Annotated in this window: 67 protein-coding genes and 1 pseudogene (1 of these 68 running past the window's edge); 8 read left to right on the top strand and 60 right to left on the bottom strand. The window is 43.8% G+C overall.

All coding sequences use genetic code 11. The features are described from left to right. Window positions 1-178: 178 nt before the first annotated feature. Window positions 179-913 (bottom strand): DUF421 domain-containing protein, encoded by a 735-nt coding sequence (locus UF75_RS05450; protein WP_045573595.1) that lies wholly within the window; start codon window positions 911-913, stop codon window positions 179-181. Between the two features lie 134 nt (window positions 914-1,047). Then, a complete protein-coding gene (locus UF75_RS30970; RefSeq protein ID WP_348983029.1) occupies window positions 1,048-1,164 on the bottom strand; it encodes an SHOCT domain-containing protein in 117 nt (38 codons plus the stop codon). Between the two features lie 347 nt (window positions 1,165-1,511). Between UF75_RS30970 and UF75_RS05455 the strand changes: the two genes are divergently transcribed. Both UF75_RS05455 and UF75_RS26130 read left to right on the top strand, forming a co-directional pair. Then, the gene (locus UF75_RS05455) at window positions 1,512-2,219 is read left to right on the top strand and encodes a multidrug ABC transporter ATPase (RefSeq protein ID WP_045573596.1); all 708 of its coding nucleotides are present in this window, start codon (window positions 1,512-1,514) and stop codon (window positions 2,217-2,219) included. A 410-nt stretch (window positions 2,220-2,629) separates the two neighbouring features. Beyond that, window positions 2,630-3,244, top strand: a complete 615-nt coding sequence (locus tag UF75_RS26130) for a hypothetical protein (protein ID WP_052693020.1) — start codon at window positions 2,630-2,632, stop codon at window positions 3,242-3,244. 190 nt (window positions 3,245-3,434) lie between these two features. On the opposite strand, the gene UF75_RS05465 is transcribed toward UF75_RS26130, so the two are convergent. Further along, window positions 3,435-4,127 carry a DUF421 domain-containing protein gene (locus tag UF75_RS05465; protein ID WP_242860126.1) on the bottom strand — a complete coding sequence of 231 codons (693 nt, stop codon included), beginning with the start codon at window positions 4,125-4,127 and terminating at the stop codon, window positions 3,435-3,437. Window positions 4,128-5,614: 1,487 nt separating this feature from the next. Between UF75_RS05465 and UF75_RS05470 the strand changes: the two genes are divergently transcribed. Then, window positions 5,615-6,787, top strand: a complete 1,173-nt coding sequence (locus UF75_RS05470; RefSeq protein WP_045573597.1) for a hypothetical protein — start codon at window positions 5,615-5,617, stop codon at window positions 6,785-6,787. A gap of 15 nt (window positions 6,788-6,802) precedes the next feature. On the opposite strand, the gene UF75_RS05475 is transcribed toward UF75_RS05470, so the two are convergent. Further along, window positions 6,803-7,894 carry a hypothetical protein gene (locus UF75_RS05475; RefSeq protein ID WP_045573598.1) on the bottom strand — a complete coding sequence of 364 codons (1,092 nt, stop codon included), beginning with the start codon at window positions 7,892-7,894 and terminating at the stop codon, window positions 6,803-6,805. A gap of 164 nt (window positions 7,895-8,058) precedes the next feature. Between UF75_RS05475 and UF75_RS05480 the strand changes: the two genes are divergently transcribed. After that, complete coding sequence (locus tag UF75_RS05480; protein WP_052693021.1) at window positions 8,059-9,090, top strand: DUF6385 domain-containing protein; 1,032 nt, start codon at window positions 8,059-8,061, stop codon at window positions 9,088-9,090. Between the two features lie 75 nt (window positions 9,091-9,165). Here UF75_RS05480 and UF75_RS05485 read toward each other — a convergent pair whose 3' ends face one another. Further along, on the bottom strand, window positions 9,166-9,993 hold the full coding sequence (locus UF75_RS05485; protein WP_045573599.1) for a carboxypeptidase-like regulatory domain-containing protein: 828 nt from the start codon (window positions 9,991-9,993) through the stop codon (window positions 9,166-9,168). Between the two features lie 616 nt (window positions 9,994-10,609). Between UF75_RS05485 and UF75_RS05490 the strand changes: the two genes are divergently transcribed. Both UF75_RS05490 and UF75_RS05495 read left to right on the top strand, forming a co-directional pair. Then, the gene (locus UF75_RS05490) at window positions 10,610-11,290 is read left to right on the top strand and encodes a helix-turn-helix domain-containing protein (protein ID WP_045573600.1); all 681 of its coding nucleotides are present in this window, start codon (window positions 10,610-10,612) and stop codon (window positions 11,288-11,290) included. Window positions 11,291-11,322: 32 nt separating this feature from the next. Then, window positions 11,323-12,189: an IS3 family transposase gene (locus tag UF75_RS05495; RefSeq protein ID WP_197079328.1), complete on the top strand. Its 867-nt coding sequence runs from the start codon at window positions 11,323-11,325 to the stop codon at window positions 12,187-12,189. Between the two features lie 65 nt (window positions 12,190-12,254). Here the strand turns inward: UF75_RS05495 and UF75_RS05500 are convergent, their stop codons facing one another. The 46 genes and pseudogenes from UF75_RS05500 to UF75_RS05705 all read right to left on the bottom strand — a co-directional run bounded on the left by UF75_RS05500 (window position 12,255) and on the right by UF75_RS05705 (window position 46,222). Continuing rightward, window positions 12,255-13,829 carry a recombinase family protein gene (locus UF75_RS05500; RefSeq protein ID WP_045573601.1) on the bottom strand — a complete coding sequence of 525 codons (1,575 nt, stop codon included), beginning with the start codon at window positions 13,827-13,829 and terminating at the stop codon, window positions 12,255-12,257. Window positions 13,830-14,295: 466 nt separating this feature from the next. Next, window positions 14,296-14,682: a hypothetical protein gene (locus UF75_RS05505; RefSeq protein ID WP_045573602.1), complete on the bottom strand. Its 387-nt coding sequence runs from the start codon at window positions 14,680-14,682 to the stop codon at window positions 14,296-14,298. 19 nt (window positions 14,683-14,701) lie between these two features. Then, on the bottom strand, window positions 14,702-15,451 hold the full coding sequence (locus tag UF75_RS05510) for a peptidoglycan recognition family protein (RefSeq protein WP_045573603.1): 750 nt from the start codon (window positions 15,449-15,451) through the stop codon (window positions 14,702-14,704). A 14-nt stretch (window positions 15,452-15,465) separates the two neighbouring features. Next, window positions 15,466-15,711, bottom strand: a complete 246-nt coding sequence (locus tag UF75_RS05515) for a hypothetical protein (protein ID WP_045573604.1) — start codon at window positions 15,709-15,711, stop codon at window positions 15,466-15,468. A 113-nt stretch (window positions 15,712-15,824) separates the two neighbouring features. Further along, on the bottom strand, window positions 15,825-16,040 hold the full coding sequence (locus UF75_RS05520) for a hypothetical protein (RefSeq protein ID WP_052693022.1): 216 nt from the start codon (window positions 16,038-16,040) through the stop codon (window positions 15,825-15,827). A gap of 13 nt (window positions 16,041-16,053) precedes the next feature. Further along, entirely contained in the window at window positions 16,054-16,341 is a 288-nt protein-coding gene (locus UF75_RS05525; protein WP_045573605.1) for a hypothetical protein, read from the bottom strand. Then, entirely contained in the window at window positions 16,338-17,039 is a 702-nt protein-coding gene (locus tag UF75_RS29870; protein ID WP_052693023.1) for a glycine-rich domain-containing protein, read from the bottom strand. Before UF75_RS29870 ends, UF75_RS05525 begins: the two co-directional genes overlap by 4 nt. Further along, window positions 17,040-18,056 carry a hypothetical protein gene (locus tag UF75_RS28950; protein ID WP_045573606.1) on the bottom strand — a complete coding sequence of 339 codons (1,017 nt, stop codon included), beginning with the start codon at window positions 18,054-18,056 and terminating at the stop codon, window positions 17,040-17,042. Window positions 18,057-18,070: 14 nt separating this feature from the next. Further along, window positions 18,071-18,685 carry a putative phage tail protein gene (locus tag UF75_RS05540; RefSeq protein ID WP_045573607.1) on the bottom strand — a complete coding sequence of 205 codons (615 nt, stop codon included), beginning with the start codon at window positions 18,683-18,685 and terminating at the stop codon, window positions 18,071-18,073. Window positions 18,686-18,690: 5 nt separating this feature from the next. Continuing rightward, window positions 18,691-18,948: a hypothetical protein gene (locus tag UF75_RS05545; protein WP_197079329.1), complete on the bottom strand. Its 258-nt coding sequence runs from the start codon at window positions 18,946-18,948 to the stop codon at window positions 18,691-18,693. 12 nt (window positions 18,949-18,960) lie between these two features. After that, window positions 18,961-19,974 carry a DUF2793 domain-containing protein gene (locus UF75_RS05550; protein WP_045573608.1) on the bottom strand — a complete coding sequence of 338 codons (1,014 nt, stop codon included), beginning with the start codon at window positions 19,972-19,974 and terminating at the stop codon, window positions 18,961-18,963. A 15-nt stretch (window positions 19,975-19,989) separates the two neighbouring features. After that, entirely contained in the window at window positions 19,990-20,409 is a 420-nt protein-coding gene (locus UF75_RS05555; RefSeq protein ID WP_045573609.1) for a hypothetical protein, read from the bottom strand. Window positions 20,410-20,413: 4 nt separating this feature from the next. Continuing rightward, the gene (locus UF75_RS05560; protein WP_045573610.1) at window positions 20,414-21,472 is read right to left on the bottom strand and encodes a baseplate J/gp47 family protein; all 1,059 of its coding nucleotides are present in this window, start codon (window positions 21,470-21,472) and stop codon (window positions 20,414-20,416) included. Then, window positions 21,465-21,902 carry a DUF2634 domain-containing protein gene (locus tag UF75_RS05565; protein WP_045573611.1) on the bottom strand — a complete coding sequence of 146 codons (438 nt, stop codon included), beginning with the start codon at window positions 21,900-21,902 and terminating at the stop codon, window positions 21,465-21,467. Before UF75_RS05565 ends, UF75_RS05560 begins: the two co-directional genes overlap by 8 nt. Beyond that, window positions 21,899-22,132: a DUF2577 family protein gene (locus tag UF75_RS05570; RefSeq protein WP_156146244.1), complete on the bottom strand. Its 234-nt coding sequence runs from the start codon at window positions 22,130-22,132 to the stop codon at window positions 21,899-21,901. Before UF75_RS05570 ends, UF75_RS05565 begins: the two co-directional genes overlap by 4 nt. A 37-nt stretch (window positions 22,133-22,169) precedes the next feature. Beyond that, window positions 22,170-23,156, bottom strand: coding sequence for a hypothetical protein (locus tag UF75_RS05575; RefSeq protein ID WP_045573613.1), 987 nt, complete (start codon window positions 23,154-23,156; stop codon window positions 22,170-22,172). Then, on the bottom strand, window positions 23,153-23,554 hold the full coding sequence (locus tag UF75_RS05580; protein ID WP_045573614.1) for a phage baseplate protein: 402 nt from the start codon (window positions 23,552-23,554) through the stop codon (window positions 23,153-23,155). The genes UF75_RS05575 and UF75_RS05580 overlap by 4 nt, the downstream gene beginning before the upstream one ends. A gap of 15 nt (window positions 23,555-23,569) precedes the next feature. Beyond that, window positions 23,570-24,598: a hypothetical protein gene (locus UF75_RS26135; protein WP_156146246.1), complete on the bottom strand. Its 1,029-nt coding sequence runs from the start codon at window positions 24,596-24,598 to the stop codon at window positions 23,570-23,572. A gap of 18 nt (window positions 24,599-24,616) precedes the next feature. After that, a complete protein-coding gene (locus tag UF75_RS05585) occupies window positions 24,617-25,486 on the bottom strand; it encodes a hypothetical protein (RefSeq protein WP_052693025.1) in 870 nt (289 codons plus the stop codon). 205 nt (window positions 25,487-25,691) lie between these two features. Beyond that, the gene (locus UF75_RS05590) at window positions 25,692-26,096 is read right to left on the bottom strand and encodes a hypothetical protein (RefSeq protein WP_197079330.1); all 405 of its coding nucleotides are present in this window, start codon (window positions 26,094-26,096) and stop codon (window positions 25,692-25,694) included. Beyond that, window positions 26,089-26,532 (bottom strand): phage tail tube protein, encoded by a 444-nt coding sequence (locus UF75_RS05595; protein ID WP_045573616.1) that lies wholly within the window; start codon window positions 26,530-26,532, stop codon window positions 26,089-26,091. The genes UF75_RS05590 and UF75_RS05595 overlap by 8 nt, the downstream gene beginning before the upstream one ends. Before the next feature lie 16 nt (window positions 26,533-26,548). After that, window positions 26,549-27,613: a phage tail sheath C-terminal domain-containing protein gene (locus UF75_RS05600; RefSeq protein ID WP_045573617.1), complete on the bottom strand. Its 1,065-nt coding sequence runs from the start codon at window positions 27,611-27,613 to the stop codon at window positions 26,549-26,551. 6 nt (window positions 27,614-27,619) lie between these two features. Further along, complete coding sequence (locus UF75_RS05605) at window positions 27,620-28,099, bottom strand: DUF6838 family protein (RefSeq protein WP_052693026.1); 480 nt, start codon at window positions 28,097-28,099, stop codon at window positions 27,620-27,622. Beyond that, complete coding sequence (locus UF75_RS05610; protein ID WP_045573618.1) at window positions 28,096-28,509, bottom strand: HK97 gp10 family phage protein; 414 nt, start codon at window positions 28,507-28,509, stop codon at window positions 28,096-28,098. The genes UF75_RS05605 and UF75_RS05610 overlap by 4 nt, the downstream gene beginning before the upstream one ends. Then, window positions 28,502-28,840, bottom strand: coding sequence for a phage head closure protein (locus UF75_RS05615; RefSeq protein ID WP_045573619.1), 339 nt, complete (start codon window positions 28,838-28,840; stop codon window positions 28,502-28,504). Before UF75_RS05615 ends, UF75_RS05610 begins: the two co-directional genes overlap by 8 nt. Continuing rightward, entirely contained in the window at window positions 28,837-29,418 is a 582-nt protein-coding gene (locus tag UF75_RS05620) for a head-tail connector protein (protein WP_045573620.1), read from the bottom strand. Before UF75_RS05620 ends, UF75_RS05615 begins: the two co-directional genes overlap by 4 nt. A gap of 62 nt (window positions 29,419-29,480) precedes the next feature. Beyond that, window positions 29,481-29,930: a hypothetical protein gene (locus UF75_RS05625; protein ID WP_045573621.1), complete on the bottom strand. Its 450-nt coding sequence runs from the start codon at window positions 29,928-29,930 to the stop codon at window positions 29,481-29,483. A 17-nt stretch (window positions 29,931-29,947) separates the two neighbouring features. Continuing rightward, window positions 29,948-30,619 carry a hypothetical protein gene (locus UF75_RS28025; RefSeq protein ID WP_156146247.1) on the bottom strand — a complete coding sequence of 224 codons (672 nt, stop codon included), beginning with the start codon at window positions 30,617-30,619 and terminating at the stop codon, window positions 29,948-29,950. A 166-nt stretch (window positions 30,620-30,785) separates the two neighbouring features. Next, complete coding sequence (locus UF75_RS05635; RefSeq protein WP_045573622.1) at window positions 30,786-32,063, bottom strand: phage major capsid protein; 1,278 nt, start codon at window positions 32,061-32,063, stop codon at window positions 30,786-30,788. Next, complete coding sequence (locus tag UF75_RS26140; RefSeq protein ID WP_052693028.1) at window positions 32,053-33,033, bottom strand: head maturation protease, ClpP-related; 981 nt, start codon at window positions 33,031-33,033, stop codon at window positions 32,053-32,055. Before UF75_RS26140 ends, UF75_RS05635 begins: the two co-directional genes overlap by 11 nt. Before the next feature lie 6 nt (window positions 33,034-33,039). Next, complete coding sequence (locus UF75_RS05645) at window positions 33,040-34,191, bottom strand: phage portal protein (RefSeq protein ID WP_082075025.1); 1,152 nt, start codon at window positions 34,189-34,191, stop codon at window positions 33,040-33,042. A gap of 125 nt (window positions 34,192-34,316) precedes the next feature. After that, entirely contained in the window at window positions 34,317-35,876 is a 1,560-nt protein-coding gene (locus UF75_RS05650; protein ID WP_082075031.1) for a terminase TerL endonuclease subunit, read from the bottom strand. A 114-nt stretch (window positions 35,877-35,990) separates the two neighbouring features. Beyond that, a complete protein-coding gene (locus UF75_RS28030; protein ID WP_156146249.1) occupies window positions 35,991-36,149 on the bottom strand; it encodes a hypothetical protein in 159 nt (52 codons plus the stop codon). Beyond that, complete coding sequence (locus tag UF75_RS05655; RefSeq protein WP_045573625.1) at window positions 36,142-36,333, bottom strand: hypothetical protein; 192 nt, start codon at window positions 36,331-36,333, stop codon at window positions 36,142-36,144. The genes UF75_RS28030 and UF75_RS05655 overlap by 8 nt, the downstream gene beginning before the upstream one ends. A gap of 201 nt (window positions 36,334-36,534) precedes the next feature. Further along, window positions 36,535-37,014: a DNA repair protein RadC gene (radC, locus tag UF75_RS05660; protein ID WP_045573626.1), complete on the bottom strand. Its 480-nt coding sequence runs from the start codon at window positions 37,012-37,014 to the stop codon at window positions 36,535-36,537. A gap of 241 nt (window positions 37,015-37,255) precedes the next feature. Then, window positions 37,256-37,516, bottom strand: a complete 261-nt coding sequence (locus UF75_RS28035) for a gamma-glutamylcyclotransferase (RefSeq protein ID WP_156146251.1) — start codon at window positions 37,514-37,516, stop codon at window positions 37,256-37,258. Beyond that, on the bottom strand, window positions 37,513-38,355 hold the full coding sequence (locus UF75_RS05665) for a hypothetical protein (RefSeq protein WP_052693029.1): 843 nt from the start codon (window positions 38,353-38,355) through the stop codon (window positions 37,513-37,515). Before UF75_RS05665 ends, UF75_RS28035 begins: the two co-directional genes overlap by 4 nt. A gap of 67 nt (window positions 38,356-38,422) precedes the next feature. Next, window positions 38,423-39,683, bottom strand: a pseudogene (locus UF75_RS05670) (site-specific DNA-methyltransferase). Window positions 39,684-39,863: 180 nt separating this feature from the next. Then, on the bottom strand, window positions 39,864-40,406 hold the full coding sequence (locus tag UF75_RS05675) for a P27 family phage terminase small subunit (protein WP_045573627.1): 543 nt from the start codon (window positions 40,404-40,406) through the stop codon (window positions 39,864-39,866). 172 nt (window positions 40,407-40,578) lie between these two features. Then, the gene (locus UF75_RS05680; protein ID WP_045573628.1) at window positions 40,579-40,935 is read right to left on the bottom strand and encodes an HNH endonuclease; all 357 of its coding nucleotides are present in this window, start codon (window positions 40,933-40,935) and stop codon (window positions 40,579-40,581) included. A gap of 467 nt (window positions 40,936-41,402) precedes the next feature. After that, window positions 41,403-41,885, bottom strand: a complete 483-nt coding sequence (locus UF75_RS26145; protein ID WP_052693030.1) for a helix-turn-helix domain-containing protein — start codon at window positions 41,883-41,885, stop codon at window positions 41,403-41,405. A 111-nt stretch (window positions 41,886-41,996) separates the two neighbouring features. Then, window positions 41,997-42,566 (bottom strand): hypothetical protein, encoded by a 570-nt coding sequence (locus UF75_RS26150; RefSeq protein ID WP_052693031.1) that lies wholly within the window; start codon window positions 42,564-42,566, stop codon window positions 41,997-41,999. Window positions 42,567-42,844: 278 nt separating this feature from the next. Continuing rightward, on the bottom strand, window positions 42,845-44,938 hold the full coding sequence (locus tag UF75_RS05695) for a virulence-associated E family protein (RefSeq protein WP_242860127.1): 2,094 nt from the start codon (window positions 44,936-44,938) through the stop codon (window positions 42,845-42,847). 291 nt (window positions 44,939-45,229) lie between these two features. Continuing rightward, on the bottom strand, window positions 45,230-45,568 hold the full coding sequence (locus UF75_RS05700; protein ID WP_045573630.1) for a hypothetical protein: 339 nt from the start codon (window positions 45,566-45,568) through the stop codon (window positions 45,230-45,232). Next, window positions 45,553-45,837: a hypothetical protein gene (locus UF75_RS29610; protein ID WP_207642469.1), complete on the bottom strand. Its 285-nt coding sequence runs from the start codon at window positions 45,835-45,837 to the stop codon at window positions 45,553-45,555. Before UF75_RS29610 ends, UF75_RS05700 begins: the two co-directional genes overlap by 16 nt. A 169-nt stretch (window positions 45,838-46,006) precedes the next feature. Further along, a complete protein-coding gene (locus UF75_RS05705; RefSeq protein ID WP_052693032.1) occupies window positions 46,007-46,222 on the bottom strand; it encodes a helix-turn-helix transcriptional regulator in 216 nt (71 codons plus the stop codon). 179 nt (window positions 46,223-46,401) lie between these two features. Between UF75_RS05705 and UF75_RS26155 the strand changes: the two genes are divergently transcribed. Beyond that, entirely contained in the window at window positions 46,402-47,013 is a 612-nt protein-coding gene (locus UF75_RS26155) for a helix-turn-helix transcriptional regulator (RefSeq protein WP_052693033.1), read from the top strand. A gap of 286 nt (window positions 47,014-47,299) precedes the next feature. Here UF75_RS26155 and UF75_RS05715 read toward each other — a convergent pair whose 3' ends face one another. The 9 genes from UF75_RS05715 to UF75_RS05750 all read right to left on the bottom strand — a co-directional run bounded on the left by UF75_RS05715 (window position 47,300) and on the right by UF75_RS05750 (window position 56,014). After that, complete coding sequence (locus UF75_RS05715) at window positions 47,300-47,623, bottom strand: DUF5658 family protein (protein ID WP_052693034.1); 324 nt, start codon at window positions 47,621-47,623, stop codon at window positions 47,300-47,302. Between the two features lie 4 nt (window positions 47,624-47,627). Next, window positions 47,628-47,765, bottom strand: a complete 138-nt coding sequence (locus tag UF75_RS28960) for a hypothetical protein (RefSeq protein WP_197079332.1) — start codon at window positions 47,763-47,765, stop codon at window positions 47,628-47,630. A 33-nt stretch (window positions 47,766-47,798) separates the two neighbouring features. Continuing rightward, complete coding sequence (locus tag UF75_RS05720) at window positions 47,799-48,017, bottom strand: hypothetical protein (protein WP_045573632.1); 219 nt, start codon at window positions 48,015-48,017, stop codon at window positions 47,799-47,801. Window positions 48,018-48,059: 42 nt separating this feature from the next. Next, a complete protein-coding gene (locus UF75_RS05725; RefSeq protein ID WP_143159011.1) occupies window positions 48,060-48,644 on the bottom strand; it encodes a hypothetical protein in 585 nt (194 codons plus the stop codon). Between the two features lie 542 nt (window positions 48,645-49,186). After that, a complete protein-coding gene (locus UF75_RS05730; RefSeq protein WP_045573633.1) occupies window positions 49,187-50,542 on the bottom strand; it encodes an MFS transporter in 1,356 nt (451 codons plus the stop codon). A 118-nt stretch (window positions 50,543-50,660) separates the two neighbouring features. Continuing rightward, entirely contained in the window at window positions 50,661-51,566 is a 906-nt protein-coding gene (locus UF75_RS26850) for a glycyl-radical enzyme activating protein (protein ID WP_045573634.1), read from the bottom strand. Between the two features lie 71 nt (window positions 51,567-51,637). Then, a complete protein-coding gene (locus UF75_RS05740; RefSeq protein WP_052693037.1) occupies window positions 51,638-54,034 on the bottom strand; it encodes a glycyl radical protein in 2,397 nt (798 codons plus the stop codon). 67 nt (window positions 54,035-54,101) lie between these two features. Next, window positions 54,102-55,127: a 4-hydroxy-2-oxovalerate aldolase gene (gene dmpG / locus UF75_RS05745; protein ID WP_242860128.1), complete on the bottom strand. Its 1,026-nt coding sequence runs from the start codon at window positions 55,125-55,127 to the stop codon at window positions 54,102-54,104. Between the two features lie 2 nt (window positions 55,128-55,129). Further along, the gene (locus tag UF75_RS05750) at window positions 55,130-56,014 is read right to left on the bottom strand and encodes an acetaldehyde dehydrogenase (acetylating) (RefSeq protein ID WP_045573636.1); all 885 of its coding nucleotides are present in this window, start codon (window positions 56,012-56,014) and stop codon (window positions 55,130-55,132) included. Window positions 56,015-56,227: 213 nt separating this feature from the next. Here UF75_RS05750 and UF75_RS05755 point away from each other — a divergent pair, with 213 nt between their 5' ends. Next, window positions 56,228-57,203, top strand: the 5' portion of a protein-coding gene (locus UF75_RS05755) for a sugar diacid recognition domain-containing protein (protein ID WP_045573637.1). 197 nt of this gene lie beyond the right edge of the window; the window shows 976 of its 1,173 coding nt (coding positions 1-976); it begins with the start codon at window positions 56,228-56,230; its stop codon lies off the right edge, out of view.

Here is a 57,203-nt window from a genome sequence, read left to right on the forward strand (position 1 = left end):
CTGCTTCCCAATTTTCGTGATTGACATCCTGTACAAGCGTTTCAATGGATTGTGGAATATTGTCATCTCCCCCTAGGGGTTGTTTTAATAGATCACCACTTAGCATGACCATGACAAAGAAAACGAGTGTGACTATTGGAATAGATATCACCAAAAACCGTCTCATAAAATCATCTCCTTAGTAGGGTCCCTTATAATCGCCAATATCTGTCATATTCTTAAGATGATCCTCGTACTTGTACTTGTCCACATACAAACTCCCTGAAGGATTTAAGGTTGCCAAGAAAACGTCTGATATGTCACGAATTCCCTGCTTTTTGAGCTCATTAAGTAGCCAAGTTTTGTCTTTCTTAAGCTGTTTTAGGTTCTCTTCTACAATAATACCATCGTAAATTAATTCGGAACTTATTCCTGAGGGGGAAACTGCAATGTTCATGTCCTTGGGAGTTAAAGGCAGGTGTTCCGGTTTTAATAAGACAGAAATCTGACCGTTGGGCTCTATAATTGCAAAATCGACTTGGGTCACATCAAATACGCCTTTGTTCCTGAGCAGTTCTAAAATCTCTGATATCCTATATTTCATTTTCTTTAACACATTCTCCATAATTTTGCCGTTCATGATGACGATCGTCGGTTCACCCTCTAAAAATTTAGCAGCATAGCGCCATTTTGAGGATATGATTTCCATCAAGTATCCTAAGACACACCAAGTTAAAAGGCCAACAAAATGTGGCCACGCTCGACTGGATAAATCGGTTGTTAAGGTAGCGGCAATGGAACCAATTGTAATCCCGAGTACATAATCGAAAAAGTTAAGCTGACTTATCTGTTCTTTGCCAATGATTCTTGCAAAGATCAGAAGAGAGAAAAAGCCTATAAAAGCTCTAACAATTACCACTAAACCCTCATCCATATTACACCTTCCATAATTCGCATAGTATAAGGGTATTATCTGACATTAATAAATCTTTATACTATAACAATGACTCAGCCGCAGATACGGTCGAGTTCTCTAACATTCTGGCTACTGCAAGCTTGGGACACTAATCAAGTCAAAAAGGACTTTTTATTCTCCTTATCTATGGCCGTAAATTCCTCTTCAGTGATTAGATTTTTTCTCTTAAGCATCAGCAATATATGCAAACTTAACAGATAATTAATCAATTAATTACTCCTCCTGAAATAAAAGGGCTCACCTCTTAGGCAAGCCCATTAACTCTAATAGATATTACATATAATAGAAGGAAAGCTACAATCTCCAGATATACATCTTTATACATGCATTAGTGGGTCAATTTCAAACCCTGTTCAGGAATTACACCTTTAATACGTTAGTAAGATCACATATGGCTTATTAATAGTAAAAAACCTTGTATCACTAAGAAGCTTAAACTAGTTCAACAGCCATTTCTAATAAAGCAATAAATATTAAAGTGGTGGTTGTATTTAGGTTTTAAAGAAACACAGGATTCAACTATATAGAATATTATGGTAGATGAGGAGGTGAGGGAATGAGTCATGGGGATAAATTTAAGGGTCAATACCCTCCGCATTTTTGGTATCCGCCACAACAGTACCCTATAAATTATCCTTTTGTCGAGAAGGGGAAGGAATCCATCAACACTTCTAAGTCTTCACTAAAACCTAAGGATAAGTCTGCGGGGCCTACGGAACGAGATATTGTAGTTGCTGATATTTGGCCTTTATTGCCTGCCGCTGTTGGGGCTGGAGCAGTGATCTTATTGCTGCTAATGGCAAACCATAAGCAATGGAAGGATGAGAGCGATAAAGGGAGTTTTGAAGGATATCCTGAGCCTCAGGGTACTCCGGTCGGATCGGCTGTAGTCGTCATTTATTCAATAATCGCAACTGTAGGTGTGGCATACTATGTGTTCAAGGTGTTGACAGCTAACGATGGGCATATGATTACAGCATTTATTCCAGTGGTCTCGGCCATTACTCTTTTAATGATTTATTTTGCTGTTGCTTATGACCTTGAATATCACATGGTTCCGGGAAGTTTTACGGGAAATCATTTTGGAAATGACATCGTCACCGAATTATTTACGTTTGTCTATTTTAGTGTTACGACCTTTGCTACTGCAAGCATGGGGGACTTCTCGCCAATCAGTAGTGCTTCAAGAATTCTAGTAACTCTTGAAGTCTTGTTCTTTATATATATCTTTACAATGGGGATTGTCTTTTTTGCCGATTCCTAAGATATAAGGTATTAAAGAAGACCAAAGATGGATAACGGTGGATAGCTTGATAGTCTGGGCTCACGGCAAATATAGTCCGCAGGAACAGGAAGAGAGGCGCGAGCTCAAGGTGTTCAATTGCGATTTTCTGCAATAACCATCAGTACCCCCACTTATATGAACATTTTTATCGGTTATTACTAAGGCAGATATCATGGTTTGATTCGCTAAACTCCCATCTACTGGAAGCATCGACCTTTAGCCAACTACCCAGTATTTCTGTCTTTGAGCGCTATTTGCTACTTTAATTTGGCTGTTTTAATTCACCTGATTTCACAACCTGAAAGCCTTCATTGTGCTGAATTTTTAATAATTCTGCTTCCTGGAATATGATGGTATTATATATTCGTAAAAAAGGTGGTCGTTCAAACGTGGACTTTGATGAAACTTATCCCACAGACCCAAACATTTGTCCTCCTTTTCCAGACGCCGAATATAATGTCCCTCCCGTCAAACAGGCCCTTCCATCGAACCCGACGCTCAAACTTGGTTATTGGGAATTATTATCTCCCACGCTTTTGGGAACAACTGGGGCGCTTTACTTGAGCTTTTTCTCAGACAATAATCATTTAACCAAACGCTGTGGGGGGACTCTTTTCAAACGCGCTATCGTTTCGTATGCGATTGGCGCTTCATTCGCAGCTTACTTCGCAGTAACTGATGTCTGTTCGAATTCCAAAACTCCACACGATAATCTGTTTAAACCCATTGGAGGAGCCCTTGTCTCAATTATCTTACTTTTTGCCGCAGAATATCTTCTGCTCTATCGATCTTTTCCTTCCAGTTTCAAAGGGGATTTAGGGGATAACTTTTGGACACAACTCGTCACGTTTTTATATTTAAGCATTACTATTATTCCCGGTGCTAGCGTAGGAGACATCATGCCCGATAATTTGACTGCACGTGCTTTGATCGGCACAGAAATGGCATTTTACCTGTTTACTATGGCTACAGCAATCCAGCTTATCCTGGCTCAATATAATTAAGCAAGTCGCAGTTGACAACAAAAGCACATTACCCAAAGCTCCCTTTGGGTAATGTGCTTCAACCTTGGAAGTATTGATCCTTTTCCTTGCCAAAGGAATTTTCTACTTTTGTTCCTTTTGAGTCCTTAAATTAACACGATGACAAAAAGCCAAAGCAGCGCCGTTTAGCGCCGAGCTAAACGAACCATTGTTAATTGCTCGGTTCAGATTCGAGTAGGGAGTAGACCCGCACGTTCTCGTTTTCGTCAACGGTCGCCAATATCACATCGCGTATTTCTGCATAAGTAGGTGCTATCATTTTTTTGAGCCATACATAGTCTTTTCCGATTTCTTCAAGGAGCGACATATCGATTTCTCCTTCAACGATGATCGGCCTTGTGAGGTTAAACGGTCGGGTCTCAAACTTCATATCTGAGGGAGTAAGAGGTTGGTATTGGGGGTTCATGAAAACGGATATATTTCCACCCGGTTCCCATATGGCGAGGGATACTTTTTGTATATCCTCCACTTTTTCTTTTCGAAGCTCAGAAAATAAATAATCAATAGAAATTCTTGCAATCGATAGGTTTTGAAATTGGATTTGTCCGTTCTTGATGAGCTTGATCGGCGGCGGATCGAGATATCGCCTGAATAACGACCATTTCAGGCTTAGCCATGTCGCTGCAACATATAACACGATGAGAACAAGGGTGGTTGTCAAAGAGCCTTTTAATCCCAATTTCTCATCTGAAAGCGGATGGGCTATTATATTGCCGAGGGTCAGAGCAATAATGAAATCGAGGAACCTTAATTGAGAAATGGAGCGCTGTCCCATCAGTTTGGTTGCGAGGAGTAAAAAAATAAAGCTAACAATACTTCTTAACATCCATTCGACAGTTGTCAAAGTTTCTTGACTTTTAAAGAATATGGCTTTGTTATTGCTTGGGTTTTGAGAACTATTGAAACAAAAAGTAAGCTATTATAATAGATGTGCGAAATGTTTTTTTATTGGATATATGAAAATTAGTGTATATGTAGCTCTTACCTTCTCCACGGGCAGTCACGAGTAAACATTACTTTTGAAGCATCTCTATCATGCAAAATACTCTTAGTTATTTCAGTAACTTTAGATATAGGCCATACATGTCGAAATCTATAAAATAGGGATAAAGTAATTAGAACTATAAAATTTTAACGATGGTAATAATTATTTCAAATAACCAGCTAAATAGAATTTCGACATGATACTTTATATTGCTACTGACCTTCTTACGGAGATATAGCAGTAAAAATATACAAAGAATCTAGATCAATGTTACTGAGTAACGACCAAAGGTTCTTTCAATATGATACTCGTACCTTCCACCCCTTACTTGACTATTACTTTTCCCACCGCATGTGATCATAATATTACTAATAAGATCTATATACCCTCCGAAACGTTGGAATTTCTGGAAAGTGTCGCGAATATTTCCTTTGGGACCTTAGATATTTATTTCAGAGAGCATGAACATAAATTTCACACGCTACACATTATAGACCCCCATGTAGCACCTTGTAGACATTAGTACCACTTCGATTTGCCAGCGGTTACGTAAATCCATCTAACACTAGGGAATACTAATTGTCTTTTCTTCCGTGAGATGACTTTCGAATCCCCCAAATTATTCCACCCTAACATTTCTACATTTTCCTCTCATATCCTCCCACGATAGCAAAATAATCCAAGAAAAAACAAAAAAGCCAGACTTTATGATCTGGCAATACACGCATTATATTCCCCCAAACATAATGACACGATAAAAATAACATCCAACTCTACAACCCGCTCATATCAAGGCTTTCAATCAGCCCCGATATAGCACTATTAAGCACTCAACGTGCCCTGTCACGTTAAAAAGAATATAAACTACTATATAGGGCACTGCATCAAAACGCGGTTCGTTCGCTGAGCCATAACACGAAAGAACAAGCCAGATTTCCTGTATACTAAGGAACTCTGGCTTGTTCTTAATCGGGCATGTGAATCCCCCTCTAAAATGAGTTTAACGTGTTCAATTAAACCATCTTATGGGGTGGTATGCTCAGGCTGGCACTATCCATGCCCCAAGGATTAGACGTGACCCGAATAGGAAAAGCCCGAAACAAGCACTATAGTAAATCGACGTGAGCGAGAGAAAAAGGGACTTTGGCCTTTCGAACAAAAACACACTAAATGAACAAACAATGGAAAATACAAACAGGCGAATTGGCTATCAGAGAGGAATTTGGACGAAAACGGAGAATATAGTTTTGATGAACTTCCCTTATTGGCTTAGGCATTCATGAATTGAGACCTTGTTTAATATGTTTAAACAAGGTCTCAAAACTGTTCTAACCAGGAGGAACAACATGTCGGAACAATTGACAGCCTTCAAAGAACTTCGGACTGCCCAGCTCTCCATTACTACTTCCTGGCTATTTAATGGCACTACCATCGAGGATAACGTTGTGCCAATCACGACAGGGAGCGGTACTATTGCGATTGCTTACGACCAAGCTGTTCTTTCATCAGGTTCGGCAATTAATTCCACCGCTACAATTCGTACTGCTGGAATTGTCCCCCCTGCGCCAGGTATAGGTTTACTCGGTAGGATTTCTGGCCTGTTTAGCCCCGGGGTAGTGGGTAGCACGCAATATATAGGGATTGACGACGCTGCTAATGCCCTGTTCTTTGGATTTAATGGTGCCACCTTTGGTATTATGATCAGGAGCCATGGAATAGATAACTTCGTTCCTCAGAATCAGTGGAACTCTGATCAGTTATTGGGTCCTGGCAACGCCTTTATTCTTAACCCTTTGAAAGGAAATATCTATTCCGTTCAGTACCAGTGCTTGGGCTACGGTCACGTTGATTTTGCCGTTGAAGACCCGTTCAGTGGTTATCCGGTGCTTGTGCATAGATACTCGTCTTTAAATAGTGAGCTTACACCAGCTTTTAATACAAGATATAGTTTCCTGGTTGCTGAAGTCAAGAACTATACCAATGCAACTGACATTTTTATCAAGACGCCAGCTGCAGCGCTTTTTGCGGAAGGCAGTCCCGCCCTGCCCATCACCGGAACTGCTGCGGCTAGTGCAGGAAATCTTTACTCAGTGACGACAGGTACATTGGCCGTAGTCAGTAACGGCTATTTAGTTCTGCAGTTGATCAATCCAGTTAATAACAGAAAAAGCGCTTTCATTCAGCGCATTTCCAGTGGGGGCATACATAATACGATAGTGGACGTATTTCGTAACGCCACCTTCGAGGCAGTCGGAACCGCCTTGACCCCGCTCAACCAACACTTTAGTTTCCCCGATCAAAGCGGGTTCACAGTGAAATATCTTACGCAAAAGGATGATCCAACCGAGGGAGGGGAAATTCTTCTATCAACGATAGCCTTAAGCGGCAACACGAGTATTGATTATGTCGGAACAATTATTGTGCCGCCAGGCTGGAGTTTTTACATACGTTTGTTAAATCCCAATAGCTCTGGTAGTAGCAACAACATTACGGTCGTTTGGTCGGAGATCTTGACGTAATCCTGGGCTTTTCAATTATTTAGGTTGAACATGTAGATAAAATGTACAGTGTGCTTCTGCCCCTGATGTAAGGCCTATCCCCTTAACTAAAATTTTACCTGAGGCAGGAATAACCATGGGTGCTGGAAAAAGCATTTCAACACTTGAATTAGAAGCTGCTAGGGAAGCCTTTCCTAAAAGTGTCTGTCCGTAACTGCCTGTTGGGTCAAGGTATAAATCAAATGTTACGGCTGCTTTAATTGCCCCAACAGTAAGCTCATGCAGATAACCCTTTTGGGTAGAATCGGTATACATTCTTCCTGACCTCCATGAGTAATGACCTAAGGCTATACGGGCATAGGTTCTTCCCTCTGCAGAAACAGTAATATTACCGGCCGCTGCTCCCCCAAATGTTCCTGCTCTGTAGTTGCTGAAATGATCGAGGTATTGCCAGGTATTCGTTGTTATTATAGGGTTAATACCTTGTAAAGTAACGATTTCATTGGCTCTGTTTCCAGCGTCATTGATACCTGAAATAATTACTTGCTGAATACCTGGACCGTTACCAGTGTCGTTGGCATCGCTAGAGACAATGCTTAAGCGATTGGCGGTTGTTAACTCATCCTCAATTCCATCGTTAAGGTCTTGTTGGCTAGCCGTTGAAAGGCTACTACGTCTTCCGTGACGGTCATAAATCCTTGCAGCCGCAACTACCCCAACGGTTGTTAGGTCGGCAAGAGATTGTAGGTATGATTTTGAATTGGTATAGACTCGATCATCATTGTCCGTAATCACTCTATTATTAAAAACTGGTACTGCCTGAGGCTCAATTAAATTGGCAATCCAAGATACCTCTTTCTTAAGGGATCTCATCTCTTCAAGAGCTTCCTTTCCACCGCTTATCTGGTAGTCAACGATACCTTGGTAATTTTGGAGATAGGTAAGAATCTCCTTAAAAGTCTTATGTTCCTCCCGATAAGCCTGTTGAATCTCGGCAAGAAGGATTTGTATGTTCTGTAATTCGGCTATAGTTTGGTGCTTGGTCTCTAACTGGGCGTCAAGCATGCGTTTTTTCATATCCAGAAACTCACTCATAAATTCTGACACAAGGTGGTCGTTAATATTCATAGCGTTCCCCCCTGTTATATTCTGTATCAGACTATGCAAAATGAGATAAAAAAAGAAAGTATATTAAATAAAAAAATATAGAGATTATTGCGTGAGAAGGAATTATTAGACTCGAAGGTTATAGACTTATAGGAAGATTCCAGTTGTCATGGAAAAGGAGGCGAATGGCGATAGAAGAAACTAGTCAAATTTATAATGGTGATTTCCTCTTGGTGCAAGATATTATGCCAGATTTTCCTGATGGATGGTCTAAGATTGGGGGAGATTCTTCTACCGTCTGGGAGTGGACGGGCACCCCACTTGGTCCACGAGAACTAATTATCCTCCATCCTACTGGACCCCGTGCGGGGATACTTCAAGCAGCAGACGTTTTTATTCAAGCCGCCGATCATCAACGCTGGGAGGTTTCAGCTGCTCTTCAAACAAATCCGCCTGGTGTTTCAAGCTATATTCGCGTGTACATGGGCAGTTCTGGAGCACAACGGGAGTTTTGCTTAACACCATCCGACCAACCCGAAATTTTCAAGGTCGTCTTTACGACCCCTGTTGGGACAAACGGGTTTCGGATAGAAATTGGAATTATCGGACCAGGAGTTCTCGTGATCCACGCTTTGGAGGCCTTCCGAAGATATCCTCACCAAACTGTAAAACTCGATGAAAAGGGTAAACTTTTCGCGAATAGGGTCGACGCGGTGGGTCAAATACAAAGTCCAGTTAATGTAAAACTCATTAGTCCCTTGCCAATCCCCGTTAGCTTCCAATCTACAGTAACCAATGATATTCGGGATATCACTCCCCTTAGGGATGGTATAAGACTATATAGTAGTGAGGGTAACCCATTAGCCTCAACCCCCGATGGCATGCTCAAAGTTCAAGTAGTAAATACTGATAATTACCGCGAAAGTATAGAGTACGTCATGGCAAACGTCATGTCAGCAACTACCGAAACGCGGGATATTTCTTCACTAAAGGTTTTCTCTTATGCCGTCCATAACCGTGGCTTGGTTTCGGCTTATGTAGTATTAGGAATTAGTCCAGATGGACTTATTTGGTATAGTGACAGCTTTGAAAAAGAGGTGGTAGCCTCAGGACTTTTACCCTTTACATCAAGCTACTTCCTGCGCTATGTACGATTAACCTACAGAACTAGTTCCGGAACGGCTCCGCTAACGATCTGGATTCAGGCTAAATATTAAATGAATGACTGGAGCAATAGCCTATTACTCCAGTCATTTCTTGTATTTGGAATGGCAAAAAAGCCTATCTAATTATTATGCCGTGTCCTCGCGCCAAGCAACTGTCATTGCGACGGGATGTGTTTGGTTACTGTTATTTGTAACTATTATGACGATACTTTTCCCGGCCCCAATAACAATGCGTCCGCTAAAGTCAAGCTCTATAGGGTCGCCATTCTGGACAAAGGTGCCAATATTGGCGCCTCCGGTTACTGGATTGGTCGGTTGTGTTATCCATTTACAAGTTAATGCAACTGCGCTGCTGTCTGTAGATGAAAAGTTTGTAACATGGGGGGTTACCGCGGTTCCTGCTGCGAGAAACGAGGAGTTTCGCATGATAGTTATAGTGGTATCATCGTTTGAGCTTCCAGTCACCCGTGAAATCCGCAGAATTTTAGTTGAAGCTATCGGATTATCAATTTCGAGGGCCATAATATGATTTGCTCCGACATTGACTACACCAGTATCGAGCAGATAATATCTACCTTGGTTTGCTGCCAAATCCATTGCATTACTTGTTGTTAAGGCTCCTTCATTGACGAGGATTTTATCCCAAGTGCTCGTCGTTGGATTCCAACCGTACAAGTTTGTTGTAAACGTTATGGGAGTAAGTTGTAGAGAAGCTAGTGTTATCGTGGTATCAGGCACCACAATATGAAGGTAATGCCCAGTCTGAAACCCATCTTTGGATACCAAGATGTTGTAGGTTCCACTTTCTATTGCCACGGTCGTAAAGCTTCCACTAACGTCAGTTATCTGCGTGTCTAATATTGCGATATCCGTTAAAATCTGTACACGGACTCCTGCGATCGGTGTCCCGTCATTAACATTTTTAACTATACCCGTAATTTGTCCAGTTGCCATAAAATAACCTCCTAACTGTCCAGCAATTTTTGATCACTATAACAGGCGGGTAATAAGAGTTGTCCTTTGCGTGGAAATAATGAATCCCACTATCCGTAGCAGTGGTATGGTGTACAGTTAATATATTGTATGGTAGCAATCTAATAATGGTACTAGCAGAATTGGTATTTGTGGATTATAGCGGGATATCAGTAACACGTTCAAAAGTATACCGGTTTAAAAGAGTTTAATTATGATTAGAAAATAGTTGAGTCATTTGATACGTATCAGAACAAGGCAGAATAGGCGAAAGCTTTAATGCGAAAGGAAGGCTGAGACAAAGCTTCTACATACATGGCCAGTACATTGATATGATTCTCCTCTCCATACTTAAATCAGAATTTGATAGCAAGCCGTGGGTCTATACTGGGGAATGTTTGTCTATGATGTGATTCATTCGTAGAACCTTTTTCTTAGACACAGCTTATCCTGATTCCCCCTTCCGACTCACAACTCTTCCTCTACCCTCATCCCGCTATTCAGCTCAAAAACAAAATGCGTTGGTGTGAGAACTGGTATGGTATGCTACCCCCAGACAGGACAGTGAAATAAAAAACTGTACAGTCTGGGGGTAATTATGTCACAACAGAGAAAAATACCCGTAGAAGAGATGGTACGAATAGTAGAATTGTATCTCTTGGGGAAAATAGGATATAAGTCAGCATATCAGGAAGCTGGCGTATCTGAAGAGGCATTCAGGAAGTGGCTCTTTAGATACAAAACAGACGGACCATCAGGATTTCTACCGAAAGAACACAACAAAAGATATACAAAAGAGACCAAGCTCTCAACCGTTCAGGATTATCTGGCAGGAAAAGGGTCGAAATGGGAGATCTGTGAGAGATACGGGGTCAGGGATAAAAGGCAACTTGATCATTGGCTAAAGGCGTATAATTGTCATAAGGATTTCCGAATACAGACAGGAGGAAGCCGAATGACGAAAGGCCGAAATACGACTGGACAAGAGAGGATACAAATTGTAAAAGAGTGCATATCCACTGGAAACAATTATAGGGGGACAGCGCTCAAATACCAGGTTTCATACCAGCAGGTCTATACGTGGACGAAGAAATACCGTGAGATGGGAGAATCGGGGTTGGAAGATCGGCGAGGACACCGTTCTGGAACACTGCCGAGTCGAACACCTGAGGAAGAACTGAGAGACCGGATAGCTCAGCTTGAACGGGAAAAATATGATCTAGAAATGGAGAATGCACTGTTAAAAAAAGTCAAGGAATTGGAGAGGAGGCGACGCTGAGCTTCGTAAGGTATCAGTCGGCCTATGAAGCGGTGAGAATATTATCTGAGGATCGGTCATTTTCTGTATGGAAGCTCTGTGCCTTTTTACACATTACCCGGTCAGCCTATTATCGATGGCTGACGCATCCGAAGAGCAACCGCGAGTTGGAGAACGAACGAATTGCAGACGTTGTTGAGAAGATCCACAAAGAGCATCCTGATATGGGATACCGCAGAATACGGGATGAGCTGGACAGGAGACACGACGTTCATGTGAATGATAAACGTGTCCTTCGGATCGACCGTGCCCTTAATATTAAATCAACAATTAAATACAAAAGGCACGGATGCACCAGGAACGCGGCATCGCCGGAATACATAGCCAAGAACTATCTGAAACGTCAGTTTCACGCAGACGCGCCAAACTCGAAATGGTTGACCGACGTGACGGAGTTCAAATACTACGTAGGGCCGGAAGTCCACAAACTATATTTGAGCGCCATTCTGGACCTGTATGATCGGCGCATTGTTGCCTATGCCATTGGTGATCGCAACGATAACAGACTCGTTTTCGATACATTTGATGCTGCCGTGGCCGCCCATCCTGAAGCCCATCCGCTGTTTCATTCGGACAGGGGGTATCAGTATACAAGCCGCATTTTTCACTCGAAACTGCAGGCCGCAGGAATGAAGCAAAGCATGTCCAGAGTGGCTCGCTGTATTGATAACGGACCGATGGAAGGCTTTTGGGGTATCCTGAAACGCGAGAGGTATTACGGGTACAAATTCACCAGCCGGGAGCACCTTGTTCAAGCCATTTCTGATTACATCTTCTATTATAATTATCGGCGTTTACAGCGCCGCTTGTATATTATGACGCCGATGGAGTTCCATATGCAGTACGTAAAGGCCGCATAAAGAATTGCTACCCGCTTTTTAGACGGGTAGCAATTCAGCAAACTTCGTTCTATTTTTTCATTGTCCTATTGACGGGGTGCACACCAGTATTTCTCAACCAACGCATTAAATATTTCTTCATCAAATTCCTCAAGTAGCGAATCCCTGCTGTTTATCGTCTCTAGGATTTCATCAAGCCTTTGCTTCAACCCATCCTTTGATTCAATTATCTTATCATGCTCTAGCCTTTTCTTTCGCATTTCCTCCAGCTCTCCGGATATGCTTTTGTACTCCTCATTATAAACCTCAGAATCGATGTTATTACTCACCTGAAACCGGATAAGTTTCTTCAACTCATTTTTTAATTCTTCGATCCGCTCATCCAAGGCTTCAGTCTCTCTGATATCTGGCTTTAGCAAAATAATCGTTTCAATATTTTCAGTCATCGTCTTGATAAAGCTCTGCCTGTTTTCATAGATTCTGTTGAACATCCGTACAAAGGCATCCATCAAAGCATTCTCATCGACAGCCCTGGCGCCACATGCATCCTTACCGTCCATTATGTAAGTTTTGCACTGCCATACAACTTTCTTTGATGCATTGTTGCTGTTCCACTGTCTTCTCTTGAAAATGTTCCCGCAGTTGCCACAAAACACTTTTCCACTAAACGGATATCTACTGCTATATTTATGCCTGTCACCTACCAGATTTCCCCTTAATAAGGCTCTTCGTTCCTTCTCATCCTGAACCTTTTCAAATAGCTCTTTGGCTATGATCGGCAGGTGATTTTCATCGATCATATACTTCTGTGACTGGCCCTTATTAGACGTGCGTTTATGGGTGAGGAAATTAACGGTTATGGTTTTCTGCAAAAGAGCGGCACCATAGTACTTCTCATTTTCCAACATCCCGCTTATGGTTGAATCCCACCATTTTTCGTTTCCAGTAACGGTTTTTACTTTATCTTTTGTTAACCCCTTGGCAATTGCATTGTAACTCTTGCCTTCTAGGTATTCAGTGAAGACCCTGCGAACCAGTTCTGCTTGTTCTTCATTTATGACCAATTCTCCATTGTCATTTTTATCATAGCCGAGAAACCTCGTGGTATTGACTAAAACTCGACCACTTTCAAATTGTCTTAGAATCCCCCACTTTGTAACATCCGATTGATTTCTACTACTATCTTGTGCCATCCCGCTAAGAATGGTAAGCAAGAGTTCACCACCAGAACCAAGTGTATCAATATTTTCCGTTTCAAAATAAACGGCTATTCCTTTGTCTTTTAGCTTCCTTACAAAGTGTAGGCAGTCCTCGGTATTTCGAGCAAATCTCGATATCGACTTTGTAATAACCATATCGATTTTACCAGCCATACACTCATTGATCATTCTTAGAAATTCAGTTCTTTTTGTTGTAGTAGTTCCTGAGATACCGTCATCAGCATAAATATCCACCAGTTCCCAATCTGATCTTTTACTAATGGTATCCGTATAATGCTGTACCTGTGATTCGAAGCTCGTTTCCTGTTCTTTCAAATCTGTGCTTACCCGGCAATAAGCGGCTACCCTTTTCTTCGCCCCCAGGGCAAATCCTTTAACCACTTCAACTGGTTTTACCGGAATTACAGTAACGACCTTCTTTACCGCTGAATTTGAAGCCATAAAATCCCCTCTCCCTTTCCTTTATATTCCTTTTGTGGTGACATGATATAATTGCTGGGGACACTAATCAAGTCAAAAACGACTTCTTATTTTCATTATCTATGGCCGTAAATTCTTCTTCGGTGATCAGATTTTCCCGTTTTGAGCATTAGCAATATATGCAAACTTAACAGGTAATTAATATTCTTATCGTTGATCATTCAATTCCTCCTCATGAACATAAAAGGGCTCACCTCTTCGGCAAGCCCATTAACTCTAATAGAAGCCCTTATATAGAAGGAAAGTGAAACCTACCCACACTTCGACCAATCACCAGTTATACACTCGGAACATCCTCCAACCCAGATGATTTTGTTTTGGCAAACTGGACATTTGTTATTCTCAATTAACCACTGCTCACACGGTTCCATACAATACGATTGTCGGTTGCAATCAACGCATACATCTTTCATCTTATAGCCTCCCATTACGAAGATTGAGCAGCAGTTGCGCTTGGTTCCGCGCTGCTCGATCCAGGTTGTACTGTGCTCAATTTACCTAGTTCTTGTTTAATTAAAGTCCTGACTATATCAAGTATAGAGTCCATAGGAAGATCTTTTGCAATATCACTCTTAGCCAATTCAGCTTGAATAATATGGGTGAAGGACTGGGTTATATCTTCAATCGGAAATTCTTTAATTGGTTGCTGTTTGGCATCGACGTAACCTTGTCCAAGAATGTAAGACGCTGAAACGATCACAAGATACAATACATCCTCAGTTGGCATTCCTAACTTGGCTATGGAATTAACCATAACTAAAATCGCGGCACTGACGAAGGCCCACAGTTTTCGAGATTTCAATTTGTCTAGCATAACTTGCTCCCCTTTCTCATTACCCTAAATACTTCGCCACCGCAGCCGCCGTTTGATATTTGTTATTACCCGAGAGTAGCACTTCGTTTGGATGCTTGGTTGTGGGTCCCCCTATAACAATTAACTGGTTGGCGCTCATGGCCTCGGCTGGAACCGTTTGATCTGCTGGCCTCACGAATACAGCACAGTTACCATTTTTAACAGCTACATCAACACCAGCCCAGTAATCTTCCTTCGTATATAACAATACGGCCATTTTTAACACTTCGTTTCCTCCTTCCAAATCCTTAAACAGTCGGTCCCAGGGAAACCCTGTCCCCGGACACCTTGATTTATTAACAGAGTCAAGCCGATAATGCCCGATGATATTGTCGCGGGTCACAGGTATGCCTAACGTCCCGATTAACCACCGATGTAAGGCTAGTGTGGCTTGGTACTGCGCCTCTGGCATTACGTCACCACTGTCGCCTTCGTGTTCGATGCTGACCGTGTAATAATTCGGATTAACCCCCGGAATTAGTAAGGGCCAAGCCGGTTTATTAATACCGCCATTGGCCCAAGCAGGATTTTTAAGATCAACATATTGGTGAATCTCGCCGTTCTTACCAACCCCGAAATGAGAACTCACTTTACTCGCAGGGTTGGCAAACCAAGAGTCAGTGCCAGATAAAGTCCCAGCCATGATGTGGTCCACTATGGCTAGGAATTTATATCCTTTACGGCTGCTGAAGTTCGGCGACCCCTTCCAGATAATCGCTGGTTTTAACATGTCATTGCCCCTTCCTAAAGAGTTATTAAATAGACACTAAGCCCTGTGACCAGCGTCATTAAACTTGAAATAGTCAGTGCGATCAGCCACGATGGTCTACTTCGGGCCGCTCTTAACACTTCATCCAGCTTTGCTTCAAGTCGATCAAACTTTTTCCCCATATCAATTTCTAAGGAGTTCAGTCTGCATTCTTGAGCCTCATCCTTAGTTTCTAAGACTGCTAGACGAGTTCTTAGCTCGGCTATTTCTTGCTCACTCAAGTGACCAAACCCCTTTCTGGCAAATAAAATAACACCCTCGAATTCAAAGGTGTCCGGTGTGAATTGTCTACAAGTTTTTGATACTATTTGACACAGTATGCGTCAACTGTTCACTAAGCGGCAGGAACATACGCAAGTGTTTCAGTATACTCTTGCTCTGTGATATACCCATTCGCAAGAGCTTGGTCAATGTCGGAAAGACTAAAATTCTCTGCGGCATACTGTTTCACGGGAGTGTGATAGTCCGCTGGAATACTTGCAAAGGTACGATTCCCATAACGATAGATATTCACCGCATACGCTTTTGTCAACAAACTATTTACTGCCATTTTTACATTCCTCCTAAACTAATGTTACTTCCATGAATTCAAGAAGCATTGCGTTTGTATCCGCTAAAGCTTGCTTCATTTCTGCGATTTCCTCTTCAGGTGCTTTTCCCCTTTGAGCGAGAGTTCCATCAGGTTTATAAAACTGCAAGTTTACGTATGAATCGCCAATTCCCACCTCGTACAAAGATACATCAATTGCATCATCAAATCCTCCTGACTGAGCAATGATTTGCGAATCTCTGTAGCCTTCAGCTTCTATGATGTTTTCAATTTTCCCATTCTTAATTAGTGCGTACCTCAATATCCCCACCTCACAACAACTATTCCTGAGCCACCTGCTCTTCGATTAGACGCTGAACGTGCACCTCCGCCTCCACCGCCTGAGTTAGCTGCTCCTGCGGTAGATGTTGCATCTGTAGTAACTGCTCCTTTACCGCCACCTCCAGCACCTCCAGTTCCTCCTACGTTCCCAGTATACTGAGTTGCTCCTCCGCCGCCGCCAGCATAAAGGACACCGTCTATTTCGCCAAATTCTCTTGTGGTTGCTCCTTGTCCTGTTCCACCTGCATATGTTGAACTGACGCCATTTAATCCATTTGATCCGCCATTACCACCATCTGCGCTACTTCCACCGCCGCCTCCGCCTGAGCCTCCATTACCACCAGGCCCAACACTATTGTCTGCTTGGGCTACGCTTCCACCGCCGTTCGCGCGATAGTTACTATCCTTAAATTGGCTATATCCACCTGTGGAACCAGCGGCTCCACCTGCTCCAACGGTAATGCTGATACTTTCCCCTGGTGTTACTGGCACATCTAAATAAGTTTGCGTATAGCCCCCACCGCCACCTCCGCCAGCACCGCCACCGCCACCACCGACTAGAAACACATCAACGGCAGTTAGATTTTCAGGTACAGTCCACGTTGTTGAAAGAGGACATGCTATTTTTGTAGGTATGACACTTGCACCGCCGCGCCTTATAATCAATGCTTCGCCCATCTACCTCACCACCTTTAGTTGTATTGGTAATGCGACTGTCGGTGCTTTTTTGGCATACAAAGTTATTGAATCGTTGGCTGTTGTTATTCTATATATCTGGCTCCAAGCGTCTAATCTCGCTTCATCTGTGGAGTATGTTCCACCCATTGTTACATCTACAATGGGGTTATCTGTTGCAAGGATGCCTGCAACAGCCTGTGTTTTAGTAAAAGGTGCTTGGGCTCCAGCCCATGCTGTGTCTAGTGTGGTAGTGAGCGTCCCGTGCTTTACGTGAGCGAGTTCTGATAATGTCGCACTTTCAGCCAAATGCGCAGTAACATCATCGAATAGGGCAACACCACCCACTGCCCCTTTTTGGGATAATGGCATTGCATTCGTAGCCAGGGTTCCTTGTGCTGCGGTGGCATAGGCTGTGGACGCTGTGTAGGCGGCTGTCCCTAATCCAAGGATTGTTTTCACTTCCTCCAACGTTTTCTTAACGAACACTCCTGCTCCAGAAGAAACCAAGAAGTCACTGACTGCCGTTGCGAGTGAATGGGCTATCTTTTTGTCGAGTTCTACTTTTAACCCGGCAGGGTGTACTGCCCTTGTGTTATCCGTTCCAGTCGTTGTCTCAGCTGCGGTCGCTAGTTCTACATGGCCCTTGACTGTTTGAGATGAATTTTCAGCTAAGTGTGAAGTAACCGCTGCTTGGTCAGCCTTAGCCGTATCGGAAGGATGCGTATGATCCGCTCGAGCAAACTTTGTTGCCACCCCAACTGTCGCTACCCCGTCCATTACAGGCGCTACGGTTCCAGCTTGAGCCAATACAAAGGCAGTTGACGCTGCTTGGGTTGTGTTTGTATTTACCGCAGCTGTTGGAACCGTGGGGGTACCAGTCAACGTCGGAGACGCAAGTGGTGCTTTCAAAGCAACAGCTGCGTCAATTAAGTCCATATTTGTGTTAATGACGCCGATATCGACGGTATCCGTTCCCGCTGGTTTTGTAAGGTTATAATTTGGTGTATTTGTCGCCATAGTGATCTCCCTTCTTAGGAGTATACTTTTAAATCATTCCAAGTCTGTGAGGAGCATTCGCCCCATTGTAAACCCGACACTCTATTCCACCACGAGTACGCGTACTCAAAACTATAGGCGAGGTGCGCAGGTTTAATCTCGTTAATCGTTTCAATGAGACCCGCCATATTCGCAGGTATTCCTAGTACACCGATGAATTTTAGGACAAAGGTATTATTCTCTGGGTCTTCTAAAACCTGTACTTCTGCATTGGTGTAGGCTAAGGCAGTGTTTTTAAGCATTTGCTTGGTCACGGTTCCGTTACCCCGTCGCTTAGCCTTTACAATTTCTCGTCTCGTTTCAAGCGTTTTGGATAGATCCGTTACGATTCCATGTTCGCTCTCCCATAGTTCTAGTGCCCAGGTGGCTGTATCTATAAAGCATTGGTTCAGGAGGTCTGTTCTCCGAGCGTTGAAGAGCCCGATTTCACGAGCTTGTGTTGCTTGCAGTTCGTTCATGATTCGGACATTTTTAAGATAATTGGGCAGATACCCCATCAAATCTGGGGTCAATAACTGAATTTGCTCATCGTTTGGAGGATCAATATCCTGTGTGTACATCAAAACCCCATAATAAGAGTCGCTATACATTTTCCCTAGACCCCCTTTAACTGGTTCCAGGTTACGGGTCCAGTCACCGTTTTCGATCGATCGACGATTCCGTCATTATTGGTGTCATAAATGGATTTGAGCATATCCCCAACTGTTTGAGCCGCGACCAGAAGCGCGTTCCCTGAGTCTGTGCCAATATAGAGTTTTTTGGTATCGGTCGTAATACCCAATTCGCCATCGGCAAGGGTTGGGAGGTTGGCCTCAAGACCCTTTCGTATCGTTATTAATACCTTTCTCGCCACATCATCTCCCTCCTAAAAGGTCCCACCATCAACATTAACCACCATCAACCGATTACCGTTGGCAGCATCGTACTGGATTGAGTCGGCATCGATGTTGGCCGCTACACCATTGGCATCGACCGTTATACCTTTATAGGGTTTAGCACTAATTGCATCAGCCGCAACGGTTATGCCGTTACCCGCTCCGATGTTAAGCGTTACTGAGTCAGCTTGTCCTCCACCCGTAAGCCCGGACCCAGCAGTCACGGTTTGAAGAGCCCCACCCGTTCTAACCCAAGCAGATCCACTCCAGCCATACAACTTCAACTCGTCGTCAACGAATAGATTCCAGCCAACATCCGGAACATAAAACTGCCAAGCGGCTCCATCCCACTCAGCAATGTGGTTCGTGTGCGTTAGCCAGGCTCCTGTTGGAGTGGCTGCGACAATGTAGCGGTCTCCCGTTACAGGGGAACCTGGAGGGGTTGCTAGGTTCTGGTCTTTTACCGACGCTTGGGGCTCGATGTTATGCTTGGCCAGCTCGATTTCATTATTTATCTTTTGGGCTGACCAGAGATCTGTTGTGGCTGTTCCACTATCGTTTATAAGTCGATGCTTTGTTACGTCGTCGATGTGCGTTCTCGCTTGAGCTGCTGTTACCGTGTTGGTCCCATCGCTGATCCGGCTTACTTGGCCACTGCTTAGTTCGGTCGCTTTAACCTTGCCATACGTCGTCCCGTCCGCTACGTTATCTAAGGTCCCTGTCAGATCAGCGAGGCTAATTACATTGGCCCTTTGCCACGCTACACCATCATCGAGGTACACATAGCCAAGATTTGTTCCACTGCTTACGTAGTAGAACCTTCCGGCGACTGCTGCGTTGGGCCTTGAAGCATAAGTCCCCATCATCGCTCGACCGACTAAGACATTGGCGGCTCCATCCCCGATATAGACTTCTTTGGTATCTGTACAAAAGCCCATCTCCCCAGCCACTAACGTCGGCAGATTGATCTTTAATCCTCGTTTAATCTTGACTACTTGAGGCATTGTTCTTCCTCCTTTTTACAAGAAACTCCCACCATCGATCTCCGCATTTTGAATGTGGCAAGCCTGATCTGCCTTATGTCTCTCCAGCTCCGTTTGAGTGTTAACGATGGAATTTTGGACGACGTTAATATCCGCTGCCTCCACGATGTCCCCAGGAGTTTCGTAAGTGACATAGACAAACTCTGCGGTCGAGAATACTTTAATGATTCGCCGCCAAGGTTCTTCCCCCGGCAGACTGAGTGTATAGGCCAGCACCTGTTCACCTGTTAATTTACTCCCCGTATACACTAGAACACTACCGTTATTGATGCTGTCATGGGCTAAATCGCCTTCGAAGAATCCATCCACCATCGGTATTTTTTCCTCGACAACATAAAAACCTGTTTGCTTCTTGTTTAATTTCTCTGGAAATTGATCGACATTTTGCGGATACATGGTCTTACACCCCCAAACTTAAGACGCCTAATACCGCAACCTCTTCTTCGCCAACGATCATATTTTGGGCAAGTCCATTCATTTGTAAATTGGAATAGTCCGAGACCCCCAGTACCGATAGTAATAGGCTTCCGACCTGAGCGAAACTAACGTGTGAGGACAAAAACGCGATTGATTTCAGATACTCAGTAACAACCTCACCCAGAGTATCCTGTACTTGGTTTAGAGTAATCCCGTTGGAAAGGACCACGGTCGCGGACAGATTGATTAATTTTTCAGTGGCACTTACCACGGTAACGGTGGCACCTATGGGTCGGTTATCCTCGATGTGCTCTGTAACTTCGCTAAGTAGACTACTGTTGATAGCCCGTTTGTTGGAGTCGATGGCAACCACCTTCACTGTGCCGGGTCCATTCCAGAGCGGATAGACACGCGCGGCTCCTATTCCAGGGACTTCTATCGCCCATTGAACGTAATGTGCGACGTTTCCGCTGGTGGATGGGGTTCGCGCACGACTGAGCAACCTAGAAAGCAAGGCATCATCGGTTTCAGCATCGTTTCCCCCAGTGATTGGACTGGAATTATTAACTCCTGTGATACCACTTATTGCTGCGGGTATTTGGATTACCGTATTTTCTGGGACATTGTAAACTGTACCAACATCAACCGCTTGGATCATTACGGTTACCACCCCGCCAGTAATAACTCCTAGGGCCGTAGTAATATATCGTAATCCGCCGGGGGTTTGTACCGTCGTTCCCAGTGGTATGGGCGTTGTCTCCACTCCAGTAAAGGTGACTTGACCTGTTGCGGTCGTACCATCTTTAGGGGTAACCCCAAATTCGGTACACCGTAATCTTAATTCTGTTGAGTACCCATTGGCGGCTGCGCTTTGAGCGAAGACCATCTTTAGAACTTCATCCAGCAGCAGTTCGCTTTTTGCTAGCGCTTGGCTTGCTGGAGAAAGCGCGTCATAAATAAGAGAGCCTTCTGATTTATTCACATCAGAAGGCACGTTTTCTAGCATTCTATTAAGTATTGTTAAGCTGTCCTCACTAAACATGGGTGCTAACCTCCCCATAGATCGTTATGGTGGTGAAGCTAACGTCCGTCCTGCTACCGTCAATCTCTACCTTAATATTTTTAACACCCCTAATGTATGGATTGATAAGCAGCGCCTCAATTAAATACCTCTCTATTTCAGACTGTAAGGCCCCTCTAGAAAGAGTCTGATTGATGAGTGATTCTGATTCGTTACCATACTTTCCCGTGTAGGCTTTATACCTGTTCTTCGCGGTGTAAAGAGCCTTCCAAACCCAAATCTTGACCGCTTCTTTGCCCGTTACAATGACATTTTTCCCGCTATATAATAGGAAGTCATTATTATTGAAATCCCACGCATATTCTTTAGCCAGTGGTAATTCTGTTGTGGTTGTTACTGTTGATTGAATAAGGTCGCTTATATTGATGACCTCTGACGGAAATATACTCATGGGCTCACGATCCTTGCCAAGACGATGTAGGTCTGCTCATCGAGCGTTGGTATTAAGGCGACGATATCCTCTGCCTTAAGTCCCTCAGTATCTAGTAATAAATAATCCGCGACTAGGAGGTTTTCCTTACCGATCTGCAGGTCCCCGAGCTTGATGGTTAGCGGGTCCGGGGAAACAACGACTCCTACCTGAACGTAAGGGGTGTTGAACTTTGCCCCTTGCGTTCTCATATGGTTGATGATTGCGCTATATGGGTTCTTGATAACATCACCCCTTACTGTCCATAACGTTTCCAAAACTGAGACTCAAGGACATTGTGTATTTACCAGTACCGGGTTCCCATGTGTGGGTATCCCCCTCAATATACATCAGCGCATTTTGAAGAATATCAACATAAAAGACTCCGGTGTTAACTGCATACCCTGTACGGCAGTTCCAATTCCCTAAAGCCGAAAGGGTTACGGTACGCTGTACATCCTTGATAATTCCAGCAGCTACAGCAAAGCTGTCTTTGTCAGCTTCCTTGGTATAATTATCTTGGAGTAGGCCATATGCTTGAATCGAGCCGCTACTGCTGACTTCTCCAACATAGCTATTTCCCTCGTCGTAAATCTTCACTTTGTTGACCACCTCGGCGAGGGAATCTCGGTAGCTGGCACTAAGAATGTTATTACCTGTCCCGTCTAACCTAGATCTCAACGTATAATCCGCCACGCTCGTTCCCTTTTCGATGACGCACAGCTTTGATCCATCCATAACTGGAACGTACTTTTTCCCGTTTGTTTTTGACGCCTGGGTGTACAATTCCATGATGGCTTCATAGCCGGTTTTTTGAGCTATGAGCCGATTAACCTTAATTCCGGTGCTTGCAATCTCACCAGTTTCTATCCCTAATTCAGCGCATATCTTTCTCGTCGCATCGTCCGGGGTTGTGTTTATGAAGTTATATGTCACCTTTGATTTCGTAAGATAAATTAAATAATCGTAAGCAAGAAAGGGTAGTTCTTCGGATGCAGAATTGATCTCCCGGTCCCAGGCTACTCCTCGAAATATTTCTTTTCCGTCTAGTAGAAGCCAAACTTTAGTCCCCGGCCCAATTTGAGTCCGAGGTTGATTTCTGTCCCAAATCGGGTAGGCCAGTGTGATGTCTAATTTTCTCGCGGCTTGGGTCTTGTCCCCTGAGCAACTGATACTCTTAACAACCTTGGTTATATCCCTCACGACCCCATTATAAAAACTATAAAGTTTAATCATAGTGCGATCGTCCTGTACTCTTTAAGTTGTAAACTAAAATACACGTCACCTGTGCCGTCTCGCACCCCGTAATCAAAGGATTCGATCGTACATTCAGTGTTGATTGCTCCTGGCACGATATACCGGATAGGCTTACCGCTCGCCATCCACTTTTCAATTAAGTCGGTGCAAACGTTCGGCTCTGGAAAGGGTTTGTACTGACAAAAGCTATACACTTGTTTAGGGAAAAAGGATTCTAGGGAAGGGATCTCCGCGAGCTTTTGCTTGCCAATAAAACTGACCTCGCCTAAGCCTTCAACAACGACTGTGCTGTTATTTAACGATTTCTTAATTGAATAATTCGGTGGAGGGACCGGAAGGCGAAGTGTTTCTGATCCTTGCGTTAGCCAAAATTCCATGCCCTCCATCCTCCTTTACATATTCGCAGCCGCCGCGTCGAGTTTCTGTACGATCGCGTTTGCTATTCTTTGGACATCTGCCTCTTCCCTTACGACTGTTCCGTTCATATGAACCACTACACTACTGCTTGAGCCTCCACCGTTGTATGGATTCTGGCTTGCCGTTTGAACTCTTTCACCTTTGTGGAGCTTGGCTATATACCCATCGAAGGGAACATAATCTAGTCCATTGGCGTGATTTCCATCGATTCCTCGTGCGGAGCGCAGACCATCCGATGTGCTATTTCCGGAAGTATCTAAGCTCACCCTTGCGATCAGGGGGATGTTTACCCCCGGAATTAAGTTGATTTTATCGATGAGGGTATTAATTAACCCAATGGCCCCGTTTACTCCTGTTTTAAAGACATTTTCAATGCTTAACCATAAATCGCTCGCTTTTTCTTTAACCGTGTCCCAGTTTTTATAGAGCAGTATTCCTGCGCCGATGAGCAGCCCAATGCCAATGATTACGAGGCCCATGGGGTTTAAGTTCATTGCAAAATTCAATGCAAGCTGTGCAGCAGTTACAGCAATTGTCACCACTTCCATCGCCATCATCACCGCTTTATACGTTCCAAACGCAATGGCGATGCCAGTAATGAAAGGCCCTAACGTTCCCCAGTTTGTCTTGAAGAAGTTATACACCCCGGTTGCCTTCTCTAACACGCTGCCTAAGATATCTCTAACCTTTGGAATTCCTGTGTCTGCCACCCACGATATAACTGGCCTAGTTGTTTCGAATGCATCGCTCAGATACTTTTTCAGGGTCGGTAACTTGCTTACTGCAAAACCGATTCCATCCGCTATTTTGAGGCCGAACTTGTCCATTTGTGGGCTGTACTTATCAATCAAATCGATGATCGTCGTTAAGGTTGGTTTCAATCTTTCGAGCATGGCTTTTCCAGTGTCCTGAACCTTTGAGCCTAAGTTTCCTGTGATCGTACTCATCAAGCCCGTTCCACTTTGAGATAGTTTTTCCGAGCCGCCTTTAAAGTAGGGGTTCAACTTTTTATTAACGAGCGTTTAGTAAGCTGTCATGGTTTCCGTATTTGACAGATCATCATTTTTGCCTTTGCCTACAAACCCTTTAAATTCTTCGGCGCTGATCTTAAAGCCAAATTCTTTCATTCTCTCAAACTCGCCGTTCTTGGCGTCGGCAAGGGCCTCCATCGAGTCACTAATTGTCTTACCGGGGTTAAGCGCGGCCATATCCCCGGCGAGCTTCACTAAATCCATAGCCCCTTTCGTGTCTCCGCCCATCACGTTCACAGCCCTTGCCCCTGCTCCGATTACCTCCGATGTTGAAAACGGTGTGGCATCGGCATTTCTTCTTAAGTCCTTGATATAGCTGTCGCGCATACCCGTTACATCTGCGTCACTTTTGCCTTGATTGTTCACCCCGATGAAATGCTTCATGGCAATTTCTTGTTGTTCAAGCATTGCGCCGCTTTTTAGCGCCACAACTGCTCCGGCCCCGACCGTTGCCCCAACGATCATTGCTCCTGCAGCTAAATTCTTGAGTGCTGCTAATTTACTTGTGATGCCACTAATAACACTGCTCGCTGCATCTCTAATTCGAACGACTGGGGCAATCGCTCGTCTGCCCAGTGCGTTCATCTCGTTTTGAATCCGTTGTCTTTCTCGCGCTGCATTGTCCCGTATGGCCACTTGAGTCACGATTCTAGTTCTTAAGGGTTCAATGGCGGTCCTAATTCTCGAGATTGTCCGAGTGGCAGCCGTTGCATTGAGCCGAACTTCCATCTGCTGTCGCAGGGTTCTCTGTGTGGCGGCAACATCTTGTCTAAAGGCTGACTGTTCGCGCCTTACACCTCTCAAAGTGGCGCTCATATTGTCTCTAAGTGTCAGGGTGGCCCCGATAACGTGCCCCGCCATGCTCTCACCTCACTAAAAAAGCAAGGTCACTTACCAAAATAGACTAAGTGACCTTGCTTCCATTCTTCGGCTTTTTCTTCAAAGCTTAAGTTCATGCTGGCTGCCAGAAATATCGTCTCTTGACCTGATAAATTCAAAAGGTAGTCCAGAGTACAGCCCTTCTGCAAATAATAGTGCAGAAGGTACAGTCTCGGACTACCCTTTATTAGTTTTTTACTGCTTCGACGACACTGACAGAGTCTTTACCGTACCCCGCAAAGTCAACGATCTCTTTCGCGATGGAATCAATCTCCCCAGAATCCAGAATTTGATCGAGCACCTCGTACCCGGTGACTCCGTAGGCGGCTTGCAGGGCTGTGTCCTTGAAACTTGGCTCGGTTACACATTCATAAACCAAGAAGGAATTCCCCTCGCCCTCGCCAATCTCATAGGAGTCCAAGACGGTCGTGCGACTTGGCTTCGTGATGGTTACTGTTGCGTCCAAAGATTTCACATAGAGCTCTCTTGTTTCAGCTTTTTTTGCTTTGATCTTGTCAGCATTCGAGATCAACTCAGCGAGGGTTAGTTTTTTCTTTGCTTCCATATATCGATCAGTTTCCTTCCTATACAATGTCGATTGTGTCGATGAAGTCTGCATCGCTCGCTGTGAATCCGAATTTATAGTCCTCTTCTAACTTCTTCGCCTGTTCAAACTGAATTAGGGTCAACTCGTCGAACCATACGTTACCAATTGAAACCCGTTCAGATTGTTTGCCAATCGTGTCAGGATCTTTGAGCTTGCCGATGAGAGTGCTTCTTGGGTCCTCACCCTTTTTCCAGGCTTCGAGAATTTTCTTTTTCCCCCGGCTGAACACCTTTTTAACTTTGAGTGTTCCTTCGCCTTTAAGCCCGACCAGCTTGGAGTCCTCGTCCATGCCGATAGTAACGGTTTCCCGGTTGGCTGTTACTTTAGCCTCAAAGGATTCTAGTTCAAAGACCAGCTCTCCATCCCACCATACTTGGCCCCATGTACCATTGACTTGATTATTTCCTCTGATTTTCGCCAAGCAAAGTCCCCCTCTTTTATACGATTAACATCGAAAAGTCTAAGTCCTCCATGGCATCAAGAGGGCTTCCACTTGCTTTGATAAAGACCTTGCTCCCTGTGTTGTACTCTTTAATTTGAGCTGTTGTTAGCTTGCTGGTATCGAGTCCAGTTGATTGAAGATAGAGTTCCTGAGCATCCAAGTCAATCTCAGCCAGCGCTGTGAAATTCGGATCCAAGACTTCATCACTTTGGAGTCCTTTGAAATAAGCGTTCACGGCTGTCAAAAACAACACTTTGTTGTCATAGAAGTTGTTGACCTGTCCGACATATTCAGAATCAAAGGTGTCTCGAATATCCTCGCGCATCAGATCGACTGCTTCCATGATCTTGATCTTTTTGAACTTGGCACCTTTGGCTATGGTTGTTGTGGTTAGACTGTTGATTCCTCGACCTACTTTAATGTGCTCTCCGTCATTGATTAAGATCAGCTTCCCTGCATCGATGTCGTCATCGGGTGTGGCTGTTTCTGTGATGCTTTCAACTTCGGGAAGAATGAAGTATGTTGAGCTTCGAGTGAATGGCAAACCTGCTAGAATACCTGCGATCCTAGCGCAATATTCAGCTGTCGTATAAAATTCTCCGCCTACAAGGATATTGTCTGTTGTGAAATTAATGATTCCTTCGTGGTCGGAGGAACTGTTAGGTAAGACTGCTTTAAACGTCTTTTTATCGGTATCCCTGCGTGCTTTAATCCAAGTGGAGATGGTGGCAACATCCCCTGTGATTATGCCGGGTATAGCAAGGTAGTTCCACTTCTTATTGATGAGCCGCGCCAAGGATGCACTGTAATCGACCGCATCATCGGCCTCCCTTTCAACAATGACCTTTGTCGGAGTGCCAAGGAACGCTTTTTGGATATAATCGAGATTCACTGCCGTCCAATCCAGAGGATCGATTTGGGTAATGTCCGTATAGATTTTTGTGTCGAAGGTTACCTTCGTGGAGTCCTTCAAAATGAGCGCAACAATCCCTCTCGCACTTCGGGCGATGGCCGTTACCGCGAGTGTCTGAAACCTGATATTAATTTGAGGTAGTCCCATGTTTGACTACTCCTCCTTTAGTTCTAGTTCTTGCATTAACTCGACTGTTTCTTCGGTATAACCTAAGCTGTGGTCAGGCTCCGTCGACATGACCCACTCGTCGTTAACTTCCACAACGTCAACATCATTTAAGAATTCCAATTCAAACTTAAATTGCAGGACGTTGTCAATGAGTTGATGCCGCTTGCTTTTTAGGGTAATGACCCGAGCCCCTATTTGTAGGACATTAAAGAACGCTGTGTTGAGTTGGTCTAACATTTTCAGGTTTGCTAAGTCAGTCTTTTCCTCTGAAAAGTAATGGATGTTTATGGACATTAGCTTCTCTTCGTAGTCGATCGAGGACGTGTCGCCGATGGGCAGCATTTGCACGAAAAATGCAGGCGGTTTAAACCCGCTTAGTTCCTCATTCGCCACCGTCCTGATCGTGCTTACCTTTTCCTTTAGGACATCGATCACTGATTTTTTTATATCAACAAATCCGATCATAGGTCTAATTCCTCCAAGGCTGTAGCAATGAAGGCACTTAGCTCACTTGCGAATTCGGCCTCTTTTTTTATAACCGCCTTTTCAAGCATATGGACCCCCGGATAAAACCCAAACTCTCCGTATTGGTTGGTTATCCGGTGCCCATTTTCGTTTAAGTGTGAGAGGGGAGCGTTGTTTGTCACGGTTGATTCAACGAGATTAACAGACGCTCGCCTCTTACCCTTGGTTGCTGTTTTCCAATGGGCTTTCGTGAATCCAGTATCGTCGGGTGTATCCCGTTTAGCTTGAGTCAATACATCATTAACCTGTTTCCGCATAAATTTTTTAGCTTCATTCGGGAACTTCTCATTAATGACCCGCATTAAATCTCGTTCAAACTCCGTTAGCCCGTTTAGTTCAAAACTACTCATTGTAGACACCTTCTTCTCTGAGGGTACAAAATAGGTGAGTTTCGATGTTCTGTTCTTTGTCGTTGACCACATGATTGATGTTGTAGTTTTTACCTTTATAAACTACTCTCATGGTCGAATCGAGATCATTCCGATACCTTATAACGATCTTATGCACGACACTTCCGGTAGCCTTTCCGGCCTCTAGCTTTTGCTCCTTAACTCGGCTGGTTTCGAATTTGGCCCAGAGTTTAACATAGAGTTGCCAAAGCTTTACTTCCTCACCAACCTCATTCTCAAGTCTTACATAGTGTTGTATTTCCAGTCTGTTGCGTAATTCTCCAATGTTCATACGTTTCTCACTCGTTCGAGACTTAATAAAGAGGTCACGGAAAACTCCAGTTCACGACTCACTGAGCCAATTACGGCGGCTTCTCGATTTTCATACCAATACCCAATAAGTAATTTCATGGCCTGGATAACCTTAGCGGGAACACTCTCGGCAAGGTCTCCATAACCACAGGTATAATCTATGACGATGGCGTCTAAGGAAGTTGGCACAAACGATAGCCAAGATTTGCCGTATACGGGAGATAATCGTCCCAGTATTCCACGGGTACTGTAGTGATAATCTACATGCTCCTGAAGCGTAACTTCCTCACCGATTGAAGATTTATATGTGACCCGATTAACCGTTTGTAGGTTCCCTCTCGGAAGTTCGATGACATAAGCTGGCCAGTAATCAAAGCTCAGTTGCCAAGTTTGTGTGATGTAGGCCCGATTTTGAAATGACTCACAATACTCCCGAGAGGCTGTTATTATGGCACTCAGGAAATTATCCTCTGTGGTATCGTCCACTCTGAGATAATCCTTTACTTCCTGAACCTCCAAAGGTTCAATGGCGGGTGGTGTGGTTAAAACTAAATTCATAGCACCCCCCTTTCAAGAAAAGGGAGACGACTAAGCGTCTCCGTGTTCATCAATAATGTAGCTTATCCCCCAAAACGCAAATCACTATGAATATACTGAGCTGCGGTAATATTGGTCGGATCAGAGGCAGCAGTTTTTACTGTAATGCAGTCAAACCCGTTCGTAACGTCTAGTTGCGCAGGGTTAATCTGAAAGACCACCAATTTGTGCGCAAGGGTTGCCGAGGTGGAGTAGGCTACTGCATCCGTTTGTCGAACCAAGGAATCCGAGGCAGCGCAATCTTGGTCTGCCCAAATGGGAACGACATTTGTTAAGGCCTTGCTACCTGCTCCTTCGATATCGGTTGCCTGTTCAATCGTGATTTCGACGGGTTCTGCTGATGCTTGGTTAATATGGACCAGCACGTAGCACTTCCCCGAGTTACTCAAAGAGACATAAGTTCCGGTTATACCAGCTCCCGCTTGCGGGGAGATTGCCTCGATTGGCTTATTTTTTTCAGGAATATAACTCATGGTTTTGTACCTCCATATTAATGATTTAACTGGTAATCTTTGTCGGTTAACGATTTAAGAATTGATTTTGCGCGGAGAGGGTCAACTATTTTGTTTGACTTACGAAGATTTTCCTCAGCCCATAATGGTTGGAGATTAGCTAAAGACCAACATACTTTAAAGCCTGGGTCGTCTGGATAAGAATAATTAAAGGCACTTCTCGGGACTATGTGATCAATATGCCATAGCCCCATATTGTTCCAAGACATACCCTCTTTAAAGAGGCTTTCCAAGTGCCACTTCAGGTCAGTTAAGGAATATCCAGCTAACGCTTCCCATTTTGAGCCGTTTTTATTTCCCTTAATGGAATACCACATTAAACTACCCATCCTGCCATTAACCTTTTTCATTGCAATCTCTTCTGGAGACCTTGTTTTAGCTCTGTGCTCTGCTTGACATAATTTAGAGCAATATTTTGTAGTTCTTGCCTTGTATCCCTGAACGACATATTCCATTTTGCAGTAACTACAAGTTACTTTTACGGACTTTCTTGTGCTTATGGCAGAACAGTGCTTTGAACAATACTTCCCTCCGCCGCGATTAAACTCAGCCCGGGGGACTTGAAACTCATTAGTACAGATAGGACATATTCTCTTTACTGGCCCACCACTCCAACTTGAACTTTTCTCGCCAGTCTGGTTTTTTGACATCCATTCATAGTGACATTCTTTACTACAAAAATGTGTTTTCCTTGAGCTTCGAGATGGTCTTATCCAAACAGGTTTATCACATTCTGAGCAAGTCGATTCATATCCTCCACGCCAATTTGAATTAGCGCTCCCTTTTCTAGACTTATATATTTGTGTGTTTATCTACTTAAGCCCTCGAAGCCAAAGCTACGAACGGAGAAAGTGTGTTGGATCCACGAGAAGGAGTCAGTACCGAACCCCACACAGGTTGCCCATCAACTCTGTATATAAAGCGGAAGCAATTCTCATCATACAAAAATCTAACATGAATGGACGATGCTGCACTGATTCCACCCTTATCGATGATAAGGTACTGGGACAAATCGGCAAGAATGATGTCGCCTGTTGTACCGAGAGTTTGGCATTGCTCCAAGGGAATGACAGGACGACCGTACAGGGTGCTGTAGGGAGAACCGGAAATACCACCCGCTGGCATATACACCGGGATACCGCCTGTACCGACGGATAAAGCCATGGTGTAGAGTTGAGGTTCAATGTCCTGATTAATGAACCAAGCAGCGTTTTGACGGGATTTTCCCCAGCAACGGGACCACATGCCTACAATATTTTGAACGTTGACGGTCCCTGCAGTTTGACTACCCACCTTGGGAACGGTCACTAAGGACTTGCTGTTCATAAGGCCTAAAGGCATTCCAGCTCCTGTACCGTTTAAGATGGCATCGTCCATTTTGAAGCCGAACTCTTCTGCAAAGCCCTGACTGATGACCGATTCCAAGGCGGTAGCATCAAGCAGAAGTTCGTCCGTCGCATAACAAAGCCCAGTTAGTTTGTGGAGGTTGAGTTCCATCTGCCGAAACTTAGGTTTGCTGCCGATTAGTCCATCGGCTTCTCCCTCCCAGTACGCTTGAATACCACCCCAACGTGAACCGTTCGCTCGACTGCTTTCGTCGATGGCATTGATTCTTAGTCCGGTTGAATTCGTACTGAGGGGCACTTTGTTACAACGACTGGCGAGCACGCCTGTCTCATAAGCACGCTTTAAGATTTCTTTGGAAAAATCTGTGTCCACCAAAAAACCACCGTCGCTACCCACGTTTTCATTCAAACCTGCAGCCGCTTTAATGGATAACCGATTGTCCATCGAGCCACCTGGTCTGGCGGCTTCGATCACTGCTCGGAGTTGTTCACCAAAGGAACCAAATTTTTCTACTTTGGCCTTAGGTTGGGCATACAACGGTGCATTAACTGGGGTATTTAAGTCGGCCTGACGCGCTTCGAGCTCCATAGCTGCTTTGATTGTGTTTTCCAAGTTAACAATTTCCGCTTGAAGAGTATCAAACCCAGCTTGTTGTTCTACGGTAAAGCCCGTTCCTGATGCCATGGCTGCGTTTAAGAGTGTTTGCTGAGCATCGAGTTTTTGTTTAAGTAGTGCTTTAAAATCCATGGTCTAATCGCCTCCTGTTTAAATTGAATTGGGCTTGATATAGGTCAAACTCCAGCAGACTGAACTCATCGTCTGCACCCTTGCCGTCAGCTTCATCATCAGTTTCGTCGTTATCAAGTTGAGCCAGGACTTCAGTCAAGCTGTCCACGGCTTGCCTGATGAGTGCTTCGTTTGTGGAGGATATTGTTCGGCCTGCATTATGAACCTCGGGCAAATAATTAGGCAGTGGTTCAGCTACTACGCTGACCACTGCCTGGTTGTTGGGTTTTTCATGAGGTTGATTGTTCGGTGGGTCGTTGACCGAAATATCTAATGCAGAACCGACCATCGCCTGATTTGGTGGGTTACGGAATCTGCTCAGATCAAAGGACAAACCATTCATGGTTAGGTAATCCTTGTTCATCGAAGCTGCAATTTGCTTAGTCTCTTCGAGCACATCAGCAAAGCCCAATGCAACGGCTTCCTCAGCAGTGAGCCAGGTTTCAGCGTTGACCATTTCACTGATCTTTTGCGGCTCCATCCCTGTTTTTTCTTGGTAGGTTGTCAGGATGCTCTGGTCGATTTTGTCCATGTCATCAGCGAGTTTGCGGAGATCATTGGCGTTACCAATTGCCATAGTCCAGGCTTTATGAATCATCATCATGGCATTTCTGGGCATATAAACAGTGTCGCCAGCCATTGCAATCACTGAGGCAATGCTGGCGGCTAGACCATCGATATAGACATTTTTCTGGGCTGGATGGCGCTTTAGCATGGAATAGATAGCAAGGCCTGCGAAAACATCCCCGCCGCCGCTGTTGATGTAGATGTTAAGAACTGAGATATCGCCGAGTCCCTTCAACTCCTGTGCAAACGTCATTGGTGTTACTTCATCTCCCCACCAAGTTGAGCTGGAGATGTCACCATAAAGCAAAAGCTCTCCAACATTCGGAGAGCCTGCCTTCGCTTTAAATTCCCAGAATTTTTTCATTCGTTATCACCTCCCCGCCATAATAATCTTGTAGGTATCCTCTATCAAAGCATCACTCTCAGCTTGGCTGGCCTGTACCCCTGCTTCTTTGAAGTTCAAAGGCATCATGTAAATATCTCCATTTACTATCGGCGTCATATTTTCGAGCTTTCGGATATCGTTGACGGATAACCAACCCCACTGCCTTCCAGCTGCATACGATGCTGCCCGACTTTGCATATCACCGCGCAAAAGGCTGTCGATTTTGAACTCAATATAAAACCCCGCTCGGCGCTCGAGTGGCGTTAAAAGCTGCATATTGATATTTTCTTCCCACCGTTTAAACCAAGGGAGCATGGTGTACATAACAAATTCCAGGCTCTGATGCTCAATGTTGTTGTTCGTTGCCCTATCAAGATTCTGTATTAAGTGAAGTGGGACTCGGTAGATCCGGGCTACATCCTCTAACTGAAACTTCTTGTTTTCAATCAGTTGTGCGTCTGCTGGTTTGATCGACAGTTGACTGAACTTCGCTCCGCCTTCCAGGATGATGGGCTTCCCGGTATTCGCCAGACCCTGATAGCTTTTTGCAAAATCCTTTTTCAAACGTTCATAGGCTGTGTCCGCGAGAGCACCGGGATACTCAATTACTCCCGAGGAATTGGCCCCATTTTTATAGAAGTTAATACCAAAGCGCTCATAGGATAACCCAAGGCGGATCGCCGACGAAACATATTCGATCGGAGACAACCCAACAACACCGTCCATACTCAGTCCAGCGACGTGAAAAACCTGATTCCTTGCTAAGTCCAGTTGGTTCGTCCCATCCCGGATCTTGTACACTAACCTGTTCGATGAGAAATCCCGGGTTATGGTTACTTTCGACCAGTCGTAGGGATATAACCCCACCAGATCGCCGTATTTATTGACTAACTTCTGACTAACGGTATTTCCGCCAAGGTTCAGAGAAACCATGCAGGTTTCTTTGAAATTGAATGGGGACATTTCTTCGTTGGGTTGATTATGAAGAATGTCGTAGACCGATAAATCATTTCTGGTTTCGCGGTCACCGTTTTCCTTCTTTCGATAAAGCATCACCGGTGTACCAGCCAATGCCTCCGCGAGGACCCGTACACAAGCAAAAACAGCCGTGTATTTCATGGCTGTTTTGGAGTCCACTTGGCCTTGATAGTTTGATTCGGGTATGTCATCACCGTTTAAGAAGCGTTGAATATAATCTTCAATGCCTTGGCCGAAGAAGAACTTGGCTCGTTGGAAAAATTTCAGTTGTCATCACCTCCTCATTAAAGGCTTCGCATGCCTCTCTCGTTATAAACTCCACCTCCGTCATCCTGATGTCGTAAAGCCCTGTCAAGTGCCATGATTAAAGCAACAGCACCGTCAATACGCTCGGTACTTTTTTCTTTGTCCGGTTTGATGTTGCCTGCTGGGTCTGTTTTGACATAGATGTTATCCATCATCCAGCGAAGGACCGGATTGCCACTATGGGCTATTTTTTCTTCGAGCGTCAGCTTCATCAATTCCTTGGTCGAGGGGGACATATCTTTATAACCCTGTCCGAACGGCACCACAGTAAAGCCCAAGCCCTCTAAGTTCTGAGACATCTGCACTGCTCCCCAGCGGTCAAAGGCAATCTCACGAATGTTATAGTCCTTGCCAAGTTCCTCAATAAAAGTCTCAATAAACCCGTAATGGACGACGTTCCCCTCCGTCGTTTTCATAAACCCTTGCTGCTCCCAAGTATCGTAGGGCACGTGGTCGCGTCGGACACGCAGGTCCATATTGACTTTCGGGATCCAGAAGAACGGAACGACTTGATAGTTGTCGTCTTCCGCGTTCGGGGGGAACACTAAGACGAAGGCCGTAACGTCAGTCGTACTTGAGAGATCTAGCCCAGCAAAACACTCACGGCCTTTTAACCTCTCAAAATCAACGGGGAAGGCACATTTATCCCACGCCTCCATCGGCATCCAGCGTATGGATTGCTTCGTCCAGATGCAGAGTCTTAGTTGTTTAAAGGAGTTTTCTTCGGCAGGGTTTTGCCGGGCATTCTCACAAGCAATAGCCAACTTAGCCTCAGTTACGGTAATACCCATGCTTGGGTTGGCCTTCCGCCATGTTTCAGGCTTAGACCAGTCGTCGGTTTCACTTGCTGCGTAGATGGTGGGATAAAAGGTTTGGTCGGTTTTTCGATCCTCTAGAATATCCACTGCTTTTTGATGAATCTCGTAACCAATACTGTGCATGTCGTTTCCTGCGGTGGTGATCAGGAAATTTAACGGTTGTCTTCTTGCATCCGAAGCACCTTGAAGCATGACTCGGGCCATTTCCCGATTTGCTACATGAAGTTCATCGTAGAGGACGGCGTGGGGGTTGATCCCATGTTTTGAGAACGCTTCACTCGAAAGAACCTGGTAGAATGAGTTCTTTTCTGGATAAACTAGCCGTTTCTGTGACGCTACGATCTTTAGCCGTTTTTGGAGTGCCGGACATAGACCGATCATATCAACGGCTACCATATAAATTAGGCTGGCTTGCGCTCGATCCGCTGCACAACTGTAGATTTCTGCCCCATACTCATCATCCGCCACTAACATAAAAAGGGCGATTGCCGCCCCAAGCTCGGTTTTGCCCTGTTTCTTTGCTATCTCAACATAAGCGGTATTAAATTGACGGTTCCCGTCTTTCTTAACCACACCAAAAATATTGCGAATAATCTCGGTTTGCCAATCAAGTAGTTTAAAGGGTTTGTTATACCACTCGCCTTTGGTATGTCTAAGGTTCTCAATAAACGCTATGGCATACTCCGCTTTGCCTTGATTATAATGCGAGCTCGGCAACATAAACCGGGTTGGAGTAAAGGCCTTAGCTTTTTTTGTAGCCAAACTTTCACCCCAACTCTTTTATTAATTCAACAAAAACAGAACCTCCCAGTATTGGGAAGTCCCTCGCAATAGTTAGTAGCTGTCAATCCACTCCATCGCTTCTTCAAGGCTGTCGCACTCCCATTCGAGTTCGTTGTCCTTGGTGGTTATCCAGTAAAGGTACCCGGCCCCGTCACGAGTGGTAGTCTCTTTAATAAGAAGCCCCTTGTAACTCTTTATCCGTTTAGCCATTCGCCTTCGCCGCCTCTCGCAGTTTATCTTCAAGGCCCATGACTTTTTTGGCGAGACTCAAGCTTCGATTTTGGGCTGACCTCAGTTGGGTGTAGTGCCCAGCTTCCGCAAGTTGCTTAACCTCGATGCCTATTATCTCGTACATTCTCCGAGCTTCTTCAAGTTTTATTATAAGCTTGTCCATGCAGTTTTGCCTCCTGTAGGTTTTTTCCGTAGTCCATTAATCACTCGAAACGCACAGGATAGCAAGTCAATTCTGTACGGCTTTTTAAGCCGGGTACACACTCCGAGTTGAGCGTTCACCCTGCTAGGATAGACTTATCTGCTCAAACGCCAGCGTCGCGCGGGACAGGGGCAACAAATATTTAATCACCCGATGCATACTCTAACGCGACACGTTGTCAGGCTGGATTTCCCCACGCTCTTTTAGACTAACGTAGTTCCCATTATCTCCAATAACCACATGGTCCATTACTTCAATTCCCAGGATACTTCCCGCTTCAACTAACCGCTTTGTGATCTCTAAGTCCTCCCTACTAGGAGTTGGGTCACCCGACGGGTGATTATGAATGAGGATTATGGAATTACTATTGGCCAGTACTGCGGCTTTAAATACTTCGCGCGGATGGACCAAGGAAGAGTTCAACGTACCCACGGAAACCGTATTGAGCGCATTGACGTTATGTTTGGTATCCATACAAAGAACCACAAAATGTTCTCTGTCAGCTCCCACCAAAAATTCTCCAGCTATAAGCGCCGCATCCTTTGGGGAGTTAATCTGTTTTGAGCCATAGGCGAGGCTTTTTTCCTTGACCAGTTGAATGGACACCACATTGACGTTTCGTAGCGTGTTCATCTTACGCATTTCATTTCTGCCTCCTGTTCGTTTTGGGTAGTCCATTAGTCACTCTACAACGAACAGATAGCAAGTTATTTTTTGTTAACTAAGAGGTCTTACACCTAGATCCATCAGTGCTTTTGCCCTGGTATTCTAGACTGCCTCGTTCTGAACAGCTTGCCCCAGGGATATCAACGAACGCAACACAAGCCAAACGTGCGCGACACATGGCCAACAGGAAAACACGCCAGTCAAGGCGTGTTGACACTCACTCTAGATGAACCTGAGTACAAATGGTTCTCATTCGAAAGGAAACCGTTTTCCGGCAAACAATCCTGGGGTAATTGTAATTCCGGGCTTTTACGTGCTTCCGTTCGGCTTCGACAGCTTCCTTGTAGCGAGGGTGTGACTTCTCAAGTTCCGAGCAGTCCATACATAAAATGTCCTCGTTCATCCGAGACATCGTTCGAGCGTCAAGCGGACCACCGCATCTTGAACACTTGTCCTGGGATAGAAATCCGTTCTTCATTCGTTTGCGCTCCCTTCGGTAAGAGCCTCTGTTCTGTGCCCATTGCGCTTCGCTTCGGCAGCTTGTTGGGATTCAGTCGTGCGAAAGGCTGTGTTCCCTTCTAGTTTGCTCAAGAGTATACTTCGTTCGATTTTGTATTCCTTGCCGATAAATCCTAGTTTTAGAAGGAAGCATCTGAACGCATATTTATCATTCTCAGTTTCCTTTTGCTTTACCGAGGTGAACTTTTGTTTTTGAGCTTGATTATTGAGCTGCCAGCAAAACATTCCAAAAGCGTGAATCTCTTGGGCATCTAGGCTCGCGTTGAAAAAGCTAAACTGTAGGGTCTTTTCTGCCATGTCGATGTCCAGTTCGTTATCTCCCGTGATCTTGCCTGCTTCGATAGCTTGATTTACGACTTCTGCAAAATCCTCCGAAGTGTCTATAGGAACAGCATTGATAGCCTCGACAAGGCCGTCTGGGATTATGACCTCCTGCCAACCTAGTGCTTTTCGTATGAGACCTTGTTTAGTCCATATCATGTTGACAAGATTTCGAAGGCTGTTACCATTGTGCCAGTTCATGGGAAGGGTTACTGTCAAATCCCTCTCGGCTGTGGCTCCCGCAATGTGTAGTGCATCGAGCACCATCCGTAAAGTCACATGCTCTTCTTTGATTCCAAGTTCCGGGGTTGTAACAATGCCGTTTCTATCGATGGTCCATCCACCGGCGTTGTAATTGAAGCTTGGTGCTCCGGCATATTTCACTTGTTCTCCGATTGTATCTGCGATCACAGAGGCTACCTGTTTACGTTCTAAACCTGTTACTTTGAATGAATAAGTTAACGTGTCGTTTGTCATGGTTTGTACCTACCTTTCTTTTTTGGTAGGTACATTAATCACTCTGTATGCAGTGAAAGTCAAGACATTAATTAGTATCTTGGTAGGGCACATTTGCTCCGTTTCGAATTAAAAAAATCACCAGCATTAGCGCCAGCGTTTTCAAGGTATCGTTTCACAATGACATCGGCGTATTTGGGATCGAGTTCCATCATATTGCAGACTCTTTCGGTCTGCTCTGCTGCGAGGAGTGTTGTTCCGGAACCGCCAAAAAGGTCAAGCACCAAATCTCCCTTATGGCTGGAATTGGTGATGGCCCTTGCTACCAACTCAATCGGTTTCATCGTCGGATGCTGTTCACTCCGCTTTGGCCTTGGTATATCAAACACGTCGCTTTGCTTTCGATCCACCAAAGGACAAAGTCTACTGCTACCCTCTAGCCAACCATACCATATTGGCTCGTACTGAGTATGGTAGTCTTTTCGGGAAAGTACTAGCGAGTCCTTCTTCCAAATAATCGTACTAGACCAGTGATAACCAGCTTCGCGTATGGCATCCATGAGGCCACCCCACTCTTGGGCACTCATTACAACGTATGTCATACAGCCCGGCTCACTGACCGCGCTCATAGTCGTGAACACTTTTAACATGAAGTCCTTAAAATCAACTGTGCTCATCTTATCGTTGAGGATTTGACGACCCGGCTTCCAGCTTGGATGGCTGCTCCCGCCGTAGTCTACATTCCAAGGCGGATCTGTAAAGACCTGCCTTGCTTTCTGACCATCCATTAAAACATTAACGTCTTCCAGGGAGGTACTATCCCCGCACATCAACCGGTGCCTACCCAAAAGCCAAATATCTCCTTGCTGGCTTATCGGTGTTTCGATTTCAGACAAGGCTTTATCTGTGTCGAAGTCATCTTCTTTTACATCCTCGGTGTCATTAGTATCGCTACCAAACAGCTCATCTAGCTCGACTGCTTCAAAACCAGTCAAACTAACATCAAAACCATTGTCGCCGAGGTCTTTTAACAAGTCTGTGAGAAGTGGTATGTCCCAGTCACCCGCTACTTTGTTAAGAGCAATATTCAGAGCTTTCTCACGCTGCTCGTCCATATTCACAACGACACAGTCTATTTCTTTTGCGCCAAGCCCAGTCAATATTTTGAAGCGTTGATGCCCCCCTACGATATTGCCGGTTTGCTTGTTCCATATGATCGGTTCCACATATCCGAATTCCTCCATGCTTTTACGAAGCTTTTCAAACTCCGTATCACCAGGCTTTAGGTCTTTACGAGGATTATATTTTGCCGCCTTTAATTGATCGGTGGGTATTTTCTGGATGTCCATCGTTTTCCTCCCAAACTAAAAACACGCTATTAAAGCGTGTCCGTGTCTTAGTGTATAAGTTGTTAAGCAAGCAGTAGCAAATTCGCTCGTTTGCCCGATCCGTCGGGCAATACGAACACTTACCCGGCTCTTAAACGTTATCGTGACACAAGCCAACGTGAAGCGACACGGGCGGTTTGTTTATCTACCTTTTCTTGCTGTAAGTAAATGTTCCATCGCATCCTCGTGTGGACTAGCTCCCACGTAATTTTGAGTGCTGTTGTCCTGCACCACTTGGTAGATCTGATACCAGATGCTGTTTGCCTGCTTCATAAAGCTCTGTGACATGGCAACGAATGGTGAAGGCATGGCATTTCCTGTCGTGGGATGCTTCGCCAAAAATCCGAATTCTGTAATGCTCTCTTCGCATTGAATCCAGCGAGAAACCGTCATGGCATATTGTTCTAAGAGCAGTGGATTGAGTAGGTGAGCACACTTACGTTCCTTAACCCACTCCCAAGTTTTCTGATATATTTCTACAGCATAGGTGTCCTTGCCGCCTTTCTGCTTTGCCGAAAGATAGTCTTTTGGTGGTGGAATTTTCTGGCCGGTCAAATCTATTAATCCTTCAAAGTCCACAATGGTCAATTTTCTTTTTCCGGGGTTTCCTTCGAGAATCTTGTCTGCGATGGGTTTTTTCTTACCGCCCGCACCGACACGAGCGCCCCCGTGTCCGTTTGCCATGATCTCACCTCTCTATTTCAAAATAATTTCGCCTATACCCCTTCTTGAACCTGCGAAATCTCGCGCGAAGCTTCCCACCTGGTCCCCTATGGTAAAGTTGGAAGGAATTAGACCGCCCCTCCCCCTTAGTTATCCACAGGCTAACAAGCTTATACACAGGCTATCCACAGGTTTATCCCCAACGACCATCTTCACGAGCTGTCTTAATGTCATGACAGCGTTTGCAAAGAGCCTGCCAGTTACTCTCGTCCCAAAAAAGCATCATATCTCCTTTATGGGGTTTAATATGATCCACTATTTTCGACGGTGTCAGTTTCCCTTCACGTTCACACGCCACACAAAGCGGGTGCTCTTCCAGAAACCGTTTACTCGCCTTGCGCCAGCGGCTGCCATAGCCTCGACTTGCTGCGGAACCACGTCTGCGATCGTATTCCTGTGTCACCTGCTTTTGATGCTTGTCACAATAACGATCAGACGTAAGTTCGGGACAACTAGGGTGGGAACATGGACGACGAGGTTTCATGGGCATCCACACATCACCTTTCCGCTACCTTTATCTAGGTCAGTCACTCGATGTATACCCCCTTGTTGTCTCTCATCATCCAGTCATAGATTACAAATTCTTCGGATTCTTCGTACATTTCTCGTAATCGATGTTCGTCTTTGCAGCGTCTTCCATTCCATCGTTTACAGTTCTTACAGGATTTTTTACATTCAGAGTCTGTTGGTATAAACAAGACGCACCTTAGCATGGTCCATCCCTGCCTTTATGAAAATATAAAAGCCGCCTTAGGCAGCTGTGCATTAAAAAGAATGCGACCGAGGTCGCTATATAAAAAGAGAGAGTAGGTGGATGAATGAGAAAAGGCCCTCGGACGTGTTGTCCAAGAGCCTCAATTAATCATTTCCACATCTTAATTATAGCACAGTTGAATTCTCCATGTTTGACCGATTTTAACCATTTACGACCGTTTTTAACCGTTTATGACCTTTTTTCTATCCGGTCACTTCCAACGTTAACTCTTGGTACATCTCATCTATTTCCACGACCGCTTTTTCATAACGCCTCTTTATTGTAGACCTCGGCATTTCATATTTAATACTTACCTTCTCTATACTCATATCGTTGATAACCATATCCGTAATAAGCGCTGATAATTCCTTTTTTAGCAAGAAGATGCAGCGTTCTAACATATCGAGCTCATATTTTTGGCCCTTATAGCGCTCCACTAATTCCGCTAAATGTTCTTCATTGTTCTCCTCAGTAACACTTTTATACTTTAGAGCGATCTTCGACGTTTTATCCGACACCCCGCTGTTTGATACGCGCTCGCCTTGAGGACTTGTGAACGTCATTTCCTCGATAGTCCTCTCTGCACTTATCCTGTACATCTCATAGTTTTCAATTTTAAATTCCAAGAGGCCGAGACTACGCTTCAATTCATGGTAATTTATGAGCAGCTTATCTACATCAATCATTTGTCTCTTCCTCCTCAAGCAAATAGGCAAAGTTACACGAGTCATGACAGTCATCACATGTGGCGTACATTGCGATCCACCTGAGACTAGTCTGTGTCTAATTCTGATTCTCTACAATGTTTCTCCTAACTCAAATCTTGCGGATTTGGCGACATCTATAGCCATCCCGACGATTGGTAAAATAATGGGATCTGGCATATACCCTATGTCTAGTATGCTTTCCCAAAAATCAGCGTAGACAACACGATCCCGATCTACCCTCGAATCCTTATCTGTCATCAATTGCAGTCTACCTTTATCCACAGCGAATATATCAACCCTCTTGTTGTCATAACACCCAGCGCCACAGTCAGTGGAATCGCGTGCAAAAAGGCAAGCCTGATTCTCCCAAGGTATCCCAACAACTAGTAGCACTGCACAATTCATATCCTCGCTGAAATCACTAAGCATGCCGTGGTATCGATCATCGGGTTGCTCGCCCTTCACCTCAACCCATAGTTTATCGTCTGGCAGCCAAAAGTCTGGTAAGTATAGATCACCGGTACTTAATTCAAATCCCTCTTTCTCGTATTCCCACCGCACACCGAGTGCGTCGAAGAATACTGCCCACCGGGCTTCGAGTCTTGTACGGAATCGGTACCCCTTATATCTTGTCTCGATTGCTTTTGTATTCTTGTGCATACGCTCACCCTTTCAAATCCTTGTAACACATAATCTCTCACACACGTGTATGTGCATAATACGCGTTCTACATAGGGTTATATATATATACCACCCTGTATAATTACTTTTATCTTTAATAGATAATTTACTGATACATCTGATACAACAGGGTCCTATCCCTTGGTATAACTAGGTTTGGGGTGTATCAGATGCACTAATTTTATCTGATACTTTGTAGATACAACTGCTACATTTTTGTATCAGATGTATCAGATAAGTATCAGTAAACATCAAGGCTATCTGATACTTTTTTCGAAGATAGTTTGTAAGCCATAACCAGGTATGCGGGCCCTGTTCTTTCGTTCTTTCCACCCCTGTATTCGACGCAGAATATTGCATATTTCTCTAGCTTCCCAGGGACGCATTGACCCTGCTCTATTGTGTAGGCATTCCGCCCATACCTGGGATGCGCACACACGATTCCGGAGTGGCCCGCCTTCCACCACTTTACCCCACACATCTTCTATGGGTGTCTCGAGCCACTCTTGAATTAATCCGGTACGAGGGTCGTCCTCCATGTGCAGCCCTTGAATACGTGCGGCCTCTTTATCGACCTCCGGTGAGAGTGTAAGTTCTTCACCACTTCTGTACGCTTGCAGAGCCTCTGCCCATATCTGTCCGATCTCGTATTCAGAAAGATCGGTAAATATACTTCTTCTACGCTTCTCTGGGTCAATCACGACTGGCCAAAAGCGGCGGTTTCCCGTCGGGTCCTTTAGAAAATCCATGTTGTTCGTTGTTCCGAAGAATACACACTTCCGTGGAAAATCCGTGATGACCCGGTCATAAGCCACCCGATATTTATCGCTGCGCTTCGTTATGAATTGCTTTATTTCGTCTACTTCGGTTTTGGTCATGCCCGCCAGCTCACCAAACTCAAAAATCCATGCCGATTGAAGATGCTCACCCGCGTCTTTAGAGTCGAAGGTTTTAAGCGAATCGCTAAACCAGCGCCGCGCTAGCATTTGGACGATCGTACTCTTGCCGGCTCCCTGCGGGCCTACCAACACAAGCATATAATCAAATTTGCAGCCTGGCTCATAAAGCCTTTTGACCGCCGCGATAAACATTTTTCTCGTTACTTCTTTAACATAACCCGAATCGTCTGCCCCTAAATAATCTATAAACAACCGTTCCATTCTTGGTATATCGTCACACTGCTGCGCCTCTAGGTACTCAATTATAGGATGAAACCTATTAGTATGCGTAACTTCCGTGAAGGCGTTTTTTATAACACCCCCGGACTTGATTTCATAAGTTTTACCAAACCAGTGCTCCATTCGTCGGTCATCCGATCCCATCCAAGGCTCATAATCCTCCTGCGGTCTTTCCCTGTTCCGCCACGGTAAAACATCACGAATAACTTCTGTATTTCCGAAGGCATCGTAGGCCAGAACACTCTTAAACGGGCCATTGCTTAAAATGATCTCTGCATTATTTGCTGTGGACAAAGGAAGTCCCGTCTTGTGGTTCGTTTTTAGTCGTTCAATCCACGCATCGGCCTCTTCATCCTCGACCCTGTCGAAGTCCTCCGCCAGCTCGGCTAATCGGTCGCGCTTTACTTTGCCATCTTGTGCGGCGAGCGTAGCCATGGCTGTATGGCTGGGTAGTCTATCAATACGAGTTTTATCACTCGCACTGTCGTCCAGGCTGCCAAACTTATGCAATCGTACTAGGTCAAAGGCGTTAACCTCTCTGCCACTGCAGGGGTCGCTCTCGTGATGGGAGTAGGCAAAGGTATCGCCGTCATAGACGACCAGTCCTCCGTAACTACTCGCGCCGACATACGTGTACCTTGTCAAGCTGTCGTCTGTCGATTCGTATGAGTCCGCTAGGAAAATCTCTATGGCTTCGCTGATAGAGTAGCAGCGACAGAACGCACCCACTACTCCTTGTTTTGATTTAGGATCTTCCATCCCCGAGCCCGTTTTCCTTTGGACTTTATCATCCACATGGCGTGGCCATTGCAAAGGGTCCCGCCAATCGCCGTACTCTGACAGAATACTATTGACACTCAGTGGAGCCCCTTCGTAAACCTCCAGAATGGGTTCTGCGTCTTTGCTACAGCTTGGTAGGTACATGAGCCGATGAACCTGAAATGTGGTCTTATCGAAATATTCCATTCCAATCTGCTCTGCCAGTTTACGGCTTATTGCTGCGTATTCGTCGGGATTCATAGCGCGATTAACTGGAATGATTAAACGGTACTTCTGCTTCTCCGGCCTGTGGCTATGCGTAGAGTAGATCGCAAAGGCTGAGCCGCCAAGGACAAGATCTGCTGAAATCATAAAGTAATCGTCGGTAACGTGATCCACATCCAGCGTGATCAAGCTACGGGTGTCTACGTTCTCCTTTTTCCGGCGCCCTCCCCGGACAAGTCCGCCGACGAATGCTGGACCGTCTTTGACGTTGCTACGTGCGGTACTGTTCATCTTGTCATACTCGGCCATTGTCTCGGGCGTGTGTCTGACCTTTTTTAGACGGGTGACGAACTCACCCCACTCCAAGTATTCAACGTTCCAATTTAAGTCTGTACGGTACTTCCCAAAGCTAATGTCTAGTTCCATAAGTATTCACCTCTCGGGGGCCTACTCCTTATTAGGCCGAGTTCTTCTTTCAGCCTATCTTGAATCAAAGACCTCGCATAAAATGTACAAATGATAGGTGTTGAAATCACCTAACTCTGGATCAGTAACTTTACCCGTTGCTATTCCGTAATCTTGGCTAAGCCTCATAGCCTTTTGCTCTAGGCGATTAACCTGACTTATATCGACCTTGATACCACGGATGCTTGCGTAGCCAGCGATCGTGAAATAATCAATAGACCTTATTTCCATTTTGGCGGTTAACATCTTGGTGTCTTCCTCGTGCTGAGCCAGTTTGAGTTTAATATCTTTCATGGATTGCAAAGAGGTAATCATAATATCCTCGATAGAGGTTGGCTTTAACTGTTTGTCCATGTTAACGGAATCCTCCATTTTGTGATGCGTTGCGATTCGTTTAATTTGAAGTTGAAAACAAGCATTAAATAAACCACTTTGTCCCACGTCAGGGACTGTACTTTTGCCACACCCTTAATCTCATCCATCACTCGATAGTAATCGTCGACCAGCGTTTCATAGGCTTTCCAGGCTCTGTCAGTGTTGAGTGATTTCGCATGAAGCCACGCTCCCGTAATGGTCTTTGTTGCGGTTGAAGTTTTTACTGATAATCGCAGTATCTGTTGCATACGCATCGGTCAATTGGGCTGTAGCCAATATTCTATTTTGATACTCGACAGGAATTAGATTACTCATCGTTACCCTCCAATTCATACTTCTTGTGGTATAATCTAAATAGTCATATTTTGTATTTGACCTGCTTGGTGTTGGAGCACCTGCGGGTCTTTTTGTTATTGATCAGGCACTTGTGTTCCCACCTACCTTACGTTCTGCTGGAAACACATCATTCAAAGTTACCCCTAGTGCCCTTGCGATCTTTTGCCCAGTCGGAATAGTCGGATAGCTGTTTTCATTAATGATTTCGTATACAAAAGACTTTGACAACTTCGTCTTTCTAACAATTTCACTAATTTTCATATTCTTTACATCCGCTATTTCCCTAATCTTGTTCATATTTCTCACCCCCATTAGAATTGTATCATTATATCTAACACTCATCAATAGTTGTAACGTTTTGTCGAACTGGTAAATTGATACACCTTGCCCTGTTTTTTCTGTTTACTTTATCGGACATAGTGATATACTAAGTATATCGTACGATATATCGAATCTTTGAATTGGAGGCGTTCTTAATGTTATTAAGACATAATATTAAAAAATTCCGCTTGGGAAAAAAGCTTTCGTTGAGAGCTTTATCTGAGAAATCAGGCATATCAAAAACGACTATAAGTGAAATGGAAAATGGAATTGTAACAAACCCAACTCTTGATACAATGGAAAAGCTATCAGAAGCGTTGGACGTTTCATTTGATTGTCTAACAGGTGAAGCACTCTTCACCATTATCGAGAATAGACTTGAAAAATTAGGGATAACTCTGCCAGAACTATCAAAAAGAGCAGATGTCTCTTTGGATTTTCTCAACAATCTTGAGCGCCTCGATCCGGATGAAGGAGACTATAATACTATGAATCAAATAGCTAAGGTTCTCAATCTGCGGCCCGGAATACTTCATGCGGCACTCGCACGTCAAGAACCACCAGCCTATGATAGTCCAATCATAGGCCACAGTCCGGAGGAAGATTTCACTGTGATAGACGACGAGGCTCCTACCGAATCTAGTTACACTCTTTCAACCCATAAATTAGATAGTTATTACGATGATTTATCCGATGATGAACAAGTAGCAGTTCGGGCTTTTATCGAGACCTACAGACAGATAAAGCGAACAAACCTGAAGGAGTAACTTTGCGTGAGGTAATAAAACACCACTGCCATCCCTTGTCGGAAATAATAGTCGTATTTAAAAATGGGCAGAAATTAGGCCCAGCAGAAATTTTATTTTGCTGGGCCTATCTTAGTAATTCTCTACGTTTCCCACTGTGGGATAGGGGAAATTCTACAAATACACCCAATCCACCAACATTCTTTCAAGGTCGCCGGGTGTGCCCCTTAGACGGGTTTATTGTTAGGGTTGGTAGTGGTGGAAAAACGAACAAATTGACAAGGCCACCTGGCTCAAACAGGCGGCCTTACTCATAAACCAATATCCAATAAGCATGAAACATCATCACAACCGAATAAACAATCAAAACAAGCCACAATGAGCAAGCAACAAACTTACGCGATCTATCCCGTATCTCCCAAAGCACAAAACCTAGCATAACTGGCAGCGATAACTTGACGGTCATAAATACAATGGGGTTTTCTTCAATTAGCCATCGCATCACAGGATTCACTTCTTCAATTACGCCTTGTCCTAGCCCCCAAAGTGTCAATGCACCATCGATAACACTGAGGGCAAATAACACGATAGAACTGACGATGATTGATCTGTCTCTTGACCAAAAGTTCAATTTACTACTCTCCATCTTCAGCCGTCGTTTCCTTATGTTTGATTTTTCGGGTGTAGTCTTTATTCGATTTATGGGGGCGTGTACCAGTATTGAAGAGAGTTCTTGTTCTTCCCTTACGGACTAGGGCTGGTTTATTTTTCATATTTTCGCTCTCCAATACCACAAACTTTCGAGCTTATTCAGTATCACTACTTTGAACAAACCGACAAAGGGTAGCATCCCACATCCACTCTGATTGATCTTCGGAATCGCTGCTCAGGAAATTAGTCAAAACGTCATGCTCTGATTCGATCAAAGCCGTCTCAAACCACTCTCCGAGCGATATATTTAGTGATTTGCAAACCGCTTCAAGTCGGGCTTTGACTTTTTCATCTGCTGGAAAGGCTATGTACATTTAAAGTCACCTCTTTATTCTTGACGTTGCTAGTGCTAAGAATTATCCCATAAATCCTTTGACACACGTAATAATTTCTTGCTGAGATAATACCTTATCAAACTTTTCACGATATAGGGCTTCTGTTTTCATGATATCAATTGATGCTTTGATGAACATTTTATAGTCCGCGTTTAACTCGAAGAGATAGTTCACAAAACCCCATTCAATGGATTCATTATAGTGGGCATCGTAAAGAACTCTCGATTCATCTGGGTTTACAAGGTCCAGTTTGATTACACCTATGCCGTATGCATTGACAAGTCGTCCTAGCTCATCAAGCAGTTCGATATCATTTTGATCTATTTCGGCACAAACTAAATATCCTTTGTTCGTCCAACGTGAGTTTGAGACCGCTTGGAAATAACTTTCCCTAAGGTTGGAGAATTCTATCTTTCGCTTTAGTTCAAATGAAAAAACGCCGATTGGTGTCTGGTTTATTTGTTTTGAAAAGGAAAGAACGCCTTTACTAAAATCTTTAATTGAGGAGACATCAAGCCCAACCATATCAGGATGAATCCATTCATTTTTACCTTTGGGACCACCCTTGGATATTTTGTCATTAATAGTTCTAGTCAATATGTTCATATAGTTATACACGAAGCAGGCTAGGATTTGATGCAGGTCCCGTTCTACCTTGAACGATCAAAAAGTATGTCGTACGAAGCTGATACTCCCTAAGAAGCGGCTTATTCTTTTAAAAATCGTTCTCCGGGTTTCCGTTTTTACAAGAGACTTCTCCGTCAGGAGAAGGCGCAGAAACTCCGGAGTAGCCTAGTTACTATCAATAATCTTTCGAAAATTGATTTTCTGCTTGGCAATTTTCTTGTATATCTTTATCTCTGATTAGACTTGACCTGGTGCCCAAATATTCAGCATATAATTAAAGAAGATTTTTATCAAAATTTCCATAGTAAGCAAATATAAATTAAAGGAATGAGCCCGATTGAATATCGAACTCATTCCTCAATACTTAAAAAATTTCTCTTCTTACTTTTTGGGGTCACTTAAATATTAGTGGCTACAAAAAGTCTTTTTTTTACAAGATTGTTGATGATTAGCTATACAATTAAACAAAATAATTTGAGAATTTAATAATCTATCCTTATATTCTTTTCCTTTAGTAAATATCAAGGAGAAATCTCTTCCAATACCCTGCCTTTGGTCTCTTCTCCAAAAATTCCTACTGCTATTGCTACTAAAATAAAGCAAGCAGCACCCATAATAAATACACCAGTGTTACCTATTTTCGGAAGAAGTACCCCGACGAGAGAAATCCCTATGAGTGAACCAACCCTTCCGATACCAGAAGCAAAGCCTGTTCCTGTTGTCCTTGCCCTTGTTGGATACAATTCAGGCGTATAGGCATATAAAGCTGACCACATTCCAAATAGGCAAAATTGCATACAAAGACCAAATATGATTAAATTCTGTAAGCTGCTTGCTGATCCATATAAGTAGACGAAGCCGGCACAGCCAATTAATTCAAAGATTAAAGCTGGTTTGCGACCAAATCTTTCTACTATATATGCTGCAAATAAGAACCCTGGTATCCCTGCCAAAGAAATTTCAATCGTATAGAAAACAGATTTTGTAACTGAGTAACCTGCCTGTTGGAGTAATGCACTTAACCAAGTTGTAAGACCATAATAACCAAAACATATACTAAACCACATAAACCATACCAATATTGTCCGCTTAGCATAACCCGGTGCCCAGAGTTGCATAAAAGAGAATCTTTTCTCCTTTTTGCGCGTATTATATTCAATATCAGGAACTGGCGGAAGCTCTTTTCCATATGCCTTTTGAACCTTTGCCTCAAAAAAACTCATGACTCTTTCAGCTTCATCATAGCGCTCAACATCATCCAGCCAGCGGGGTGATTCAGGGACAATTTTTCGGAAGAAGAAAATAAAGACAGCCGGAATGGCTTGAGCAATGAAAACCCAGCGCCATCCACCTAAAGGCAGTATTAAAAAAACTTCCACCCCTGCAAGTATAAAGCCAATTGGCCACAACCCTTCTAACATTGCAATATAACGTCCGCGGTTTTTGGCTGGCATAAATTCGGAAACTAAAGCTTGCCCAATTGGGAATTCCATTCCCATACCAAAGCCCAGCATAATTCTGAACATAGCAAATTGCTCGGGTGTTTGAGCTAAGGCGCAAAATAAACTACCTAATCCCCAAATGATCATGCTTATCTGAAATATAAGCTTACGTCCCCATCGATCAGCTGCCATTCCGGAAAGTGAAGCACCAAAGGCCATTCCCAAGAAACTAGCACTTGATACCAATCCTGCTTGAGCAGTCGTTAAATTAAAAGTTTCTTTGATTGATCCTAGCACAAAAGTAAGCGATCCTAAATCGATTGCATCAAATAACCAACATGTTACGATAGTAGCAAAAATTAGCCTTTGATAAGATGTTAATGGAAGCCTTTCAAATCTCTGTGCAATCCTAAGATTAACTTGTGCTTGTGACATTTCATTTTCCCCTCCTAATTGATTTTTCTTTAAAACAGTACCTTTTAAACGCTTGATTTAATTACCTCAATAAAATCCCTCCCTTCAGAAGACGTAACTTTAAGGTTTAAGTAAATCTTTATCCGTCTACAATTACTGTTAGTTTCAATTTGGTTTGCAGCATCTTCGAAATTGTATCAACTTGTTCCTGCGAAGGAGGCAGAGTTTCTTCAAGTTCAAATATTTTGCCTAAATTTTTATATTTATTTTGTCCCAGCCTGTGGTACGGCAATAAATGTATTGTTTTTAAACCTTGTTCTTTTACAAACAAACCAATATTTAAGATACTTTTTTCGTCCATATTAAAATCAGGAATTAACGGTACTCTGACAATAATATCCTTGTGTCGTAGTGCGAGTTTCTTTAAGTTTTCAAGCGGTAATTTGTTGCCTGCTTTTGTTCCTTCCCTATGAGCAGAATCTTCAATATGCTTAAGATCATAAAGAAATACGCCTACAAAAGGAATTACTCTTTCGAAATGCTCCCATGCTACGGCACCCGCAGTCTCTATCGCCGTATGTACTCCAAGACGTGTTAACTTTTCAAGGATCTCCAACACAAAACTAGACTGGCGTAAGGGCTCCCCCCCCGAAAATGTGACCCCACCTCCTGAATTTGTAAAGAATTCTTGGTCTTTCAAAACCATTGAAACGATCTCGTCAGTCGTATAATTCTTTCCAATTATCTGTAAAGCCCCACAACAGCACTGCGTTGCACAAATGCCGCATGTATTACAGGTCTGTCTATCAATGCTTAGACCAGTGGAAGTTAATGTCAGTGATTTTTGGGAGCAACAGGAAATACACTCTCCGCATTTCAAACAATTTATTGGATTATGCATTAGTTCGGGATACTGTGATTGGGATTCCGGATTACAGCACCATTTGCACCTTAATGGACACCCTTTTAGAAAAACGACGGTTCTTAGACCGGGTCCATCATGATTACAGAAGCGTTGGATGTTGTACACTATTCCTGTTTCCATTTCTACCTTCCTCAACTCTAAAAAATATCTAAAGAATGGGGGATATAAACCCCCTTTTCATGGGGAGGGGATTACAAAGTTTGATATTCTGTCCGCATAATGATATCTTCCTGGAGCATACGGTCTATACAGTTAAACAGTACGCTGAATCCTGCAACCCGAACTACCAGTAGCGGGTATTTCTCAGGATTCTTTTGGGCATCCCTTAACATTGCGGCGTCAACAACATTAAATTGAATATGCTGGCCTTTGAGCATAAAATACGACTTGATTATCGAGGCAAAGTTTGACAACCCTTTTTCGTCTTTAAGAAAAGATGGTGCTAATTTTACATTTAACAATGCGGCACCGGAGGATTTAAACTGGTCTAAATTAGCTACGGATTTTAACATAGCGGTCACACCGTTTTTATCTCGTCCTTGTGCGCATGAAACCCCGCCATCGGCAAGAAGCATTTCTTGTTTTCTGCCATCAGGCGTTGCTCCAACTTTGTCTGCGAGGAGCACATGACAGGATATACTGTAAAGACCGAATTGGTATTTTCCCCCACGCGGATTGGAGTATTTCTGGATTTCTTTCGAAAACCTTTCTACAACCTCCCTCGCTATTGCATCGACATACGCATCGTCATTGCCATATTTGGGGGCGAGGTTTAGAAGACGCTGCCTTAACTGCTCTGCGTTATTGAAGTTATTCATTAAGGCTACCTTTAGTTCCGCCCAGGTTATTGTCTTATCTTCATAGATAAATTTTTTAATAGCTGCCAAAGAATCGGCCGTATTGGCAAGACTTACGGCATTTGGGCTGGTGAAATTATATTTTGCTCCCCCCTGAAGCGAGGTCTTCCCATTTTCTAGACAATTATGAATGAAAACCGATTCAAAGAGCGTCGGAACCAGACTTCCGTGAACAGAATCGAGAATGTTCGTACAGGCAACATGTTGTTTTAGATAGTAGGAAAGTTGCTCAAAATAAGCTTCTTTGAATTCTTCGAAAGTTTCCAAACACTCTACTTCGCCCGTTTTAAACTGGTATTGTTTGTTCATCACATGATCATGACCGTTAAAAATTGTTAACTCGATCATTTTGGTTAAGTTCAAGAAGCCACCTGGCAGCCACGTCTCGCTAACCCCCGGTACTGTTGCTTCCGCACAACCTACTACGGCATAATCTCTTGCCTCCTGAAGCGTATAACCCTGCTGCAGCATGATCGGGATAAGGATTTCGTCATTATAAAATGCCGGCATACCCGTACCAAACGATGCCACTTCACAGCACCGCGATAAAAAGGTTTCCGGAGACCCATAATACCAGCGGGCTGACAGGGAAGGTTGGGGCAAACCTACTCTTTCGGTTGCGCTGAGACACATGTACGATAATTCATTAACTGCGCATTCTCCTTCCGCAGTTTGGCCGCCAACGATTAAATTCTGAAACATTGGATAGCCGCCAAATGCGATGGAATTTACTTTATCCCGAACTTTGTTGATATCATTGAATTTAACCCAGAGACAATCGATTAATTCCTTGAAAAACTCCTGATCTTCGTCCTTTTTTTCCAGGGGGCCTTTGAGATAAGGGTATATATATTGATCAAACCTTCCGGGAGAAACGCTGTGGCCGTTGGACTCTAATTGCAAGATCAGGTGAATGAACCAGAAAGACTGGAGCGCCTCCCAAAACGTTTCAGCGGGATAGGCAGGCACCTTCTGGCAATTCTTGGCGATTGTCAACAGTTCTTTTTTACGCGTAGGGTCTTCCTCAGAATCAGCAAGGCTCTGGGCCAGATCAGCAAATCGATTGGCAAAAGCAATTGCTGCCTTACACACGATGATTACCGCTAAATAATATTCTTTTTTTGTTGCATAAGAGGGATCTTGGATGTCCAGATTTTCCATTAGTGTCTCTATTTCTTTGATAATCCCTAATAGTCCGTTATCGATGCCATATTTATAGTCAATTATCATATGTCCGACGCCGGATCTCAAAGTTGTTAAGATACAAATCAGGTCCTGGGAAGCTTCTTTGGCTTGAGAAGGAAATAGCTGATAAGCCGCATCCTTGACCGTATTACCCTGCCACTTCGGCAGTATCTGGCGCAGTATTTCTTTATTTTTTTCGCTGATAATAAATTTATCCGCTTCTCTCAGATTAAAGGTATCCAACTCATTAAGAACAAAATCTACCGCATATTCGGGATAAACCGGAGCTCCTCTTAATTTTTCCGCAAGATTGCCGACAATGAGCTCACCTTCATGAATATAGATCCCCATGTTAAGTAAAATTTTTTCAAGGGCATATGCCCGCCTGAGAATATAAGGCTGACTAAGTGTTTCCTCGTAACTTTTAGATATAAGAATTGCTCTGTCCGTACAGATTTCCGGAGTCGTATTGATTAATTCATGCCGAAGTTTTTTAACTCTTCCCGAAGTTTCCTCCATCTTTTGCCAGCGTGTAGGCCTGGTCATCAAATATTTCCCCCTTTCAATAGTTTAGGTCTTACCGGCTAGCGTCCCTGGCAGGACGGATATGGTTTTAAATACTTGTCTGTTTTGCTAGTTTTTCCTTAGCAAGATCATAGGCAACTTCAATACAGATATTTTCTTGTCCTTCGGTGCATTCTCTCTTACCAATTTCCTTAATAATATCCCTGGGATCAACTTGATATTTCTCCCCAGCCCTTTGGGCAAAAAGCAAGAAACTTGAATAACACCCTGCATAACCTAACATGATCCTATCGCTATCGATCTCCATCGCTCTAGGCATTAAAGGTCGTAAATATTGATCACCAATGTCCATGGTCTGATATAAATTAACTCCCGATTCAATTCCCATTCTTCCAAGAACGGCTACAAATATCTCTGTCGGACAGTTACCTGCTCCTGCTCCAAAACCTTTTAAGCAGCAGTCGATGTACTCCGCCCCAGCCTCCACGGCTGCTTTAGAATTAGCAACTGCCAGCTGCAAATTATTGTGACCGTGAAACCCCACGGGAACATCTATCGCCTTTTTCATTGCAGATATCCGCTCAAAAGTTTGCTCGGGTAGCTGGTATCCGCCACCATCTAACAGATATACGACTTCTGCGCCGTAAGATTCAGCCATTTGTGCATAACGTACGGTTTCTTCCACGGGTATTACAGATGCACAAGGCAATACAGAGATCGGAATAAGCCCTAACTTTTTCGCCATTTTGATATGCTGTTCTCCAATATCGACTTCAGAAATCTGGGTACATATTCTCGCATATTTAGCACCAAATTCTTTGGCCAGGTTTAACTCATGCCTAGTCCCAACCCCTGGCAGGATGATAATCGACATATTGCTATTTTTTATCACAGGAGAGACCGCTTCGATATAATCGCGGTCACTCGCTGCTGCAAAACCATATTGCAATGACGAACCTCCCAGTCCGTTGCCGTGGCCAAATTCGATTGCTTCAACACCGATCTTGTCAATCTGTCCAGCAAGAGTTGCCATTTGTTCCGGAGTATACTGATGGCTTTTGGCATGACTTCCATCCCGAAGTGTAAGATCAAATATTTTAATTTTTTTACCCACGGTTATTCCCCCTTCTTAATCTTCAAAAGCCTGTCTCTGGCAATTCTTTCAGCCATAGCAAGGGCCGCACTCGTTTCAATATCCAAATTTCCGCTATATTTCGGCAAATAATCACCTGATCCTTCCACTTCGACCATTACTGTAACTTTATTTCCATCAAATGTGGGAGGAATTTTCATCCGATATCCTGGAACGAACTCTTGTACCTCTTTTACGATATTTTCAACAGACTTCGTTATCTTTTCTTCGTCAACAGTTTCCACCAAAGCATAAATCGTATTGTTCATAATCATCGGAGGTACGGCAGGATTTAGGAGGATAATCGCTTTCCCTTTCTGGGCCTTTCCGATTTCCACTATGCCTCTTGAGGTAGTAATCGTAAATTCATCAATACTTTGCCTGGTCCCTGGACCGGCACTTTTGCTAGAGATTGTGGCAACGATTTCGGCATAGGGTATAGGGGTTACTCTGCTTATGGCATAAACGATGGGAATAGTAGCTTGACCTCCACACGTGATTAGATTAACATTAGGAGCATCAAGATGCTCATTGAGATTTACGACAGGCATAACATAAGGACCAACTGCTGCCGGAGTTAAATCAACTGCCACTATACCCGCTTCTCTTAAAAGGGGAGCGTGTTTCATATGAGCATTAGCGGTTGTAGCATCAAAAACCAGTTTAATATCATCCCGCTCTAAAATTGCATCAATACCCCTTGCACTTGTTTCTATACCTTCTTCCCTTGCTAAGCGAAGGCCCTCCGACTCCGCAAATATTCCTGTAACAAGTTTTAAGTCCAAATATTTACTTTTTTTAATAACTTTATACATTAAGTCAGTGCCTATATTTCCGGGACCGATTATAGCCACACCTATTTTTTGCATATTAATGTACTCCTTTCTAAATTTAATTTCTTTATTTTTCTAATTATATCTATTCTTAAGAATTGTTTAAACAGACAGTCTGTCTGAATATTTCCGATTTCAATTGCTATTTTTTTATGCATTTTATATACTTTAGTTAAAAATATACAAATTTTCCTCCCAGGTTTTATTATTTTTAGTGCAAAATATACAATTGAAGGTGGGATGCCTCTTATGTTAAATCAAAAATTAGCTCAAGAATTAGTTGAAAAAGCAAGCGCTATTTCTGGTTACAATACACATATTACTAATACCGAGGGAATAATAATCGGTGCATCTGATCGTACACGTATTGGACAATTTCATGAAGCAACCTCGAATATTATCAAGCAAAGGAGATATTGCGAATATACTGCTGAAGAAGCTGCAAAAATCAGGGGTACGCGTGCAGGAAGCGGAAGTCCGATATTTTTTCGTGAAAATATATTGGGCGTAGTTTCTATTAGCGGAGAACCAAATGAGATTCGCAAATATGGGGAATTAGTACGCAATCAGGTTGAGATGATGTGCGAACAAGCATTCCAATACGAATTTATGCAATTAGAGCACCGCGCGAAAGAAGCATTTGTACAAGAAATTATTCGCACCAGCGATGGTACATTTGGAGGACAATTTTTAGGTTATGACTTGACCATCCCTAGAATCGCGGTTTTATTTGAAGTAGCAAGTCGAATTGAGCCTTTTTCAATTGACCAACAACGTCTCAGAGAAGACATTATGAAGGTTGTTAAATCCTTTAGTGATAAACAGGACATTGCTTCATTTATTACATCGAACCGCTTTGTCCTTTTGATGAAATTCGACCCTACATATGATAAAGTACAATCAAATCAGATTATAAAAACGCAGGTGAATCATATTAGAGAAGCAATTAAAAGTAAATCGAATTCAGATCTTTCAATTGGAATTGGAGAATATTATTCTGGTACTCATGGTTTACCTAATTCATATAAGGATGCTTTTCTTGTACTTGAAATGCTGAAAAAATTTCATTTGAACCCCGGTATTTATCATATAAATAATCTAATTCTTGAACAAATTCTAAATAATGTCTCTTCTGATACTGTAAAAAGATTAATATCATCTCCTCGAATGGTTAACCTCTTTAATAATAAACATCAGGAAATTATAAAAACATTTAGAGTTTTTT

The organism is Desulfosporosinus sp. I2 (assembly GCF_000960765.1).
Taxonomy (GTDB): Bacteria; Bacillota; Desulfitobacteriia; order Desulfitobacteriales; family Desulfitobacteriaceae; genus Desulfosporosinus.

Bases quoted from the DNA above. Each gene is read 5' to 3' on its own strand.
- UF75_RS05450 (WP_045573595.1), bottom strand. From the start codon at position 913: ATGGATGAGGGTTTAGTGGTAATTGTTAGAGCTTTTATAGGCTTTTTC.
- UF75_RS05455 (WP_045573596.1), top strand. From the start codon at position 1,512: ATGAGTCATGGGGATAAATTTAAGGGTCAATACCCTCCGCATTTTTGG.
- UF75_RS05470 (WP_045573597.1), top strand. From the start codon at position 5,615: ATGTCGGAACAATTGACAGCCTTCAAAGAACTTCGGACTGCCCAGCTC.
- UF75_RS05475 (WP_045573598.1), bottom strand. From the start codon at position 7,894: ATGAATATTAACGACCACCTTGTGTCAGAATTTATGAGTGAGTTTCTG.
- UF75_RS05480 (WP_052693021.1), top strand. From the start codon at position 8,059: ATGGCGATAGAAGAAACTAGTCAAATTTATAATGGTGATTTCCTCTTG.
- UF75_RS05485 (WP_045573599.1), bottom strand. From the start codon at position 9,993: ATGGCAACTGGACAAATTACGGGTATAGTTAAAAATGTTAATGACGGG.
- UF75_RS05490 (WP_045573600.1), top strand. From the start codon at position 10,610: ATGTCACAACAGAGAAAAATACCCGTAGAAGAGATGGTACGAATAGTA.
- UF75_RS05500 (WP_045573601.1), bottom strand. From the start codon at position 13,829: ATGGCTTCAAATTCAGCGGTAAAGAAGGTCGTTACTGTAATTCCGGTA.
- UF75_RS05505 (WP_045573602.1), bottom strand. From the start codon at position 14,682: ATGCTAGACAAATTGAAATCTCGAAAACTGTGGGCCTTCGTCAGTGCC.
- UF75_RS05510 (WP_045573603.1), bottom strand. From the start codon at position 15,451: ATGTTAAAACCAGCGATTATCTGGAAGGGGTCGCCGAACTTCAGCAGC.
- UF75_RS05520 (WP_052693022.1), bottom strand. From the start codon at position 16,040: ATGGCAGTAAATAGTTTGTTGACAAAAGCGTATGCGGTGAATATCTAT.
- UF75_RS29870 (WP_052693023.1), bottom strand. From the start codon at position 17,039: ATGGGCGAAGCATTGATTATAAGGCGCGGCGGTGCAAGTGTCATACCT.
- UF75_RS28950 (WP_045573606.1), bottom strand. From the start codon at position 18,056: ATGGCGACAAATACACCAAATTATAACCTTACAAAACCAGCGGGAACG.
- UF75_RS05540 (WP_045573607.1), bottom strand. From the start codon at position 18,685: ATGTATAGCGACTCTTATTATGGGGTTTTGATGTACACACAGGATATT.
- UF75_RS05550 (WP_045573608.1), bottom strand. From the start codon at position 19,974: ATGCCTCAAGTAGTCAAGATTAAACGAGGATTAAAGATCAATCTGCCG.
- UF75_RS05555 (WP_045573609.1), bottom strand. From the start codon at position 20,409: ATGTATCCGCAAAATGTCGATCAATTTCCAGAGAAATTAAACAAGAAG.
- UF75_RS05560 (WP_045573610.1), bottom strand. From the start codon at position 21,472: ATGTTTAGTGAGGACAGCTTAACAATACTTAATAGAATGCTAGAAAAC.
- UF75_RS05565 (WP_045573611.1), bottom strand. From the start codon at position 21,902: ATGAGTATATTTCCGTCAGAGGTCATCAATATAAGCGACCTTATTCAA.
- UF75_RS05570 (WP_156146244.1), bottom strand. From the start codon at position 22,132: ATGAGAACGCAAGGGGCAAAGTTCAACACCCCTTACGTTCAGGTAGGA.
- UF75_RS05575 (WP_045573613.1), bottom strand. From the start codon at position 23,156: ATGATTAAACTTTATAGTTTTTATAATGGGGTCGTGAGGGATATAACC.
- UF75_RS05580 (WP_045573614.1), bottom strand. From the start codon at position 23,554: ATGGAATTTTGGCTAACGCAAGGATCAGAAACACTTCGCCTTCCGGTC.
- UF75_RS05585 (WP_052693025.1), bottom strand. From the start codon at position 25,486: ATGGCGGGGCACGTTATCGGGGCCACCCTGACACTTAGAGACAATATG.
- UF75_RS05600 (WP_045573617.1), bottom strand. From the start codon at position 27,613: ATGGGACTACCTCAAATTAATATCAGGTTTCAGACACTCGCGGTAACG.
- UF75_RS05605 (WP_052693026.1), bottom strand. From the start codon at position 28,099: ATGATCGGATTTGTTGATATAAAAAAATCAGTGATCGATGTCCTAAAG.
- UF75_RS05610 (WP_045573618.1), bottom strand. From the start codon at position 28,509: ATGAGTAGTTTTGAACTAAACGGGCTAACGGAGTTTGAACGAGATTTA.
- UF75_RS05615 (WP_045573619.1), bottom strand. From the start codon at position 28,840: ATGAACATTGGAGAATTACGCAACAGACTGGAAATACAACACTATGTA.
- UF75_RS05620 (WP_045573620.1), bottom strand. From the start codon at position 29,418: ATGAATTTAGTTTTAACCACACCACCCGCCATTGAACCTTTGGAGGTT.
- UF75_RS05625 (WP_045573621.1), bottom strand. From the start codon at position 29,930: ATGAGTTATATTCCTGAAAAAAATAAGCCAATCGAGGCAATCTCCCCG.
- UF75_RS28025 (WP_156146247.1), bottom strand. From the start codon at position 30,619: ATGTCAAAAAACCAGACTGGCGAGAAAAGTTCAAGTTGGAGTGGTGGG.
- UF75_RS05635 (WP_045573622.1), bottom strand. From the start codon at position 32,063: ATGGATTTTAAAGCACTACTTAAACAAAAACTCGATGCTCAGCAAACA.
- UF75_RS26140 (WP_052693028.1), bottom strand. From the start codon at position 33,033: ATGAAAAAATTCTGGGAATTTAAAGCGAAGGCAGGCTCTCCGAATGTT.
- UF75_RS05650 (WP_082075031.1), bottom strand. From the start codon at position 35,876: ATGTTGCCGAGCTCGCATTATAATCAAGGCAAAGCGGAGTATGCCATA.
- UF75_RS28030 (WP_156146249.1), bottom strand. From the start codon at position 36,149: ATGGCTAAACGGATAAAGAGTTACAAGGGGCTTCTTATTAAAGAGACT.
- UF75_RS05655 (WP_045573625.1), bottom strand. From the start codon at position 36,333: ATGGACAAGCTTATAATAAAACTTGAAGAAGCTCGGAGAATGTACGAG.
- radC (WP_045573626.1), bottom strand. From the start codon at position 37,014: ATGCGTAAGATGAACACGCTACGAAACGTCAATGTGGTGTCCATTCAA.
- UF75_RS28035 (WP_156146251.1), bottom strand. From the start codon at position 37,516: ATGAAGAACGGATTTCTATCCCAGGACAAGTGTTCAAGATGCGGTGGT.
- UF75_RS05665 (WP_052693029.1), bottom strand. From the start codon at position 38,355: ATGACAAACGACACGTTAACTTATTCATTCAAAGTAACAGGTTTAGAA.
- UF75_RS05675 (WP_045573627.1), bottom strand. From the start codon at position 40,406: ATGGCAAACGGACACGGGGGCGCTCGTGTCGGTGCGGGCGGTAAGAAA.
- UF75_RS05680 (WP_045573628.1), bottom strand. From the start codon at position 40,935: ATGCCCATGAAACCTCGTCGTCCATGTTCCCACCCTAGTTGTCCCGAA.
- UF75_RS26145 (WP_052693030.1), bottom strand. From the start codon at position 41,885: ATGATTGATGTAGATAAGCTGCTCATAAATTACCATGAATTGAAGCGT.
- UF75_RS26150 (WP_052693031.1), bottom strand. From the start codon at position 42,566: ATGCACAAGAATACAAAAGCAATCGAGACAAGATATAAGGGGTACCGA.
- UF75_RS05700 (WP_045573630.1), bottom strand. From the start codon at position 45,568: ATGGACAAACAGTTAAAGCCAACCTCTATCGAGGATATTATGATTACC.
- UF75_RS29610 (WP_207642469.1), bottom strand. From the start codon at position 45,837: ATGCAACAGATACTGCGATTATCAGTAAAAACTTCAACCGCAACAAAG.
- UF75_RS05705 (WP_052693032.1), bottom strand. From the start codon at position 46,222: ATGAACAAGATTAGGGAAATAGCGGATGTAAAGAATATGAAAATTAGT.
- UF75_RS26155 (WP_052693033.1), top strand. From the start codon at position 46,402: ATGTTATTAAGACATAATATTAAAAAATTCCGCTTGGGAAAAAAGCTT.
- UF75_RS28960 (WP_197079332.1), bottom strand. From the start codon at position 47,765: ATGAAAAATAAACCAGCCCTAGTCCGTAAGGGAAGAACAAGAACTCTC.
- UF75_RS05720 (WP_045573632.1), bottom strand. From the start codon at position 48,017: ATGTACATAGCCTTTCCAGCAGATGAAAAAGTCAAAGCCCGACTTGAA.
- UF75_RS05725 (WP_143159011.1), bottom strand. From the start codon at position 48,644: ATGAACATATTGACTAGAACTATTAATGACAAAATATCCAAGGGTGGT.
- UF75_RS05730 (WP_045573633.1), bottom strand. From the start codon at position 50,542: ATGTCACAAGCACAAGTTAATCTTAGGATTGCACAGAGATTTGAAAGG.
- UF75_RS26850 (WP_045573634.1), bottom strand. From the start codon at position 51,566: ATGGAAACAGGAATAGTGTACAACATCCAACGCTTCTGTAATCATGAT.
- UF75_RS05740 (WP_052693037.1), bottom strand. From the start codon at position 54,034: ATGACCAGGCCTACACGCTGGCAAAAGATGGAGGAAACTTCGGGAAGA.
- UF75_RS05750 (WP_045573636.1), bottom strand. From the start codon at position 56,014: ATGCAAAAAATAGGTGTGGCTATAATCGGTCCCGGAAATATAGGCACT.